Here is a 57,671-nt window from a genome sequence, read left to right as displayed (position 1 = left end):
ATCTTTGGTCTGCTGAGTCAGGGAAATGCTTAAATCCCCTTTGGCGATCTGCTTCGCCGCCTCATTCAGTTCCTTAAGCGGCCGTATCATGCGCCTGGTAATCAGCACCGTCACCAATACGGAAAGCGGGGCGATCACCAACAGCGCTGTCACAATCTGCATCAGCAGCATATTTTTATTTTTGTCAATTTCCGACAGCGGAGCCGTCACGGCCAGCCGCATTCCGTTGCGCAGCGTGCGAAATGCCAGCTTTCTCTCCACATTTTCATTGACGTAAGAAAACAGGCTGCTCCCGCTCGTACCATTTTCCAGTTCCGCTACCAACGGTATCAGACTCTTGTCCACACTCCCCATCGGAACCCCGAAAGGATAAACATTATGGTACATGACATTTCCCTTATCATCGGTTAAAAATGCATTGCCGCTCTCATAAATCCGAAGGCTGTTAATCATGTCTTTGATGACGCTGAAATCAATGTCCATCCCTACCACGCCAACGGTTTCATTGTTTTTATAAATGGGAATGACATAGGAAATCATCTGTATGTTGATGTTTTCATTCGTATAGGGGCTCAGCCAGATGGCCCTGCCGTTTTTAACCGGGATATAGTACCAGCCTACGTGCTCGACGTCGGTAGGGCTGTATCTGGAGAAATCGGTGGGAACCAGCTTCTGGAAGGTTCCGTTTAAATTGGTTTTACTCCAGAACACCCCTGAGGTCGGCGGAGTAAAATCAGGATTATAGCGGACGTATACCGCCACCGCGCCTTCTGTGTTGTTTGCCGCATTGACGGCGACAGACTCTATCTGCTCCGTAAATGCCTTTCGTGTGCCGTCACTTTTTAAAAGTTCCACACTCTCTAAGTTTTCATCCGTATAGACAGCCAGGGTTTTGACCGACTGTTCAATCCGGGAGAGCATGGCGTCCACTTCGCACGCCAGCTGGCTGCACCGGTAGTTCATCATTTGGGCGGAATCCTCATCTACCACCCGTTCTGCACTGATGATGCCGGCTCCGCCTATCACGGCAGAACAGACAAATACACAGCTTAAAATTAATATGATAAATTTTGTCTGTATTGATTTCATATTCGACCTCTCCCTGATCTGGTATCCATTTATCCCCGGTCTGCCCCCAGAACCTTTTCTTTTAATTTGACAAGTTCGCCCACCGTATATTCAGCCCAGCTGTATTTAGACATGTATTCTCCCATAAAAGCATCAAGCCGAGATGTATCCCCATCCAGCACCGCATAATAGTCACAGTCCACAAGTGCCCTGTTGATAGCAATGTCCTGTCTGCTTTTAATGACAAGCTCCTCTAAATTTGCTTCCCGCAGTGTCTTAATCAGGTCCGAAACAACTTTCTGGGTATTGGCCTGTACCGACGGATCGTACGTGCGGGCTTCCCACAAAATGACTGCCAGATCCGCATACGTGACCCGCGCACCGCGGCGGTCAATCAGATAGGCCAGGCATTCCTTACACTTTGTCCTGGTAAATTTAAGCGGCACAGAATCCACAAATACCTCGAAAAATCCAAACGTCTGCACCCGGATGTGATGCCGCGGGATCACGTGACGCAGATGTTCAAGCTCTGCCTGCAGATCCTCTGACCGCACAGGTTTTAAGAGATATCCGCTGACATGAAGCTGAAACGCGTCAAGCGTGTATTCCGAATGTCCCGTCACAAAAATAATGTTTACGCATGGCGCAAGAGCAATACACCTTTTAGCCAGCTCTATTCCGCTGTACTCCCCCATTTCGATATCCAGAAAAGCGATATCAACCCGGTTTCTTTCCATATATTCAAATACGTCCTCTGCCTCGGTAAATCCGGTAATTTCAGCCTCCGGCTCCAGTCTGCGCAGAAGCGGCAGCATATACTCCACGGATAACCTCTCATCGTCCGCTACAATAATATTCACTTATTTCTCCCTTTCTGCGGCAAACGAATCGTTACGGTAGTGCCGCTGCCCTTTTTACTGTTAATCGAGAGCGTTCCGCCGCACTGCAGCATGAGCCGCTGGCGTACATTTTCAATTCCAACATGAGTCTTTCCGTCATTCCTAATCTCATTGGGGTCAAAGCCTGCGCCGTCATCCATGACCGAAATCATGACCTCCTCCCCTGTTAACTGACTTTTTATTGTAAGCGTGCCGCCGCCTTTCTTTTTCGTGATTCCCCAGCGCACTGCATTTTCTGCAATCGGCTGGACTGTCATAGCCGGCAGAAAAAAGTCTGTATATTCCAAATCCAGGACAACCGTAAGTTTTTCTTCAAACCTCATTTTTTCCAGATACAGATAATCGTTCACATGGCACATCTCTTCGTCGAATGGGATCAGCTGTTTCCGGGTGAGTGAATTTAAGTTTCTGCGCATATAAAAAGCCAGATGCTCCAGAGCTTCCGATGCTTTTTTCGGATTGCTGTCGCAAAGCTGTTTAATGCCAAGCAGAACGTTATAAAGGAAATGCGGCTGCACCTGGCTTAAGATAATCGCCGTTCTCGACTGTTCCAGTTCCATTTCCTTCCATCTCTGTTTCTGGGCCTGATTGGCCTGCAGGGTTTCATAAACAAAGATGATGGAAATCGTGGTGGCAAGATACAGCCACGCGATGCCGTAAATGAAAATCTGAACCGTCATGGCAAGGAGCGGCAGGATAATATAGGAGAGCAGAACCCACACCTCATTCTTTCCAAGTCCCTGCCTGTAAACGAAAAGCAGTCCGATATCCACTGCTATTCCCACAAGCCCCCAAAGCTGCGACAGCCAGAACCAGTCTCCGCGGCTATAGACATTACAGCCCACAAATCCATAATACATATGATTCCATTGAGACAATACCGTGGAGGCAATTCCGATCATACAGATCCCCCACACAAACCTGGCGGCACGGCGGGAAACCTGTATTCTTTTTGAGAGGTAACCGGTCAGATATTCCGTAAACAGCGCCATCAAAAGATACCCAAGTATGTAAACTAAAAAATTGGCAATACGCACTCCCCAGTAGCACAGAAGCGATCCATGACCTTTAAAAAGCCACGCCGACGCATCGCTGATCAGCAGCAGCGCATTGCATAAAAGAATTCCGATAAACACCCGTCCCGTTTTGTCCTTACCATTTCCCCCCATATAGAGACTGGGTATAAACACCAAAGAGAGAATTGCCCCCCAAATTTCAAGAGAAATATTTACATAACCAATCGTACTCGTAAACACCGCCCCTTTTTATCAAATGTGAATTTTATATTATCATACACCTATACCCTGACACGAAGCTGACAAATCAGGGGGACAGATGCATTTTTTAATTTTCCGTCACGTCGTATTTCTAAACGCAGCATCCGCTTACCGGTCCATGTGTACGCCGCAGGAACCTTTTAACTCCCTGCACGGGAATCTTTTTCTTCAGCAAAAATGCCGCAGAACAGCCAAAACTGGCTGTCCTGCGGCACTTTTAACCGCCGGCTGACTGAACCGGCGAACCTTATGCTGCTATTTATAAGTCGAACATATAACGGCTTCCAATATAATACTGGCGCCCGATGCATAATGATTTTCCTTCCTGATCAATGAAATAACTGTTTAAAAACATCAGAGGTTCCCCCAGAGGGATTCCAAGCTTCTGCGCCTGCTCCACAGATGCCCGCGTGATCTCCAGTGTCCTTCTCGTTGTTTCCACCGGCTTCCTTCCTGAAATCCTCTCAATCACCTCAAACAGTGACACATCGTTTAAATTCTCCTCCATCAGACCTTTAAACTTCTGATACGGAAAAAACTGGTTTTCCAGAAAAATAGGGAGTCCGTCCGCCGTTCAGTAACAGTTCCTGGATTCTCCTACCTGACCGACTCCTAAAACCGGTAGATTCCGGTTTTATCCCCCAGAACATCAAGAGCAATCCTGCATGCTCCGTACGCTGCATCCCTGCCGGCCACAGTCACCGTCACGTTGGGATATTTCGCCAGAAACTGTTCCTTAAAGAGTTCAAAATGATACAGATTTTTCACAATAGCGCTGCCCCAGGCGCCGACTGTAAATTCCGGCTCCTGCCAGATTTCCAGCTTCTGCACCACCGAATCCGCCAGTTCAAAGGTCAGCTCTGCCTCCAGGCGGGTGATTTCCACAGCATTCTCATCGCCCTCCCGCAGCGCCTTCATGACGACCGGCCCCAGCTTCAGGAAGCCGGCGTTCTCCCGTTCGATTCTCTGGCAGATACGGATCAGATCCTTTGCTCCCCCGATTCCCAATTCCTGGTTCAGCAGATCGTAAAGCAGGGTTCTCTCTTTTCTTCCGTCCAGAACATGGCTCATATACTCCAGGGCCTTTAAGTTCAGCCACGCGCCGGAGCCCTCGTCCCCGAAGATGCAGGGAGGCCAGCCCCCGCTGCGCCCGGTCCTGCCGCTGCTGTTCCGTCCGAACGCGATGGAGCCGGTTCCTGAGATCACAACGACGCCGGTCCCTCCGGTCACGGCATAGAGAGCCACCTCGGCATCATTCACACACAGGGCGGGGCAGGAAAATCCCGGAAGCAGCCGGTAGATCTCCTCCACCTCCTGGCGGTCCTCTTCGCTGTCGATGCCGGTAGTGCCGCAGACGATCGCCCGGCAGTCCGCTTTGGTCAGTCCCGCCTGCCCGATGCACATCTCTAAATTGTCCTGTATGGTGCGTACCGCCTCATTTCTGGAAAAACGGTACAGCCCGGCCGGATGCCCTTCATACTCCGCCAGCTCCCTTCCATCCATTCCCACCGCTTTTACGAGAAATTTTGTTCCCCCAGAGTCAATTCCTAATACGTAATCCATATTGTCACCCTATTTACCATTCCTGAATTTTGTTGGACAGAGCGCTGTATACTCGTCGTACAGGGGCGAACCGTCCGCGATGCCTAAGTATCCCTGGACCACAGCGGCAAGGTACTGGGGAATCACTACAATCTCAAAGACTTCCGTGTACATGGCTCCCGTCTTTCTGATCCTTAACGTATTCCCGTCCGTCTCCCCTTCCTCATCGGTAATCAGGAAGGTGTATTGGGAGTACTTACTCTGGCACTCCGCCAGCTGCCTGAACCGTTCCCGCTCCTCCGGCTTTCCTGAAAGGAAGAGAAATGCCCCCGTACAGGCGTCCACCGCAAGGATGGGACCGTGTAAATATTCTTCAAACTCGTAGCTGAAAGCCGGATATTTGATGGTTTCCAGAACCTTTAAGCTGCCTTCCTTTAATGCCGCGGCTCCCGTCCCATGGCCGATAAAGATATACTTTTCAATCGACTGAAGCTTCTCCTTATGATCAGCCGTCCATCCGGCAATGGCTTCCATATTGTACCGCATATGGGCGATCCCTGTTTCGAGAACCGTGCGTACGTAAGCGTACTTCTCCTCTCCGATGGCTCTGACGGCCCTCGCGGCCTCCATGGCCATTAAGTAAAGGATCATAACCGATGCCGTATAGCCCACGGTCTTCGGTCCCACCGGCTCTTCCCCGCATCCGATGACCATATGGCAGGAACTTCGGGACGCAATCTCACACGTCTCCTCCCCCGTAACCGTGATAAACGGATACGCTGCCGTCTCCTCCATTGCCTTTAAGGTGTTGGTAGAGGAACCTCCCTGAGACAGAAACACAAACATCGGCCGGTCTCCACGGATATCATGTACGTAGGATGACGGCATGGAAATCACATCGATATCCAGCATCTCTTTCATAAAGGAGACCGCCGTTTCCTCCGCATTTAAGGAAGTGCCGCTTCCCACCAGGTATAAATGGGTCGGTCTGACTTCCTGATACAGCTTTACAAAATTCTCCGTAAGCGGCAGGCTGTTCTTTAAACACGCCTCCAGAACCTCCGGCTGTGTCTTCCAGTATTCTACAATATGCGCATTGCTCTCCATAATGGGTTTCTCCTTTATTAAATAAGATTGTAACGATTCAGTCGTGCCTCCCTCATCGTCACAAGCATGCACACAAGTCAGAAAAAGCCTGACTTGGCGCTGCAGTCCTCGGGTTTTCTGTGACTTCCGCTTCGCTTCACTCACAAAAAACGCCTCGCGGGATACATTCGACCTAATAGTTATATGAAATTCAGATCTTTCGCTTTTCTTAACGCCAGTATTTTGTTGTTCACATCCAGCTTCTGGTAGATGTTTTTCACGTGGTACCGCACCGTGGCGATGGAAATATAGATCTCGCCGGCAATCTCCTCATGGGTATAGCCCTCATCCAAAAGCTTTAAAATCTCCAGCTCCCGGTCCGTCAAAGATACCTCACAGGCGTGAAAAAGCTTTAACTGGCTGCTGTACCGTCTGCACGCCTCTAAAACCTCCCGGATATAGGGACTCTCCTCCCGTTTTAGCAGCGCCTCCAGCATCAGCCTGACATGGCCCGTGTTCTCTGCAAAGGGCATGATGAGATGGTCTTTCTCTGCCAGTGCAAGCGCTTCTTTTAAGATCTCCTCGCCTCTCGGACGGCTCTCCAGATAGCTCTTGGCCACAGACTCATAAATCAGGAAGTAAATCCGGACCAGATGGTACTGGAACGGCTTTAAGAAGGTGGCAAAGGACTCACAGAGCGAATCCAGTTCAATGTATTTTTTTCCTAACAGGAGGCATTTTCCATAAACCACATAGAAAAAACCGGTCCCCTGAAAAAAAAACTTTCCCTTTCCGATCTCCCCTTTTCTGATCCATTCGGGAATGCTGTCCAGCCGTCCCAGGCATCCGTTTAGATAGGCGCCGCATAAATCAAAGGTAGTGTTTAAAACCGGATTATTGGCCGCAATCACCTCGTCCTTCAATGTGCTGTTCGACAGAATGCGGTCCCTGCTACTCCCCTGAATCAGATTCAGGCGGTCCAGCACCAGTTTGGAAGAAATCATGATGCTCAGCTGCTCCGCCGCCTTCGCCTTAAAATACGCCTTATAGGCGTGAAGCTCCGCCTGCTCCCAGGCGCCCGTCTCCAGCGCCGCCTCGGACGCTGCCAGGGAATCACATCCGATTCCGCATCCGTCGGTGGCTTCCGCAAAGCTCATCCCCTCCGCTGCAAAGGCGTCCCGCACCTCCGCCATACTTCCCGGCTCCTTCACGAATCCCATCAGCATACAGGGAAGCCCATAGGTAAATTCCGTCTCCCTGGTCACGATGCAGGAACAGCCTCCGCCGAAGAATTCCGCGCTCTTTCCTGCATATTCCGCCATAACCGCAATATCGTTAAAGGAAATCCGGCTCCGCACCATGGAAATTTCGCCCAGGATCAGTTCCCGCATCTCTCCCTCATACTCCGAACCGCGGCAGTATTCCTCCAGGCGGTCGAGGCAGAGCTTAACCCGTGGAATGTAATTGCGTTCCCCGTCCATGGCACAGGCCAGTAAGTATTTTAAATAGGCGAACGGGTACCGGTAACACAGATCCTTTCCGGCCTTTTCAAACACCTGACGGATATTCCCGCTGCCCCAGATCCCCTTGTCATTCTGGGTATCCTTATTTAAAATGGACAGAATCTCTTCCAGCTCTCCCGCCCGGTACAGGCATTCGAAGGCTTTGGAGTACTGGCCGTCTGCCAGCAGCCACCGGCCGCTCTTTCTGTAAACCTCCGTAAAATCCACCCGGTCAATCAGGGCCCGCTCATAGACGTAGTCCTTCAGTATATTTCTCAGCCGGTACGTGTGACCGGATTCGTGAAAGACAAAAAATACACTCCTGCTGATAAGCGTTTCAAAGGCGTCGTAAAGCTCCGAATCGTCCAGCACCGCGGCCGCCATGCGCTTCGTAAAGGATGACAGGACCGACAGCCGCCACAGGACCTCCTTTTCCGCCTGACTTAAGCCATGGTAGAAATTCTGTTCGATGATGTCGTCGGCAGTCGCGCTCTTACCCACGGGAAGTCCCTGCTTAATCCCCTTTGCAGTGATATAGAGCATGGATTCCCAGCCGTCGGTAATCTGAAAGACCCGCTCCCGCTCTTCCTCACTCATCCTGCATTCCATCAAATCCAGGTACCGGAATACCTCTTCCCGGTTAAATTTTAAGGATTTCTCCGTGATGGTAAAACACAGCTGTTTCTGATATAAATCCGCCGCGTCCAGTTTTGCCAGTTCCCTGGTGATGAGCACGATATGAAGGCCGGTAAGCCGTTCCCGCACGATCGCCTTCATCAGCTCAAACACACTATTTTCCTCAATCGTATGAAAATCGTCAAATACGAGAATCAGATGGTTTTTATAGTCATAGTCCATGAGAACATCTAAGAGCGCGTCGGTCTTAAAACAGTCGTAGGGAAAACCGATGGCCGAAAAACGCGCCGCCAGCTCCTCGTTCACTCCGTTTAACGCGTCACACAGCCGCGCCCACAAGTAGTCCGCTTCCCCCTCTGAGCCCGCCAGGGAGACCCAGACCCAGTCCGCCTCTGTCGTCTTTAAATATTCCCGCACCGCCACAGTCTTTCCATATCCCATGGGGGCGTGAACGATAGAAAGAGGATACCGCTCGATATTCTCCATTTTCACTAAAATTCGTTTGCGTTCAATATATTTGGAAGCCATATCATTTCACCCGTTTCAGTTTCCAGCCCATGGCATTTAAATACCAGCAGGCATGAGGAAGCCACTGCTCCGCCCATCTCCAGTTGTCATCACATTCCTCTGTGGGAGCCATCATGAATTCCAGCCCCTTATCATCCGCTTCCCGCGACGTGATTCCGTTGCAGATTCCCCCCGGACTGTTCATAAAATCATACTGGTTCCGGAAGAAATACTGGATATTATTTCTTCCGAAGCCGTCGATCATGCAGCTGTCGAAGGGATTGCATCCCATGATCCAGTCCAGCTGGTGCCCGGCAAACTTACGAAGGTCCCCGGCCATCTCCGCCGCTTCCTTCTGACAGGAAAAACGGAGTGCCGCCGCGGCCAGAGACGCGATCCTCGCATTCTCTCCCTGCCACCAGGGCGCCGCCTTCGTGTCATGGGGAAAGAAGTACCGGTTCCTTTCCTCCTCACCCGTTTTCTGCGTAAATGCTGCGTAGCCAAACGGTTTTCTGCTGATGGAAAGGACATGTACAAACGCCTGAGCCACCAGTTCCATCGCCCGTGTCCGCCGCGTTTCATCCGGTTCCAGGCTTCCGTATTTCATCATTGTAATCAGAGGGAATCCCTCGTCAGAAGGATGAAAATACAGTTCTCCCTGCCTGGACAGAAACCAGATTCCGTCTTCCATGGCAATCGCACTGCGCTCCAGTTCTCCGAAAAACCTCCTGCATGCCTCTAAGTAATCCTGTGATTTTGTGGCCTCATACAGTTCTTCTGCCGCCGCCAGGGCACAGTACCAGTCCAGAAAATTCCACGTTCCGTCGCTGGAATACTGTTCATTGTGTTCTGTCATATACTGAAAGGCCTCTTCGGCCGCCGCCAGATACCGGCCGCAGGAATACTCTCCCGATGCCCCGCGATACCGTGAAGCCTGCGCCAGAACGGCCACAGCCAGACCGGAACCGCTTCGCATACACGTCTCGTAATGCTTCTCCTCAATGGTCTCCGCCAGATAGCTCCTGTCCTCTTCATGTCCGCTGAACCGGAAATATTCATAGTCGATTGTGCGGTGCTGTTCCTCGGAAAATGCCTCTCCCCGGTCCACCGAACGGATGAATCCGCCGCCTTCACGGTGAAGTCTCATCGCATAATCAGCCCCCCAGTACGCCTCGTCGAGAAGCTCCTTTTTCAGAATCCGGCAGTCCTGCAGCTCCTCCCGTTCCATCCGTCCCACAAGATCGAAACAGACGTAGGAAGGCAGAAGGGACTGCATGGGGTTGAAAACGGCGGTGTGAGACAGCTGGGTCAGATGAATTCCAAAATCACCAGAAGCGTCATACCAGCCTCCATGTAAATCCAGCGTTCCCTCTTTTGCTCCCTTAAACTGCACATTCCGGTCGGCCTTCAGCCATTCTCCCGAAGACCGCTCCCCCTTTAAATAAGCCCTGGACGCGTTCACCATGCGCAGGTTCAGAAAATATCCGGTGATCGGAATGATCTCTGACCGGAATGCCTTCCCGTCGGCATTTCCGGCAATCCGGTACGTGCCTTCCCGCCTGACATCGGAAAAGTCCAGAACATAATAGCAGCCCTCCGACCAGTCCGGAATCCGTTCCGGGCCGCTTACGGATACGTCATACCTCTCTCCGTCATCCGCTTCCAGCCAGGCTGTTAACTCTGCCGCCTCTTTCTCCAGCTCCAGTACAGCTGTTTTGTCGTCCGTCTTGTCGAATCCAATGTGATTGGCAAATACTCTCATCCAAACTCTCCTTTATGTACTTCCGCAGATTCTACCGCAGATTTTCCCGAAGTTTCCCTAAGGATTTAACCCTTGACAGCTCCCGCTGTCAGCCCCTTGATGACCATTTCCTGGGACATCATATAGAGGATGAGGACCGGGACCACCGTAATGAAAATGGCCGCCATCATGGCACCGTAATCTGTGCCGTGCATGTTGCTGACCATGGTCAGTATCACGCAGACAGGCTTCAGCTTCTGATCGGATATGTAGACCAGAGACGTAATCAGGTCATTGTAGGACCAGATAAATACCATGATTCCCACTGTAGCGAACATGGGTTTCGACAGCGGCACCGTAATGTGCCTTAAGACCTGAAACGGCCCTGCTCCGTCGATGATGGCCGCCTCATCCAGTTCATTGGGAAGGGAGCGCATATAGGACGACAGAAGCATAATGGCGAAGCAGAGGTTGCCCGCCACCTGGGGCACGATAACTGCGAAATACGTCTCCCGGATGGGAAGGTGGCTTACCGTGACGAAGTTGGGGATCATGGTCGCAAATGCCGGTACGAGAAGACAGGCTACCATGCCGGCATCCACAACTTTACCAATGCCTGAATCGAAACGTCCCAGACCGAACGCCGCCAGGCCTCCGAGACAGACGACTCCCGCCACCACGCCTCCGGATATCAGGAAGCTGTTGAAGAAGGAGCGGAACATGTTCACATCCGGATAGGAGAAAATGGAACGGTAATTCGAGAAATCCAGATTTTTCGGAAGGGCTACTCCATTTAACAGAATCTCCTCCGAAGGCTTGAATGAATTTTCAAATACCCACAGAATGGGAATCACGGTAATCAGAAGCCAGAAAATGAGAACCGCGTATAACAGAATACTGCTGATTTTTACTTTTTTCTTTCCCATGCCGTCTCTCCTTACTCTTCACCATCGGCCTTCAGAAGTTTTCGAAGTCCGATGGTCAGCAATACGCCGATCAATATCATCACCACCGCAATGGCGCTGGCGTAGCCGCCGTTGTATTTTTCAAAAGCGGTCTGGTACATGTAGGTGCTTAGCAGCTGGCTGGAGTTCATGGGGCCGCCCTTCGTGATCACGTAGATGGTATCAAACACGCGGAAACAGCCGGAAACGACGAGCACCACGGTGGATACCAGCACATCCTTTAACATCGGGATGGTGATATAGAAAATCTTCTTGATTGGTGTAATGCCATCCAGCATGGCTGATTCATAAATGTCCTCCGGGATCTTGGCGATGCCGGTCAGGAAAATCACGAAATAAAAACCGATATACTGCCACAGAACGGGAATCAGGGCCAGATAGATCGCCGTCCGGGGCGTGATCCAGACCTGCTTGTCATATCCCAGAAGTGTGACAAAGTAGTTGAGAAGACCGTATTCGTATTTGTAGATCAGGGTAAACATCAGACCGATCGCCGTACCGGAAATGACGATAGGAAAGAAATAAACCGTCCGAAACAGTTTAAATCCATGGTGGGCGCTGTCCACCATAATCGCCAGCAGAAGTGCAAACCCCACCTGGAAAATCAGCACACCTGCGATCAGAATCGCCGTATTCTTAAATGCCACAGGCATGACCATATCCGAAAAGATCCGCTTGTAATTGTCGAGACCGATCCATTCACTGGTAAGTGCAAAATTATACCAGGAAGAAAAGCTGTATATAACCGTCTTTATGAGTGGATAGATCAAAAACGCCAGAATCAGAATCATGGCCGGGGTGATGCAGATCCAGACATATTTTTTACCTTTCAGTGCCACGTTGTTTCCTCCTTGTTATGAACACTTAGCGGGCATCCTTTGGCCGCTTACGTGCGATGGAGGCTGTGCCCGCTAAAGCACAGCCCCCGGCTTTCATCACTGTCTGAGCCTTCCGTCTTACTGACCGGATTCATTCAGTTCCTTTGCCTGTTTCAGTACCTCTGCACTCGTCATCTGGCCTTCGCAGACATACTGGATTCCGTTGTTTAAAGTCTCATATGCCTCGTGGTTGACCTGTGAATCGAGAGCCGCATCCTGATACTGCGCCTTCTCCAGCATGGTTACCGCGCTCTTTAAGAGTTCGCTGGAATTCTCCGGTGCGTCACAGACGATGGCCGGGCTTCCGCCATAAGCGATAAATCTTGCCATAGTCTCCGGAGAAGTCATGTATTTTAAGAATTTTAAGGTTTCTCCGCTTCTCTCACTGGCTGCTTTTGTCATGTGCCATCCAGAGGAAAATCCCGCGATCGCACAGTTTTCGCCGCCTGTTCCTCCCGGAAGCGTTGGCATGGAGATGATTCTCATATCCGGATTGCTCTGGAGACTCTCGGTACACCAGGAACCATTGATCATCATGGCCGCTTTTCCTTCAGAAAACAGCAGTCTCACGTCATCCTCTGAGATCGTGAAGGTGTCTTTGGGCAGTCCGCCCTTCTGATAAAGCTCTGCGATGCAGTCAATGGCGATGCCCCAGCTCTCGTCAAAATAATTTCTGTGATTTTCCTTGCCCGCAGCTCCCATAATGAAATTTTCCGTGGTGATATACGGCATACCCAGGGACATGGACAGCGTCACGATATCGTTCTGGGAGAATACTTCGTTTGCCTTCATGATATTTTCCCATGTGGTTGGCTCTTCCAGACCGTACTGCTCAAACAGCGCCTTATTGTAGAACATTCCCTCGTAATATCCGATGAACGGAAGCGCATACTGCCTGCCCTGATACTGGACATTTTCCAGCGGAGACTCCTTGAAGTTTCCCGCCCATTCCGGATCTGCCTTCAAAATATCTTCAAACGTCACGAACAGTCCCGTGTCCTCGAAGGTCTTCGTATAAGCTTCGCCCGTATAGTAGAGAACCAGGTCCGCCGGATTGCCTGCTGCCAGATCGGCCTGAACCTTCGTCTTGAATAAATCGTTGCTTCCAGAAGTCGGCTGGGACTCATCGACGATGGTAATGCCCGGATGGTCCTTCATGTAATCGGCACAAACCTCTTTCCAGACCGGTGCGTAGGCATCTGAGCCTGCAAAATATGTTACGACACGGATATCTTCTTTTACAGTTCCTTCTGCAGCATCTCCCCCGGCTGCTTCCGTCTTTGCGGAATCCTCTGTACCGCTGCCGGCTTCCGTCTTTGCCGCTTCTGTCTGTCCCGCTTCCGTCTTACTGTCCGCCCCACAGCCTCCAAGCAGCGCTCCGGTTACTGCCAGAGCCATCATCAGTGCCACAGCTTTTCCTGTTTTTTTCATGATTCCTTTTCCTCCATTTTCATGCGCAGATGCGCAGTTTTTGCTATTTATATTGAATTACTATTTATGTTGAATTGCTGTTTAGATTGATTTATTGTCTGCCTTATTTATTTGGAATTTTACCGGCTCTCCCCCACTGCGCTCTCCGCGGCGATTCTTCCGTATACCAGAGCCAGCGAATGGCTCAGGCCAGGCACGGTCAGCGGATAATCCACAGCTACCCGGTTTCCCTGCACATTTCCCGCAGCGTATAGACCGGGAATGACCGCTCCTTCTGTGTCGTAGCAGTGGGCGTCCTCATCACTCTGGATTCCTCCCATAGCTGCGATCATGACTGCCGGTGTAAATTTTGCCGCATAAAACGGCCCCTGTTTTACCGCAAACAGCCGGTCCTTTCTCTTGCCGTAGTCCGTGTCCTCCCCCTGCTCACAGAGACGGTTGTACTGTTCCACCGACGCAAGCGCCGTATCCGCAGGAAGACCCGTTTTCACAATCAGCTCCTCCAGCGTCTCCGCTTCCAGAAGTATGCCATCCTCCACCGCTTTCCTGACATACTTCGGTGCGATGTAGTTGTCGATAAAGCAAAGCTTATCATAAACCGCCCCGCTCTCCAGTTCCTCATCTTCCATGACGAAGCACACAGAGCCATGGTTCGGATACTCCTTCGGTATATAGCTTCTCCAGTTCCCGTCCACGATCTGCCACGCGGTCTTATCCGGCAGGTTCTCAATCTGGCTTCCCAGCTGTTGTCCCGGCGCGTCCTCATTGACGAACCGTTTTCCACGGGTATTGAGAAGCAGGAAATCCGCTACGCCGAACACGCTTCCCATATGATGGGCGCAAGGCGCGTGGGGACTGTCCTGAAGCTTCGCTCCTGCCCAGAGTGCCATCTTATGGCCGTCACCCGTGTTGGAGGGCTGCCGGTCCAGGTCATAGCTGGTCCACTGTTTCGGTGTTTCCAGCATTCCCGGAAGAAACCGTTTCAGCATCTCTTCGTCATTCATATAATCACCTGTAGCCAGAATAACTCCCTTAGAGGCGTAAGCCTTTATGAGACTACCCTCTCTGGTTTCGGCAATTACACCTTCCACCCGGCCCTCTGAATTCTTCAAAAGCTTTTTTACCCGCGTATTAAAGAAGGAGGTCACATTTCCCGTCTTCTCCGCCAGCTCAAAATTACCGCGGCACAGGGCGATATGTGACGGGCGTATCCAGGCAGTCACCTGATAGCATTTGAAATTTTCTTCGGTGTTGTCAAAGCCCTCCGGCAGAGGCAGACGCCTCGGCTGAATATAGCATTTTGCGCCCTTGGGCGGAACCTGATCGGTACGGTCCAGAATCGCAATATCTTCCAGTCCCTCCAGATACCAGTCAAACGCTTTACCGGCTTCCTCCGACCATCGTTTTAAAATATTCTGGCTGGCCTTGTAGGCCATATCGTGCATCAGGTTATTGACAATCTCTGTCTTATTTAAATGATCCCGTCCCCATCGCTTCGCTACCCTGCTGTCCATGACAGCGAAATCTCCGGATCTGGCCTGAACGCACCTGCATTTTTCAAAAAGCAGAACCTTCATCCCCATCTCCGCCGCCCGCCTGACGGCTGCGACTCCGGCCAAACCTCCGCCTACCACGATTATGTCGGCAGACACGGTCTCAGTTATGGACTCTTCCCTGATCTGCGGCTCTTCTCCCAGCCACGCTTCCCCTTTATACTGATTCAAGGCTGCTCACTCCGTTTCTTTTTTCTTATTATATAATGCACAATTTATATCCACAACTATCACAACTGATAGTATATTTTCACAAGAAAATAGAGGGGTATTTTACATCCCCTCTTCATAAAAGGTCTCCCTTCCGCTTAGTACCGGAAAACAGGAGGCTTGCTATTTTCAGCGGCTTAAAGGTCACATCTGTCAATGTAGTCAAGCAGCGCCTTACATCCTTCACAGATATCCCGGTAGGCAGAATCAAAATCTCCGGTATACCACGGGTCGTCGATATCCCTCGGATTTGGCCCGAAGTCCAAAAGCCTTGAGACCTTTCTCTCCGGGTCGCTTCCCAGAATTCTCATCATGTTGGTAATGTTCCACTGCTCCATCCCGATGAGATAATCGTACTTGTCATAATCGGCCTTCGTCATCTGCACTGCCCGTTTTCCCTCTGTGGAAATACCGAACTGGCGCAGTTTGTTCCTCGTTCCGTGATGAACCGGATTGCCGATTTCCTCGCGGCTGGTGGCCGCGGAGGCAATGTAAAAACGGTCGGCCTGACGGCGTTTTTCTACCATGTCCTTCATGATGAACTCGGCCATGGGGGAGCGGCAGATGTTGCCGTGGCAGACGAAAAGGATCTTTATATTATTCTGATGTTGATGAGTCATAAATCGTTTCTCCATTCGATTTTTGTCAGATAAAGTCTACTATAAATTTGTCCAATAAACAAGAGTTGGTTTCCATTTGTATCCTTTACAGGCAGTTAATCCTTTCGTATAATGTGTATAGGCAGTTCCTACTGCTGGGTTACTTCCATCTCCGAAAGGGGGTGGTATAACATGAGTACATATGAGACACTTTCTTTAATGATTGCGTTTGGAGTACTTGTTGTTATGATTATAGGTACAAAAAAATAGTCACCCGCCTACCAGAGCAATAGTGACTATTTTTATAGAAACATAATATTCTGGAAGCCACTCGCTGGAGTGAACTGCCTTTTTTGTACCTTTATTATAAACCAATTTTGATTTATCTGTCAATCACGATTTTTCAGTGCTTTTCTTGCATTTTTCATTTACATATTCATTCAATCCTATTGGAATGTCCCGGAACATATTGCCATGACAAACGAAAAGGATCTTTATATTATTCTGATGCTGATGACTCGTAAATTATTTCTCCAATTGATTTTTAAATCATTCAGATGCTTCGCCGATAATAAGGCTCCGGCAAATTGCCTTCTTTTAAGGATGAATATCTCAAAATACTCCAAGTGCTTTTTAGCAGCATTGTGTTCATTTGTATAAGTCCTATAACCGGTTCTGCATCGTTGCAGACGACACTTTTAATAACTGAATCCGGGACCATGATTTCCGGAACCAGCCTTTTCATTGCGTGGTGCCACAAATAATAGCGGTCTTGTAAAAATTTGCACGCTGCCATGTAAAGTATGTCGGAATGGCACAGAATACCAGATCCACCTCTGCACTCAGACAGTTCTTTCGCGGTTGCGGCGATCCAGACAGCGGCAAGCTCTTCTTCGTTTTGAGCCTCTGTAAGCATTTCGGCCGTTTGGATCGTTCCTTTATTTGCTGGCTTGGTAAAATAGATAAAACTGATTGGATTTTTTTCTATCAGTTCTTTCCGCTTTGCCACTTCATCATGCCGAAGCCAATCGTATCCGTAGAAATAACCTTCTTGCTTATATTCTACAAATATTGTTTCAGCAGATACAGAGCTGGAAAGCATCTGGGGAAAGTAACAGCAGCCAGTCTTCCATAACTTATAAACGTCCTTCCACTCCATCGTCTCAAACATATATACCCTCCCATTCTCAGCCAATTTATCCATTGATTCCTTTTACACCAGTCAACAGATTCAATCTGTGTAAAACTGCTGATCCCCCCAGTGTGAAAAATGATATGTATCATCCGAATCAAGATAAACATCAGAATACAAAAAGCTAATAATGTCCATATCATCGAACAGATCAAATACCCACTCTTCGAAATCGCCGTCATCTTCTTCAAGCCCACTGATCCCGCCGCTAAGTTCAACCAGAACAGAGGCTTCTTCATAGCAAAGATAGAGGAGCAGTTCTTCCATCACACTATGAGCAGTCATGGCCAAACCATTGTTTGCACGCAGCCTCATTTTGCGCAGAGTACATTTCATCTGATATAAAAACAGGTAATCATACTGCATCAGGAACTGGTCCGGAAGGCTTTCACACAGCCAGGACACATCCAATTGCCCGATGTGAGATCCGGCGGGCATACAAGCGAGCGCTGTCATGTCCTCCTCGATCTGGTCCAGCAGTATATCACTGCCTGTGGCAAAGGATATGGCGGCTCCGGCGCCATATTCGTTTTCCAGAAACCGAGACCACGCCTCATGGTTTCTATATTCTTGAACGGAGATACGACTGTCTTCCTCCCCGTCCTGATCCGGCAGCCCCTTCCAGTTCAATGCTTTACAGATCCCTTTGCATTTATCTCTGCGAATGGATTCGCCTGCCTCATACCGGCTCCACGTTTTTGTCCCCACCCCTGCCCGTGAAGCAGCCTCCTCAATCGTTAGCCCCAGTTCGTTGCGTCTAAATTTAATCTTACCTGCAAGAGCCTCGTTCCCCTGTACTATTTTCTGAGCCATAATTTACCTCCTGTTATTCTGACATGTCATTATACTGTCATTATGTCACATATTATCAGGTTAGTCAAGCTTCCTGAACCATTTTACATAGATTTTCTTGTCTGAGTCCGCCACAAAATTCAAATTTCCCTCATCCAGATGTTTGCTGCAGAGTTCTCGCAGCAGTTTTTAACTTTGATGAGAACAAAGAATAGCACTCTGCTTTATGAGGTGAAATTCCTGATTCAGTGGGAAAATAATCCGTATACACACTCTCCTATCAATCGTGATTTCCTGTAGCTTCACCCACCGCCACATTACCTGCATTCCGTGTAACTATTGTATATCATTTTTCGTCTATACTTAGGAGTGAAGACGTTTTTCACAACAACCGCATCTGGGCTAAATCCTCATCTACAACTCGTTTTGTGCTGATGATACCCCCATTCGTTTTCAGTAAACGTTTATTATCCTGATGCCTGGTCTTATATTGCACTCCGACCAGTTGTGGGAGCCTCAGTCATCCGGGATTTAACTTTCCAGCCCATCACTATGATCTATGCTTCATTTCTTCCGTGTTTCATCCTGAACTTTTGAAGGAATACGTGCCAAATAGTATCAGACGTTTGGGGAAAACAGCCCCTCTTTAACAGCAGGCTTTATGCACGCTGTTAAAAAGCTAAGCGTGCCTTTTCCTCTTTATCCACGGTACTAAACATAAAATTTTTAAAAAAGTTGTTGAAAAACATTTTTAATGCATTTACCCTATAGATATGAGGAGGTAATCCCATCATCTGAGGAGGCAGAACTAGGCTGAAACGACACCAGCTAATGGGTATCTAATAACAGGTACCTGATCATGGCTGCCCGATAATGGCGCCTAATGACAAAGGAGAATAACAATATGAATCAGGAAACGATCGCTGCATTGGAAGAGATCATTCATAGTCGTTACAGTAATACTGCCGGCATGATTGTTTTAAAGAATGGAGAAACACAGTACGAAGGCTATTTTAACGGATGCACGGCTGACAGCTGCATCAACATTTTTTCGGTAACAAAAAGTATTATTTCTATCCTGATCGGCATCGCCGTCGACAGAGGAGAGATCCAGAGCGTCAACCAGAAGGTGCTGGACTTTTTCCCGGATTTCCCGGTTGAAAATTACAACGAAGGGGAAACAACGGTACGGAATATAACGCTTCGGGATCTGATGACAATGACTGCCCCGTTCAAGCATCAGGAAGAGCCGTATCTGGAATATTTTACAAGGGATGACTGGGTAAGCACCGCGCTGGAATTACTGGGAGGAACGGAAAAAGCGGGAACATTCCGCTATACGCCCTTTATTGGTCCGGACATCCTGTCAGGCATTCTGGTAAAGGCAACCGGACAATCCGTGCTCGATTTTGCAGCGGAACACCTCTTCACCCCGCTCGGTATTACGGTGAAAGGCAGTGTGACCCTGGTAAATGAAGAAGCCCACTACGCCTTTATGAATGCCAGAGACGTAAGCGGCTGGGTGATGGACTCAAAGGGGATTCATGCGGCGGGATGGGGGCTGACGCTCACGGCCAGGGACATGGCGAAGATCGGCGAGCTTTACTTAGACGGCGGCAAATGGGACGGGAAGCAGATCGTCTCTGCCCAGTGGATTGCCGAAAGCACAAGGGAGCACAGCCGGTGGGAGGAGTTAAATCTGCCCTACGGATATCTGTGGTGGATCGCAGATGAAAATGCCTTTGCAGCCATGGGAGACAGTGGTAATACGATTTATGTCAACCGGAAGAAAAAGCTTGTCATCGCCATCGCTTCTCTTTTCAAAGAAAATACCGGGGACAGAATGGATTTCATAAAAGAATGTGTGGAACCCTTGTTTGCATAATCCGGACATGGAATTGCCGGTTAGGAGTGTGATAGTAAATGATGAACGCCATGTGGTTACTGTGTCCGATTTGCGGGAACAAGACGCGAATGAAAGTAAGAGACGACACGGAACTAAAGAATTTCCCCCTGTACTGCCCCAAATGCAGACAGGAAAGTCTGATTAATCTAAAACAGCTTCAGATAACAATCATAAAAGAGCCAGACGCAAAGACGCAGAGCCGATAATTCAGAAGTTTATAAAACTTCGGATTACCGGCTCTTTCTATTTTGCACTTCATCCGCCGGAGCAGGCCATCTGGTTATCATAAAAGCCAGCCTTTCGCCTCCTCAAAATCATCCATGCAGTTTACTGCAAACTTCAGATGGCTGCCCCGGCGTTTTACACAATGCTTCCATAAAAATATACAGCGGTTCCGTGTTTCGGCAAAGCCCCAGGGCAAGTACCGGAACACAAAACTGCTGTAGCAGTCCGTTTAATCGTGAATTCCCTTTGTCATCGGAATCAGCATCAGAAGTGCAAGTATTCCCACCAGACCAATGATGACACCCGGAATCATTTTGTCAAATACCATGCACAGACACATGCCAACGCCCAGCAGCAGCGCCCCCAGCACACCGGCCAGTACCGATCCGACGGTCTTTGCGTTCAGCCTGACAGGACTCTTTCCTTCCATTCTGCGCCATACAATCACAGTAATCAGAAGAATGATAAGGCCGGCCACACCGGCTATGATGCCTTTCCGGAACAGCCCCCACTCTTCAACCAGTGCCATACACATTCCCAGTGCAAAAAACACGATACCGACGGTGCCAAGAATCAATGCTGTAAAATTACTTTTTTTCATGATGAACCTCCATAGTTAACATTTTTATTGAATGGGTTTTCCTGTTATTTTAAATGAAATCCTGTTCCATTCCGGCAAGGCAGGGCTGTGTTTCCAACAGGCGTATAAAATGGTTGGGAAGATAAAAGCACGGCTTGCGGGACAGCCGCAGCGCGTTCGACTCTGATAAAAGTTCTGCCACAAACTGAGAACAGAAATAATGATTTTTCCAATACAATGGAATCCGAAGAACACAACAGAATACCCCCAGACGGGTATAGCGGTACTTCTCCCTGTTTTCGAGAAAATGCCGGATTCTCTCCTCGATCCGTTCATAGACGGTATCCGAAACATTCAGGCGGTAGAGGCGGCTGTACCGGACTCCCCGCCGCCTGTGTTTTTCTGTTGTTTCCACGGCAAATCCCCGGTAATTAAAGCTGTAAAACTGTGTCGGCTGGTCTCCCAGCGCAATCGAACTGTGGGTATACCCCTGTCCTCCGATGTAGTAAACCAGACTGGAAATCCAGTCGGAATATTTTGTAAGTAATATGCATATCTGCTTCATCACAAAAATTTATGCAGTGTCGTACTGCCTTTCCTGCGAACAACCGCTGCCGCTGCCACAACCGCCATAACCACGGCGCCGGCTGTTATCACCATACCAACCCCTAGTTTATTCATTTGTCCACCTCCCCTCGCTCTTCCTCATCACATCGTACCAAAAACGCATCGACAAAGGCATCTTCCACCTTTTTATACGCACCCACCACGCAATCCTCGATTTTCTTATACGCTCCTTTGACCGACTCTCCTGCTTTTCCTGTCTTCAGGCGGTATCCTGAATCGGAAACCGCATCCTCATCCAGAAATGCATTCGTAAATTTCTTCTCCATCTTCTCATAAGCACTAATTACTTTTCCCCCGGCTTTACCAGGTTTTAAACGATATTCAGCCATCTTAATCTCCTCTCACGATCCGAACGGCAATACGCCGATTCCGAAATACAGTATCTCTTAACGTAACTGCATCTTCCATGACACCCGCTGTGAGCAGTGCATTTACTATGAGATGCTGAGTTTATAAACAGAAACAATTACATCCAGAAAGAACAGCAATGATACCAACAGGCAGAGCCATTTTCTGGTCTCACACGTCAGCTTTTGAATCCATCCGGTGCAGACAGGCACGACGGCCTGTACCGCCCACAGTCCAATCAGGGAAAAGCCCACTATGCTGACGAAACAGATCCTTCCGTGCAGATTTAAAAACTGCCCGGAATAATCCCACCACCTGGCGTGGAAGAATACTTCCAGAATCCATGAGGTTCCATATTCCACCACCGTACAAACCGCCATGGCGGCAATTAAAAAATATCCCTTTCTCTCCTGTACTGCCCGGTAAAGCAAAACCAGCAGGATACCGCCTGTGCCATAGATCGGCGCCCATGGCCCATGCAGAACACCCCGGTAAAAAACTAAAAGCTCCGTCAGCGAACCACCAAATCCACTTGTGCCCCAGTATACCAGTACTTCCCACAGCCAACCGCAGACAGCCGCAATATAAAACAGCAGCATGAGAGTCAGCCTGTCACCGCTCTTACTCACAGGCCCTGTCTTTCGTCCGTGTATTATCATTCACCGCCTTTCTCAATGGGATATAGAGAGTATAGCCCCTCTGTATTTCTTTCTTGTTTGATATTTGTTTCTGTAATATTAAAAAGCGGCAGCTTCTCACGTAATCATTTCCTTTTACGCGAGAAGCTGCCGCTCATACTGTTTCAAATCAAAAGGTCACTGCCCTTTTCACAAATTTCGTAAATCTCTTCATACTTGTCTTCTATCAATGGCGATACCTTTGCCGACTTTTTCCTCAGCAGCGCCCGATATAAAAAATATGGAAGAATCCATCCCGTAAAACCGGGGACCGCCAGCAAAATACAGAGAACCACCATCGGCGGTTCTGCCGTAACAGCGAACACCGAGCCGGCCATAAACGCGGTTCCCATGATTCCGGTAACAAGGGCTCCCATGACAGCGCTCGAGCGTTTAGACTGCTCCAGCGCATCAATCTCAGCGACACAGCTGTCAAAGTTCCTCTGCAGACGGGTCAGTTCCGCCCTGTTGCAGAGTTTTCTGTCTCTCCGGAAGCGCAGAACTGCACGGCCGGCGGTCTCCGTATTCGCTTTACGGCTCATACCGTTTGGATCCTCCTCCCATCCGAAACAGGGATAACTGTCCAGATACAGCGATGCATATGAGGCCGGAACAGACTTCTCCTTGTATTCATATCCCACGTATTCCGTGCCGTCTTTCCTGATTCTTGTCATGATGTCTGTGATTCCCCCTTCTATGCCAGTACCGCTCGGGGCAGTGAGACCGTAAAGACAGTGCCCTTCCCCTCTGTGCTGTTCACGGTTATCGTCCCGCCGCTCATCTCCAGGACGCGCAGCACCAGGGCAAGGCCAAGGCCGTTTCCCTCTGTGGAATGGGATGTATCCCCCTGATAAAATTTATCAAACATATGCTTCATCATCTCCGGCGTCATACCGCAACCGGTATCCCCCACCTCGGTGACGATGCGCTCTTCGTCAGAAAACTGGCGCAGGCTCACCGTTCCCCCCGATTTTGTAAACTTAAAGGCGTTGGACAGCAGGTTGTTCCATACCAGCTCCATGAGTTCTTCATCTGCCTCAATCACGGCACGGTCTTCCATGTCAGCTTCAAAATTAATCTTTTTCTGCTCCCAGATGGCCTCGAAGCCGATGGCGCAGTCGCTGAGCTGGCGGCAGAGATCGTATGGCTCCGGTTTTGGATGTATTTTCTGGCTTTCCAGTTTGTTCAGCTTCAGAATGTTGTAGATCAGCGATGTGAGGCGCTGTGTGCTCGACAGAATCCGTTCTGTATATTCCTGCTGTTTCGGAGTCAGCTCCGTGGTGCCAAGCAGCTGCGCATAGTTCTGGATGGCTGCCAGAGGCGTCTTCAATTCATGAGAAACGTTGGCCGCAAAATCATTTTTCAGTGTCTCGATGGAACCCAGTTCCTCCACCATCTTATTAAAATCCACAAACAGCGCGTCAATATAATCCATATCATTGGATGTATGGCGTTTGGGAATGTAGACGGAAAAATCCCCCTCCGCCACCTGTCTGGCCGCGGCGCTCAGCTTCTTTATCGGGCGGTCAAAATTCAGATACTTCCGCAGGGCCAGCCCACCGGATACGAGAGCCGCAAGAACAATACAATACAGAAAATACCATTTTATATAGGGACCAGATTCTTCCAGTATGAGATGGGCGCCGCCGTAGAAGATCGTCGGCAGCACCATCAGAACCGCCAGAAGAAACACCAGCGCGACATAGGCGGGAAAAAAGAAATAACGGCGGGTGACCCGTCCATCCTCCGTACTATGGTTTCCCGTCATAACAGCACCGCCTTATATCCCAGCCCCCTGATCGTCCTGATCTCAAACTCACTGCAGGCGGAAAATTTATCCCGCAGCTTCGTGATATAGACATCCACAGCCCGCAGACTGGTATCGCTGTCCACGCCCCAGAATTCGTCCATCAGCTGGGAACGAGAAAATGTATGATTGGGGTACGACAGCAGTTTAAACATGATGTTAAACTCCCGCGTGGTCACCGGAATCTCCTGTTCTCCCTGCATAATCTCCATGGCATCGGCATCCAGAACCATACTTCCCACCACCAGTCTGCGGCTGGCCTCAATATTGGCCCTGCGCAGCAGCGCCCGCACCCGCATCAGCAGTTCGCTTAAGTCCAGAGGTTTGACCATATAATCGTCGATCCCCAGATCGAACCCCCTCTGTTTAAAGGATAAATCATCTCTGGCGCTGACAAACAGGATCGGGATTCTCTTATTCAGCCCGCGTATCGTTTCGGCAAATGCAAAGCCGTCCGTTCCAGGCATCATGATATCAGAAATAATCAGATCGTATAAGCTGCTGTACATCTCGCCATAGGCGTATTCCGCAGAAAGCACTCCTCTCGCCTCATAACCGCAGTTATTTAGGTAACTGCAGATACTCTGTGTCAGTTTCTCGTCATCATCTGCCACCAGTATGTGAATCATAAAGATCGTCTCCCTTCTCATGATGAATCTTTTCCTTATAAGAGTCCTCTCTATGGAAGTCCTCAGCCTCAATTCGATTAATACGCCGGATCATATAAACACCAAGCAGGGCCGCACAGATTCCGGTTACCGTTCCCAGAAAACCATTGACCGACGGATCCTGCGCTTCATCTGCAAATGCAAGAATGGCCGACTGGGTCAGCACCAGCGAGATCAGCGAAGTCCCCAGACTGATCATCTTCAGCGCGTGGAGCAGGGGAGAATGGTACTTCCGGTACTTTATTACGCCCCATACATTGACGCCGATTTCCGTAAATGTGATCGCTGCAATGGTGATTGCCGTGATTTTACCATAATTGACGGTTTTCGGATGGCGGATTGTCCACAAGGAATATACAACATACAACAGGCTGGCAGCAACCATAACGGATCCGGCAAGACGGTAATAGCAATACTGCTTCTTCCGTTCCTTAGAATGCACGGTTCCCGCCAGGGCACAGTATCTTGCCGCCGTCATCCCCAGGGTATAACAGCCGTTTATGCAGGTAAACACCGAAAGCGACAGTGCGCCGAAGATGATTTTCCCCAGCCCCAGAAGCATACAAAGAGCGCCCGCCGCCCCCGTCATGTGCAGGGATCTGCTTTCGGACGCGCTGTAATTTTCCCTGATTCTCTGGCTTCCGTCCCCGATCCACTGGTACAGAATGTGCATCTTCTTCCTCCTTTTTCCGCCTTTTTTCTTACTGTATCATAGTTTTGTTTCAGAATTGTTTGAGTTTAAGGTATTGCTGCGATTATCCTTAAAGTTTTATTGTCACATTCAGCGCATGTTCTGTATCCGCCGCTGTTTTTATCGCTGTCTCGATCTGATCCAGAGGAAATTCATGGGTGATCATCGATTCCAGATCCCATCTTCCGCTCTCCATGATGTTCATCACGTCCCGCACATCCTCCGGCATATATCCCCCGGAACCGATGATCGATTTCTGCGCAAAGGTCAAATGCAGCAGATCGAGGCTTCGCAGCGCATTATTCACAGCGACGGAAACGAAGCGGCTACCGATTTTTCCCAGGGACATGAACAATTCCAGAATACACCCGGCTCCCGCTGCGTCGAGAAAGCAGTCAATATCGGCCGTATTGCCGGTCAGGGACGGCGCTGTGCCAAAGTATTCCACCGCCGCAGCGGCGAAATCATCCCGGTCGTTGTTGCAGACTGCAAATCCCAGTCTCTCAGCTGCCGCGAGCCTGAAATCCGATCGATCACAGACCATGACCCGTTCCATTCCAAAGTATTTTAAGGAGACAGCGGCCGCCAGCCCAATCGTACCGGCCCCAAATACCACCGCGCTCTCTCCAGCCTGCGGCTGTCCCCTTCTCGCCGCGCGGCATCCCACGGTAAACGGTTCAATCAGGCAGGCCATCCGGTCCGGTATCACCTGAGGAACCGAGTAGAGCGAATGATTCCGTTTCGCCTGGGGCACAAGAATGTATTCAGAGAATCCGCCAATTGTCCCGGCCCGTTTCGTATCATTTTTAGCGAAGCGCGGATACGGATAGACCCGCTCCCCCACAGTGAAATCCGTCACATTTTTACCAATTGCCGCCACCCGCGACACGGTCTCATGACCGAACTCTCCGCCGGTCGTTATGCGGTGTCCGGTATTCGGTCCATGCAGATACACAGCCACATCCGTCCCACAAATGCTGGAGTATATATTTTTAATCAACACATCGTCATCCCCGCACTCCGGCATGGGAATCTCTCTGATTTCGATGTCCTCTTTTCCCATATAAATTGCTGCTTTCATTGCTTCGTTCCTTTCCAGTGATTTATTCCTGTTATTTCATTCATTTTCTTGCTTTCTTTATCATACTGTGTTACAGTTTTCTGTACAATCATCAATATACCGATTTGTGTTGGAATAATGGAAAAGAGCTGACGCCATGAATACGAAAAATAATCAACGCTACCGGGAAACGGAGATTCGCATGGATGCCGCCATGCTGGATTTGATGAAGCACACAGAATTTGAGAAAATAACAGTCAAAAAGATATGTGAAACTGCCGGAGTCAACCGGTCCACGTTTTATGCGCATTTTACGGATATTTACGACATGCTGGATCGAATGGAAGATTTTTTGCATCAGGAGCTTCTGGAAAGCTATCCGTTCCACAGCAATCCGGAAGATCTGCCGTTCTCGGACCCGCTGATTCTCCTTTTCCTGCAGCATATCCGAAAGCATCAGTATTTCTACCGGATTGCTCTGCAGACCAGGCGGGCATTTCCGCTCAAGCAGGGATTTGAGCCCATGTGGAATCTGATTATAAAACCGCGCTGCCAGGCAGCCGGGATTACATCGGAAGACGAAATGATGTATTACTTCGTCTATTTTCAGGCAGGCTTCACCATGGTGCTGAAACGCTGGGTGGATACCGGGTGCAAAGAGAGTGAAGCCAGAATTGCCCAGACGCTTAAGAACTGTATCCCTGCTGTCTGGCAGAGGCTGAAACCATAGCAGGGCCAGGGCCGTTATCATCCGGAATATTCCGGATCATGCGGTTGTCGCAGGCGTTCCGGCAAAGGCAATCAGATAGACCTGGCTTCTCTGGGCTTACCGTATCCCGTAAGCCTTTTGACTGCCTCTTCCCGGTCACTGGTAAAGAACACATCCGTTCCATGATTACTCTCGTAGATGAAATCCTTCAGGGGCTTGCTTGTATATCTGGAAAAATCACCGTAGACCGCGAACTTTATCCCATAATTTATAAACTTCTGCAGGATTTCGCCTGCCAGACCTGTGCTGAGAATGAAAAATTCTTCTGCGACCGCCTTCTTATTCAGCGCAATCCTATCACAATCAGTCTCATATTTCATACTCATCATGAAGTCCAGCGCCGACTGTACGTCCTTGAGAATGCATTCCTCGCTGTAAATAACCGCGGCTTTTGCCTGATTCATGATTATAATTTCTGTCTGCATACCATATTTCTCCCTTTCTTTTGATTTTTTGTGGTGATTCATTACTTATTTGTTCATTAAACTCAGAGATCTATTACCAGGTAATTAATTATTCTGGCAGCGACTGCCTGATAACTACTTGATAAATAACGACTGACTCCCTGGCAAACTACTGATGGGATCTGGTATTTTCCTCATTACCGTATTTTACCGCATTTTCACGCATTTGTTCAGTCGTCATTTCAATGCCTTCAGTCCTTCGCGGAACCGGAGAGTCCATTGAAGTTCGGCCTCATAGGACTGGCAGAGATTATCATAGATCTGGTCCCATACATAGTGCTCCTGCTCAGACCGGTTTGGAAAATATTTCTGACGCCGTTTTTCCTCCTGCCGCATTGAAATCTGTTCTCTGACCTGTTCCTCATACCGGGCAAGGAGCTGGTCAATCTTTTCTTTTTCCATCAGTCCGGCCCAGGAAATCTGAATCAGAAACGCTTTCTTAAACTCCGGAATTTCCGGTTCTGTCTCCAGAATCCACGCTTCCAGGGCCGCCTTCCCACGATCCGTGATTGAATAAACCTTCTTGTTGGGCGCGCTTTCCTGGTACTGCACCTCGTTTGTAACTAATCCCATATCAAGGAGCTGTACCAAAGCTTTGTAGATCTGATTGTTATTCCCCGACCAGTACATGACCGGCGAATCCTGCATCATGCGCTTCATGTCGTAGCCAGTCATTGGCTTCCAGCTCAGCATTCCTAAAATTGTGTAATCAATTGTTACCATGATAATAATCCTCCTTTTTGATGGTGAAACGGTTTTTCGGTGTTTTAACTGCTTATAGTTGGGGCAGGGATGGGTATGTTGGTTTCAGGTTTTAATTGGGTCCAGGTATTATTGCCTTTAGGTTTTTTCGCCTTTAGGTTTATCGCTTTTAGGTATGCTTGATTAAGTTCACACATCAATGCTCCCATCTGTTATCCTTTTTATATTTTATAAGTTATGTTTAACCTATGTTATTTATAACATATCATTATTTACTATGTCAATCCTTTTATTTTTATCTCCCCTCATCCACACACGTCAAAAAAACAGCCAAACGCCCTCCGTTCCAACAACAGAAAACCATCCAGCTGCTTTACTTTCTCTGCAATAGTCTCTAACCCTACCGCCTCTTTATTTCCTCAAAAGTCTCCTTATCATACCGCTTTATCTCTCTGTGAAACAGGGAGTACGTCAGACGTACCTCAAGATACTCTCCCTTTTCCACCCGCTTCACCTTGGGTATTCCATTTACGATGTCGCACACCTTCACTTCCTGCCTGCCGCTTCCGATTAAAGTTACCGCACCTCTCCTCTTTTTCATCCTGGCCATCCTGACCTCCTGCCCCCGGTCACCGCGTCCGGCACGCCGTTCCTGACTCGTAAGCCTGGAGCGCAGCTAACAAAAAGCAATTTACAGGCACGCTCTACGCCTCCACAATATTCTGCAGCCATATCCCCTTTTTCACCAGCACATACCCGATCACGCATTTAATAATTTCGATCATCTGGCATGTGAAATAAAGCGGAACGATCGGTACCGCCGTATAGCGGCTCAGCACATAGGCGCACGGAATGCTGACCACCCACATGAACACGCTGTCAAAGATAAAGGTCACAATCGTCTTCCCGCCGGAACGCAGGGTAAAATACGACGCGTGCAGAAATGCCCCCATTGGCATATACAGCGCAATCACCCGGATAAATGCAGTCGCCAGCGCTTTCACTTCATCCGTCGTATTGTAAATCATAGGGAACAACGGCGCCAGAAGCGCCAGCACAGCGCCAATTCCAAGGCAGAGGCAAACGGAAAATGCAATCAGCTTCGTATCCGTATCCCGCGCTTCCTCCATCTTTCCTGCCCCCAGCAGCTGGCCGATGATGATGGCCACCGAGTTGCCCAAAGCAAGATACACCACATTGAATACATTTCCGATGGTGGAGGAAATATTGATTCCCGCCACTGCCGCCAGACCGCGCACGGAATAGCACTGCATTAACGTCGCCATGCCGCCGGCCCACAGAACTTCGTTGACCATCAGAGGCATCCCTTTAATAATGATCCGCCTCACCAGACTTCCTGGAATGTACAGGCTGCGGTACGCCCCTATGATAAATGGATTTTTCTTTTTATGGCAGTGTGTCCACCGAATGACAATCCCTGCCTCGATAAATCTGGATATCACGGTAGCTACGGCCGCGCCTACTACGCCCAGCACCGGCGCGCCGAACTTTCCAAAAATAAGGATGTAGTTTAATACGAGATTCACAAGAACGGCCACGATTCCCGCTTTCATGGGAATAACCGTCTCTCCGCACTCCCTTAAGGTGCTGGTGTAAACCTGCTCGACGCCAAACGGAATCATCCCCAGAATCATAACCAGCATGTACTTATGGCCCTGATCCAGCGCCAGAGCCAGCCCCGCCGCATTCTCTTCACCGTGAAGATACATGGATATAAAATCTTCTCCCCATACCAAAAACAGAAAGCCCGCCACGACGATAATCAGGACGCTGAAGATAAGCTTAAAACGGAACGTATGGCGCACGCCCTCATGATTTCCACTGCCATAAAACTGCGCGCTGAAAATACCCGCGCCGGAAATCGCCCCGAAAATGCTGATATTAAACACAAACATCAGCTGATTCACAATGGCCACGCCGGACATCTGCTCCGTTCCCACCATTCCGACCATAATATTATCCAAAAGCCCCACAAAGTTCGTGATGCCGTTCTGAATCATGATCGGCACTGCGATTGCGAGTATCATCCGATAAAAAGCTCTGTTTCCAATATATTTTTTCATCCGTATATGCTGCGGAATCCACGTCCGCAGTCCCCCCCTTATGACAGTCTCTTAATTGTCTCCAAAGTATATCATACTTTTTCCTCTCTTACAATGCGGGAGTTCTCGAAATCCTCGGTCTTTTCCTCCCACTCCCGGAGACACGCCTCCAGCTCCAGACGTTTTTCCCGGAATTCCCCGTTGTGTGCCAGATTCACCTCTTCCAGCGGATCTTCTTCATGGCCCAGTACACAGTGGTGCGGATTGCACCTTGCCAGCAACGAACCTCGAAACGGGCTGCAACGCGGCATGCCGGAGTACGCCATTTCAAAATCACAGCCGATACGGGCCAGCCAGTCCATGTTGGGTGGTGACACATTAGGATCACCGTGAATCCCAATCTTTCCCCTCCATCAAAAATGTCATACAGTTTTAACGCTCTCCCGCACATTCTGTGCACGAGCCGCTGAGGCAATTAGAAAAACGCACAGATTTCGTTTCCAGCCATTGCTGAAATCTGTACGCCTTCACCGCAAAATCTTTATATTCTTCTATTTACAGCCTGCTCACTGCCTAATATAATGGAAGCAGGCAGTACCTACTGTTGGATGACTTCCATCTCCGAAAGGGGGTGGTATAACATGAGTACATATGAGACACTTTCTTTGATGATTGTGTTTGGAGTACTTATCGTTATGATTACAGGTACAAAAAAATAGTCGCCCAACCTACCAAGTTTAACGACTACTTTTTATAACAGTTATTCTTTGGAAGCCACTCACTGGAGTGTACTGCCCTTTTTGTACCTTTATTATAAATCAATTCCAGTTCTTCTGTCAATCATGATTTTTTCAATCATCAGCATTTTTATACTGAGTAAGTATGTTTCCGTGGTATAAGTTTTAATAGCTAAAGCCAACTATAAGTTCACGCCGTAAACAAAGATTTCTTTTCTATTTACAGCCTGTTCACTGCCTTGTATAATGGAAGCAGGCAGTACCTACTGCTGGGTGACTTCCATCTCCGAAAGGGGGTGGTATAACATGAGTACATATGAGACACTTTCTTTGATGATTGCGTTTGGAGTACTTATCGTTATGATTACAGGTACAAAAAAATAGTCACCCCGCCCACCAAGCATAGTGACTATTTTTCATTAAGTTATTAACTTGGAAGCCACTCACTGGAGTGTACTGCCTTTTTGTACCTTTATTATAAATCAATTCCAGTTCTTCTGTCAATCATGATTTTTTCAATCTATTATATATCATAATCTTTATTCCCTTATCCGGCTATCCGCCGCAGTTTTCCCTCAGCATCCATATCTGCCTCAAAACAAATTAAGCTCCAACTGCTCATTCACCTCAACCTGCGACAGCACTATCGTCTCCTCCTCCGATCCCCGGATATGATCGGACTTCAGATACTGCATCCCGTTCCTCAAATTGGCCGCAATCAAATTCAGCACATAAATATTGTTAAAACGGCTGTAAATCGACTCACCGCCCAGGCCGGACAGGCAGATCAACTGGGTATCGGTCTTTTCGGCCATATCCATCAATGGTTTTAATAAATGGGAGGCGTTCGTCTGCGCAAATGGATTGTCCATAAGCAGAACCTTGCCCTCCGCCCGGTCTGCGAAAATATCCGTCTCATCTTTTCTCATATAGTAAAGCAGGCTGTTGAGAATAATAAACGCCGATAAAAATCCCTCGCCGCCGGAGTTTTTCGCCACTTCTGACCAGGTAATCGGATACTCCCTCTTCTCTTCAATCTTATACAGACGAATTTCCACATTGCCGATTCCAACCACAGTATCGTACAGCGTCTTCGTCGTCACTCTCGTTCCCAGATACTCTGAGGCGTTCTGGTTCTCCTGAAGAAGCTCGATCCCCCTTGCCGTGATCTCATCCATAAAGTCCATCAGGCGGACGTGATAGAGATTCTCATTCTCCTCCCAGCTGGGGATCTGGATCTTCAGCATTTTAATCTGGCGGTCACGGACGGTGATCGTAGAATTCCGGTCTATTTTTCCAAGGTTTGCGTGAACCTCACGGACGTAATCCTCCAGGATCTCCACGATCTTATCTTTCTCCTTTTCAATCATGGAGATGTCCACCTCAAGCTTTTCCATCAGGCTTTCATAGGAAGAAAGTACTGTGGTAAGCTGCATAATCACCTGCTCTGCGCTGCCGGTAAGAAGGAGAAGCGTCTCCAGCGGCTTTTTGAAGAATTCTTCTGCAAATTCCTCCCGCCGCACTACACGGTTTAACGTCTGTTCCAGATCTGCCTTTCTCCCGCTCCTCTTCTCGAGGGCCTGCCGGTAATCGCGGATCATGCTTCCTTTAAAGTCTCCTAACTGCTTCGGCGTCATATTCTCCAACGGAATCTGCGAATCCCAGGCCAGCCCCTCTGCCGGCGAAAATTCCCGGTATTCCGAGAGAGCCGTCAGATTCCCCTCATAAGACCGCAGCTTCTCTTCCACTGCACGGAGCCTGTCCCTCGCATCCTTTACCCTGTCCATAGCCCGGCTCCGGCGGACGTCAAAATCCACCTGTGTAATCGCATCTTTCGGCAGCGGCTCCTCCTCGCCAAACTTTTTAACCATATCTTTTTGACAGCGTTCTTTGTTCTGTACTGCAAGTGCCACAAGCTTGTCTTCCTCGTTCCATTTCCTCTCGCTGATCTTTTTTTCCGTCTGCTTCGTCTCCAGCATATCATCCACACGGTCTTTTTCCTCCGCACTGTACCAGATATCCTGATACTCTGCATCGCTTAACCGGTACTTCTCTGCCAGCCGTTTTAATTCTTTTTCATTCTTCTCATAGGCGGATAAAGTCTTTCGGCAGTTTTCCTCCAGCTCCCTTTCTTCACCGGAAAGATTTCCAGTTATGGCCGCATACCTGGCTTCCAGGCCCACCGCCTCTTCCTGAGACGGAATAGCCAGACGGCATTCTCCTGCATCTATTGCACTTACACCTGTGCCCGAAACCGCTGCTTCTTCCACAACTTCTTTCGCAGCTTCTCCCGCAGGCTCTCCTCCAAACCCAACGTAAATCTGCCGTTTCCCCTCCGTCTCCTTCATCCGCTCTCTTAAAAGCCCATTTTCACCTTCCAGTGATTTTTCCTTCGCCTCCATTTTATCGCAAAGCTGCCTGCTTCTCTCCTGGTCCTGCCTCGTCGCCTCCATCTTATCCCGGCACTTTAACAGCTCGGCCCGGCTCTCTAAGTACACTTTATAAAAACCGGTAAGCGCTGCCAAGTCTTCCTCCTGGCGCTTAAGCCCCTCTATTTTCCGCTCCGCCTCCGCGCTCTCCCGCTCCAGAACACGTTTTCGTTCCTTATGGGACGACTGCTTTGCCGACAGCTTAAGGATCCCGGCGTTCAGCTCCGAAATCTTCTCTTCCAGCCGGCCGATCTCCTGTTCTACCGCATCGTACCGCTCCTTCGTAATTGTCTGACTCCGGATCTTCTCCTGTTTTTCAAAATACTCCCGGTAATCCTTGTCCTTCTGGTCCGCCGCCTGCCTCTTTCTTCCAATCTGCACCTCTTTTTCCCGCATCATCAAAGCCAGCTTTTCCTCGTCCAGAAGATTATCATTAAACAACACGTAAAAACTGATTTTGCCCAGCGAAACGATTCCGCCGTCGCACTCCGCCGCTCCGTCTTCCAAATCCTCCCGCTTAATAATCGGAATGGGAAATGACGTAAACAATTCATTTCCACTCTTAATCAGCTTCTCCAGCTCTCCGCGGCTTAAGATCAGGGAATATGGAAGAAACGGCTGCCTTCTGATCAGTTTCTGGTTTTTCTCCACGGAATTGCCATTTTTCTTCAGCCACTCCATTCCATAGACCCGGCGCAGTCCGGTCTGTTCCAGCATCTCCTCGAATTCAGCGGGCAGCTCCAGCACGCTTCCTTCCGCCAGCTTCCGGTATTCCTTTTCCAGCTCGTCCAGCTCTTTCTCAAACCCGCGCCGCGCCATGGCGATGTCGCTCAGCTTCCGTTCAATGGCAGTCAGGATCCTGTCCCGTTCATACAGATATTCCTCCGGAAGCTCCAGATAGCGGAGAATCACACGCCGGTCCTTCCGTTCTTCCTCCAGACGGCCCAGTTCCTTCGTTTGCTCCTTTTTCGCCGTTTCCGTGAGGATTAAATCCTTTTTCGCATCCTCTAAATTCCGATCCACAATCCGCAGCTCTTCCTCCAGACGGCCGGCCTCACGCTTTCCCTCCGTCATAAGGCGGCTGACTTGCTCCCGCTCTCTGATAAGCCCGTCCGCCGCCATTTCCAGCGCGGCAGGTTCATACTCGCCCAGTATATTCCGTCTCAACGACTGGCGGTGTCTCCGATTATACCGTTCCTCCTCGCCGTCGTAACCGGATATCCTGGTCTGAAGGCCGCCTGCCAGACGCTCCGCCTCCTGCAGCGCTTTCTGATATCCGGCCTCGCGCCCCTTAAGCTCTGCAATCCGCTCTCTTGTAACGCGCAGAGACTCCGTAAGTCTTTCCGCTTCCTCAGACTCCTTTCGGTAAATCTCCCCGTAATAAGCCTTAAGTCTCGTCCCCAGCATTACGCGCTCCGGCTCTAAATCCTCTTTCTTCTGCCGAAGCGCAGCCAGACGCTCATCCGCAAATCGATAATCTCTGAAGCTTTCCCGGGTAATCTCCCGCCATCTGGCGCATTCCAGAAGCCGCAGCTTTTGTGTCAGGCCCTCGCACTCGTGCTCCAGGCTGTCCAGTTCAAAGCCCGCCATATCGCGGCGGCGGGCGTGAAGCGTCTGCTCCTCCTCATATCCGTGGATCTCGCAGGAAATCTCTTCATATCCGATTCTCTTAATCTCAGCTTCCAGCGCCTCTGTCTCGTCCTGTACGGTGGCTTTTTCGTTCTCCGCTTCCGCCTCCAGACGGTCCAGTTCACCGATAAATGCAGCAATCTTCCCCTCGTGAGCGGCAGCGGCGGCAGCCTCTTCCCTGTAGCATTCCGCATCCTTTAAGACCTCACCGGCCTCCTCCCGGAATAAGCGGATGGTATCCCTGCGCTCAATCTTAGAGCGGTTTTCCTTATATTGGCTCACGTATTTGGTGACTATATTCTCAAATTCCTTCATGCGGTTTTTGTCTTTATTCAGCTTATTTTCCACCGCATCGAGAAACCATTTTTCCACCAGCCCCTTCTCATCGCGGCAGTCGGAAAACAGCTCTGAGAGGCCCGATTCCTTTAAGTTCACCTTTTTAATAATCGTTTCCCATTCCTTATAGTAGATCCGAAATTCCATGAGACGGTCAAAATACTGTCTCGACTGAGGCGCCTGGTTCATATCATAGGAAGAGAATTTGACAGACCGGTCCCGCCTCCACTGCTCAAACATCTGGCGGCACACGCCAAAGCCCTTTAACGCCATCTCTTTTTTCGTCTTTTCGATCACCGGTAAATGGTCGATATCCAGCTCGCACCGCGTCTTATACTCACTGATGAAATTAACCATCTCCAGCTCTTCGCCGTTTCCCTCCGACAAATCCTGGTTTTTCCTCACCATCATTCCGGTCATCACATATCCCGCTCCGCCGTCCAACACCCATTCCACCAGAATAAACGTGGGTTTATTCGTCGTAAAATAGCTGGCAAACGGCCGGTCCCTGGAATCCCGGTACCGCTTGTGGACAAAGGGCGCCGTCATCATCTGAACCAGAACCGACTTTCCGCCTCCGTTGCGCAGGGACAAAAGGGTGCTTTTTCCTCCCAGGCGGAACGTCTCGTCATTGATCCGTATGGCGTTGTTATTATAATTTAAATTAATAATCCTGACCGCATTGATCTTACTCATGTTCCACCCCCAGCACCTTTAAAACTCTCTGAAACTGATTCTGGTTAAGCAGATTCCAGTCCATAAAACTGTCCAGCTTTTTCGTGGTCTTAATCATCTCGTCTTCCTCCACAAAATCAATCAGCCCCTGTTTCTCCAGAAAATTCAGGATATGATAGAGGAATCCCTCTTTCGTCGTCTTTGCCTTTGAGCCCCTGTCATCGGAACGGAGCGCCTCATACGCCTCCAGCATGTTGGAAAAAGCCAGGCCCTCCCGCTCTTCCTCATCTTTTGCCCGTTCGCATCCCTCTTTCAGCCTTTCGGAAATACAGTTTTGAAGTTCTCCCACCTTCATATACTCCCTCGCCTTACTGCTGCTTCCCTGTCCATCGTAGAATTCCACCAAAAGGGTGAGAATGACAAACTGCGACAGGTAGTAATCCTTATCTGTCGCTGTGGATTTGCAGAGCGCCTGCTTTAACTGATTTTTCGAAAATCCCAGGAAATTATTATCCTCTTTTGGAATTAGATAGATCACCCCGCCGTACCGCTCTACGAAGCTCTCCGCCGCATCCCCCTGGCTCTTTACCAGGTTTTGGATCTGCTCCTGCTCCGTATACGCCTGATAGAGATACGGTTCATCCTCTTCCCTCAGCTCCCGCTTCATCAAAAGATGGTAAAAGATCTCCTGGCTCGTTCTGATATCGGAAAATTCATATGCCATTTCACTGTTCTCCCTCCTGTCACACGCGATGTCCTAAAAGACGCAGAAGGACATTGGAGCATCGGATATTACAGAGTCTTCCCTCAGCATTTTTCACACCTTCAAATACGATTGTCTCTCCATCCTCGATCCGGTACGCCTCCAGCGCCGTCACGTCCGCCAGGCTGTCGTCCTGCTCCAAAAGATCGAGAAACATCTCGCTCAGCCGGAATTCCGCACTTTTATCGCCCAGGCTCTCGCTTCGCTCCTTTTTAAGCATCTGCACGTCGAGTCTGCCGCTCTTAAGCAGTTCCACCATAATCTCCTTAAAAATATCCGTATCCGGAACCAGTTCTTTTAACTGATCTCCCAGCGTCTCTCTGATTGCTTTTAGAGAGATTTCTCCCTCTCTCTTTAAAAAGCCGAGGAGTACCTTTAGACTGGCCTCATACATTTTCAGCCGTTCGCGCCTGTACTCTTCCTCGCTGCCAAGTACTTCCTCTTCAAAGGAATAGATACTTTCCGCCTCTTCCTTCTTCTCCCTGACCGGCTTCTGGAATTCCAGGGCCTTGTTGATATTGTAGATCTTATCCTGTTCCCGGTTAAACAGCGGCCTCAGGAAATATTCCAGCCGGTCTAAGGCAGTCACATCATCCAGTATCTTATCGTAAAGGTCATTTCTTAAATGAAAACGCCGAATCAGCGCCATCTGGGAAATCTGCTCCAGTTCCCTGGTGTAGAGCGCCTTTAAATCAAAATGGCTGCTCAAAATCTTCTGATACTCGTCAATCGACCGGTCTAAATAGCCCTCTATAATCCTGAGATTTTCCAGCGACTGTTCATCCTGTTTTCCCAGACGCTTTACGTTAATATGTTCTTCCTCCAGCTCTCTCTCCCGCTTTCTCACAACCTCCCGGTAGTTCTGGAACTTCTGCTTTGTGTCGGCGATTGTCTCCAAATTTCCTTCCAGAATTTCACGGTAATCCGCCACCGTGTACTCTAAGGCATTCCTCCGGATGCGGTTCATGGTCTCCTCGATCTTCTGGAGCTGGATTCGCAGCAGGTTAAAGATATTCTTAATCTCATCCACCGCTTTGTCATAGCTGGCTTTCTCCAAATGCATCTGGAAAATGATCTCGTGGATCGTCAGCTTCATATTATTCTCCACCTCTAAGGTGGAAAGAATCAGATTGTATCCGTCGTCCGTCAAATAGTAGGATGTCCTCTTCACATCCGAGTCCACGTAGACGATCCGGTTGGCCACAAAGCTGATATGCATGATTTTATAAGCGTTCATCTCAAAATCATACCCGTCAAAATACATGGCGCGGCCCTCATTGCAGAGCACGACGTTAATCAGAAATTCTCCCAGCTCCTTGCACTCCTCATAGGACAGTGGTTTCTGAAGATATTTCTGATTAACGGAATCAAGATAAGCACCGATATCATCCATAGTGCACGGCTCGTCCTTTAGGGACTGTTCCATAATATAGAGCAGAACTGCAAAGATCATATTAATCTGCTCATCCATTTTTAAGAATCCATACTGTTTCCAGGTGGTCTTCTGAAAGCTGTTTTGAAAAAGAAGGGCGTACATGCCAACGCTTTTCATACGCTTCCAGAACTGTTTTAAAAAATCATGTTCCATCGTAATCACCAGGCCTCATTGGCAGATCGCTGATCGTTAAGCATTCCTGTGGGATATACTTGCCCGCCAGAAGAACCACCTTCATTTTTTCCTGCTCCGCTGCTTCAAAATAGCCAAAAAACAGTTCTCCGCCCCGGCGGCTCTGCTTCTCCTTCATCCCGGGCAGCGAACAGAGGCCGGAATCAAGGCTGTCCTGAGAGGTCAGAGTGTTCAGCACCTTTTCAGTCATGGCTATATAAGCGGCTTTAAAGGGCTCTATCGCCCATTCCCCGCCAAACCGGCCGCATAAATCTTCATAAATGGAAATCCCCTCATAATCAAGATCGCCGAAATAGTAGATTTTATTCCCAGAATTGGTAATATATGGCTCCATACACAGAGAAAAATCCCGGAATGAACGGAGAATCTGTTTCCCGGCGCCGTAGATAAGAGTTCCCGTCTCCAGCCCGAAAATCGGACCGCCGCCGCTGATCAAATGGCGCCTCATGGTATAAAAAGTATCCTTATTCTCTATAATCAGCAGATTCTGCGGCACCTTTTTCGTGTGGGAATAGTAAGCCAACGGTTCCGACGTATCATAGATATTCAGCATTTCCATGGATATCCCCATGTGCCTGCACACCGTCTTTCCTTGCTCTTCCTTAAGAAATTTTTCCCTGCCCCAGATCTCAAAGCTCCGCTCGTTCATGGACTCTTCCGTCCGAAGCTTTTCCCGGCAGTTCTTCAAATACCAGTCCATCATCAGCACCCAGGAACGCTCTGCCTCATAGACCTCCGGATGAGAAACGTAATAATCGATTCCAATCGCAGGCGATAAGCCGTATTCCAGTTCTTCCTTAAGAAGCCGAAGCCGCTCCAGCCGTTCCTTTTGCTCCTCTTCCGGCTCTGTAATCCAGTATTCCAGATAAAGCGCCGGCTTCTTCCCGTTCTTTCCGGAAGCAGCCACAGGCTTTATGCGTCCCTCCCGGATCAGCGACATGATGTGGTCGTACTGGATTTGGTAGGATGTCTTCTCTGAATTTCCAGTCAGCTGATCCAGCGTTATCCGCTTCATCTGTATACCTCCTATTGTCTCTTTGGTTAATCCATTGATTCGATTTTATTCTTACATTCTAATATGTTTTTTCTGTTAACTCAACCTTTTCTTTTTTATTTGTTCTTACAGGACGGCAAAATTTTCACGTAGCGGCATAAGGGCGGTGATAGCAGATAACAACATTAGGAAAGCCTCAGTAAAACTGTACTTTGCTTAACACAGCTTTGTACAATTTTACTAAGGCTTTCTCTCTTAATTTATTTACTGTCTTTCATCGGAGCACATTAGCAGTTCACAATTTTAAACGGAGTTAAACAGGGATTATGTCCGTACCGCTAATCACAGGGAAATATCTCCTGCAGCGCATGAATAATAAATTGATTTCTTTTTTCCATCTGTTCCTTCATACTACGTTTTGTCCAGTCATAAAATCCCACATGGTTTTCTCCTTTGTTACCGTTTTTCCCCTCCTCGACCATCTTCTGTAATACATAGTTTTTTGTATTGTTTTTCAGTCCCGGCAAAACAGTATTTTGCACTGATAACGCTAAATCAAGACCAATTGCATCAATATGCTCCAATGGTCCCCAGGCTGGAAATCGAATGCCCATCCCCATCTTTACTGCAGTATCCACATCTTCCGGACTTGCAAGTCCCATGTCAACTATATTTACTGCCTCCCTGATTATCACTTGTAAAATGCGGTTTGCCAACTGTCCCGGTAAATCTTTTCGAACAAGTACAGGCGCCTTCCCCCATGCTTTCAGAGTATCTTTTACTCCTTCTGCCATGACTTCGTCTGTTTTATCCCACATAACAACTTCTACAAGCGGAACCAGATGTGCCGGCAGCCAAAAATGCGCTGTCATCGTCCGCTCAGGATAATATTCCGCTTTTGCAGCAATATCCGTAATCCTCATGCCTGATGTGTTTGAAAGAATTGGTACATTTGCGGGAAGCACAGAGTCAATTTTCTGAAATAATTCCTGCTTCGCCTCCAGATTCTCATAAATAGCCTCAATTACAAGATCTGCTCCCTGAAGTGATTCTTCTAAATCGCTGGATGTTTTCAGTAGTTCACTAGCTGTTTTTCCTGCCTCTTCCCCCGATAGTTGATTGCTTACCCTCTCATTAATACATAAAAACGCTTTCACCTTACCTGCCTGTGCTCTTTCGGCAGTTGTATCAACCAGGACCGTAAGATTCCCTGCAAGCGCGCTCATTGCACCAATTCCACTTCCCATCATGCCCGCGCCTATCACTACCACTTTACTCATACTCTTCACACTTTCCTGTAATTTTTATTCTAACTTAGATTATAGACTCCTGTTTCAGGACTTTTCTCAGCAAAACAGTAATAGCCATGCTGATAATGAAGATGGCCACGGCGATGGCATTTCCTCTGCCATATTTATTGTTTTCAAAGGCCGTTAAATACATATACATCGGCAAAATCTCCGTACTGTGATAAGGTCCTCCTGCAGTCATGACAAATATCTGATCAAAGGCTCTGAACGCACCAATCACCTGTAGAATCACAATCATTTTAACAACATCCCATGAAAGAGGCAAAATCATATACCGTATCAACCGCAGCCCTGTACAGCCATCAAGACTTGCATATTCCAGTACCTCCTCCGGAATATTATTAAATGCAGAGTTAAACATCATAATCTGAACCCCCACACCGCTCCAGAGTGCAACAAGTATAGCTGCGGCGAATGCTGTATCCGAAATTCCAAGTGGACTTACATCCGCACCATATCCCAGCCATTTCATAAACCCCTTGGTTATACCAAAAGAAGGTGAAAATAAATACCGCCAGATATAGCTAACGGCAACGCCGGATAAAACGGTAGGAATAAAATAAACCGTTCTGAAAAAATTTTTTCCACGCATACCAATATAGATCAAATAGCCGAAAGTAAATCCTATTAACATACTGCCAATTACCGTAGCTACCATATATATCAGGGTAAGACGAAGTGAATTCCAGAAACTGGTATCCTGAAACATCCAAATATAATTTTTCATTCCCGTAAATTCTTTTGCTGTAATACTTGTCCATGAATACGTTGACAAACGAACAGCCTCTACAATCTGCCATATCAAAAACAGGATATAGATTACGGCTCCCGGAGCAATAAACGACAAAATAATCCACGGTTTATTCTTTTTACTAATCCGCATATTCCGTACCTTAACCTTTCACAGCGCCCATTGTCATGCCTTTTACCATTTTATCTGACGCGAAAGCGTATGCAAGCAGACTGGGCAAACAGGCAATAAACAATCCGGCAAACAACTGAGTCTGTTCATTCTGTACATCAGAAACGAATCCACGAAGCCCAACAGTCAGGGTTTTTAACTCGGGACGTTTTATTAGCAGGGTGGAAACAAGTAATTCATTCCATGCTGACATCATTGCCAGAATTCCAATTGTTATCATTCCGTCTCTGATAAGTGGTACAATAATCCGCAGAAAGCACCCCCATACAGAACAACCATCAATCGTCGCACATTCCTCCATTTCTTTTGGAATACCTGCCAGAAACCCCTCCAGTATAAAAACGGAAAATGGAATCCTAAATGCCGCATAGACCAATGCAAGCACCAAAAGATTATTCTGCATCCCCCAGCTTAATGTATTTAAATACAATGGTATCACAAGACTATGTACTGGGATCATCATCCCTGCGATAAAAAAATAATATAATGCATTTCTTCCCTTAAAGTTTATTCTTGACACTACATAAGCAATCATTGAGGAGCAAACCAACGTCACTATTACACTGATAACAGTCACTATCGTACTGTTGATAATATTACGGACCAAACCGGAATTCACCCATGCATTATAATAGTTCATGAAATCCAGTTGATGTGGAAGCCCCCACGGGTTGACCGACAGATCCTGCGTTGTCTTCAAAGATGACATTAACAACCACCAGATAGGCCAAATGGTAAAAATAGCTAATACTATCATTGCCGCATAAGCAACATATACGACATGTTTATTACCTATCTTAATTTGAATTTGCATTTTCTCTCTGCTATCCTGCTGAAACCAACCCATGAGATACTCCCCTTTCTAAATGCATCAATCGCTGGTTGCTACTTCCTGCATACGTTTAATACCCTGTTCTGCCGTCATCTCTCCGGCAATCATCATCGGTACTACTTCCTTCTTAAGCGTCATGTCAATTTCAGGTTTCGATGTCAGACCATCCATTGGACCAATAGAAACTGCTGCCGCAAGATACATCTGATAAAGTTTATTTGTCACTGTCGGAACCTTGGATTGATCATAATCTACCTTTCCTGCAGGAAATGAATAACCATTTTCGATCAGTTGACTCATATATTTCTGACTCGTTAAATATTTACAATACTCCAGGCTCGCTTCAATCTGATACTCTTCCTGTTTTGTGCTGATCACATAGCCCGCCGGTGTGCCGCCGACAATCGCGTCACCGTCCCCATTTTCAGTTATATTGGGAAACGAAAATACATCCAAATTTGCATTAACCCAGTCGGTGCCTCCTGCATTGATATACTGGGCAATACGCCAGATACCTTCATAGCTCATAGCGATTTCTCCACCGATCATCATGGCTGGCTCATCAATAGACATTGATATACCGTTAATACCATTATGGAAAAATTTATGATCAATCAACTGCTGCAATGCCTCCAACGTCTGAGGAAACCCATACTCTTCATTTCCCCACTGATCAAAATCCTTTGTAGCCAAAGCTCGTGTCTTGTCAACGCCTGCTGTTGATACCATCATCTGCGTAGTCAGCCATGCGTAACGAAAGTCTGCTCCTCCAACGGCAAACGGGGCAATCCCCGATGCATTTATCTTATCACTCAGTGCAAGAAGATCATCAAAGGTTTTCGGTATTTCCCAACCATGCTCTGAAAACATCGTCTTATTATAATATACCGCACCAATGGTACCCTCATGTGGAAGGAACGGCAGATGTCCCTCTTGATCAGCTACGGCAGTACGCTGTGCTTCCGTCAAAAAATCAGTAAAATAGGAGTAGCGGTCAATTTTATACACATCAGCCCAGTCTATAATCAGCCCATCTTGAATAAATGAGTTTGCATAAGAAGGAACACACCACGAAATGCTGGGAGGCTCTGAACCTGCAAACTCAACAGCTGCATTCTGCCGCCATATGGCGGTATCTCCTGAACCATCCAGAATGACAGAGACGTTCGGATAATCAGCCTTAAAAGCTTCGTTTGCCTCTTCAACAAGCCACCAATAGGCACTTGAAGAGCCGCCTGGTATTGTAATACGAATTTCAAAGTCTTTGCCATCATTCAGTTGATAAACATCCAAACCAGTATACTCAGATACTCCTATCGGCTTCGCTCCTGCACCATAGATTCCACTTTCAGCTTCAACCGTAGTTTCAGTTTCAGACGTTGTACCTGATGTGGTATCGTCTATTGCCTCCTTTCCTATATCCGCTTGACCGCATCCTGTTAGAATAGAAGCAGTCATTACCAATGCCAGTAATCCGCTTAATTTTTGTTTTTTCATATTTTATTTAACCCCCAACAGTCTGTTTTTATCAACCAGCACTTCAATTCCATTTTCATCTATAACGCGTTCTAAATCTACGCCGTCAATCTCTACTATCACCAGTTCCATACGGCATAAAACCTTACAGTCATTTTCCAAGTGACCCGTGTAGGTTTTCGACTCTCCCTGATACGTGGACATTACCATATGAATATGTGGCTGACCGTTAGCAATAATACCGCTCATAGCTGCCACTCCAATTGCCTGCGACTCCCATGTCTGCATTGCATTTTGTACTGGAAAGCTTGTTGTTACTACAGAATGCATGGTACAGGTTTCCAAGGTCCCCAGCCCTGCTGTGACAAAGCCATTCGTAATATGCTCCTTTTCTATCAGGTCACATATACTTTCCAGCAAGAATTCACCTCGTGTAAGCTGTAAAACATGAATTTTCTTCCCCATTGTTCCATAAAAAGCAGGCATTTCCCCTCCCCTTTCTGATTTATTTTTGAGAATCTGTCTCCATATATTTAAATTCTACACCTTCATTAGAATCACTGAAGCCAGTTCTGGTATCATTATTAATTCGAAAATCACTGTTCAATTTTTTTAATTTGAATGCCCAGTCAAGTTCATCCGGGAAATCAGGAATAACAATGTTCCCAAAATGAGTTGCTTCAAGCTGTATTTTTTCTTCCAACCACTCTCCTGTACCTGGATTAAACCATGAAAGTTCATAAATATCATAAGGACGAACTCCCCGGATCTTAATACGCGGGCAGTCTTTTTCAGCAAAGCCCATAATCAGATCCCGCTTCCTTGTAGCCGAACAGAAAGCCCATCCCCTCCAGCCGGCCAGCTTGCCGCTCTTATTTGGAGAAATCAGCTCAGCATCTGGTATAAGTTCCTGATATCTCTTACCTTCAGAAAGAAGGAAGTCCCTGAAATAGCGAACCTGATCACTCACAGGGAATGTCATAGTATCCCATATTTTATAGGGTTCCTCCTCCGGCTCAACATTACCACTCCACCCAGCCTCAAAACCAGCAAGAATTCCTCCGTAAGCTCCACTCAGCACACTTCCAAAATGAGAAGAACGGGCATTTAAATGATCTTCACGACTTTCGACATTACCAACCAATACCTCCGAAAGTCTGTCATTTTCATCTGCCTGAATAATAATGTGCCCGGAGTAATAAGGTTCACCATTAATAGCCGGTACAGGATTCTCGTCATTATAAATGTCAGTCAGCCACCAGTAATACTGATGATCTCTCCAGTTTCCTATTTGATCAAAGGTTTTCCAATGCTGTTCTTCCGGTCCGCCATATGCTGCTTTTGTCGATCCTGGAGCATTTGTCCCCATCAGGGTTCCAAATGGCGGCTGACCGTAAATATCCACAAACAGATTCAGTGGTTCATTAAATTCACGGGCATCAATCGACTGTAGCTTTCCATCATAATGAATAGGGCTAAAAAGACAGTTGTTTGCCTGATAACGGGCAAATATATACTGAATATAGCGGGTATAAACCATCGGCCATTCATAATAATACTTAAATGTCATGGAACAGTCACGGCGAAGGGTCTCAATAAAAACAGTAAAACCATTCTCATTAAGCCAATTCATCTTCTTATCAAGCACCTTCCAATATTCTGGATTAATACGGTCATAATCTGGAACAACATCTTCATATCCAGGAACTCTTCCTGGAAATTCAAATGGACGTCCGCCTTCATTATGCATATCTCTGGCGGTATAAGTACCTTTATTATGAAACCATTCATCAACACTGGCCGCGGCCCATGCGCCTCTTATGTAAGTACCATGTTCATCATCCATTTTTATATTGGCAGGTTTTCCATCCTTTGCCCATGTAGGAAATGCAGCAATCATGCCGACTGTATTATATCCCTGGCGGCGACGATGACGGGCCATATCCTTCATACTCATACCAGGTCCGACAGGATGCTCATCATCTTCTTCTGTCCAGGGGTAACGATAGGAAGCCAGCGCCCACCATGTATCTCCAACCATGACATATGGAGTTCCATCCGCATATTCCATAGCATGCCCATTTGCCGTAGCCTTAACAATTCCTCGCCGACATGGATTCTGTTCTTTCTCCTCCTCCGTCCATTCAATGGCCAGATATCCGCCTGACTTTCCTGTCAGGCCGTCATCCTCAACACTGGCACCAGAAACGTATGTCCATATTCCGGGCGCAGTGGCTGTCACTCGGATTCTGAAGACATCCCCCCCATCCCAGAAACCATAAACACGCTTCTCAAATCCAGGTCCCTTTAAGTCAGCCCATACAGTTACATCTGTATATGGGTTGTGATACTTTTCCTTAGCAGTCAGAACAATTTCATGAACTTCCCACATGTGGATCACTGATTGTTTCATCCTTTTCCTCCTTTAATGATTAAGACATCACCAATACGTACATAATAGCTTTTCTAAAATGTAAATATTTTTATTTACTTTTTAAGTATATAGTATATTTTTATCTTTGTAAATACATTTTTAATGTGCATTATAACCATTTTTAGGGTGATATATTGTCTATATTCCCTTTATTTTTACATTTATTTACATTTTTGTACACTTTTCACATCATTTATGAAAAAATATCTAATTTTTATATTTAATAATATTGTCCTCATATTTTTCTTCATAAATACAGGTAGATTGACAAATGTAAATTTTTCTGTTACTCTAATACTATCTCAAACATGAAAGGATTTACCTTATGGCTGATACCACAATCGTGGATGTAGCCCACCATGCCGGTGTATCCATCGCTACGGTGTCCAGGGTTCTCAATGGTCTCCCCGGTGTACGTCCCAAAACAATAGAAAAAGTTAGAAAAGCAGTTTTAGAATGTCATTATGTACCAAAGCAGATTTCCCGTTCTCTAAACTATGAATCAAATAAAGTGATTGGCATTCTGGTATCGGATATTACCAACAGCCACTTTTCAAGTTTATCCAAAGTAGTTTCGAATATTATGCATGAGTATGGTTATCGAGTAGTGATATGTAGCACCAATGATGACCCTGAGCAAGAGCTTGATTTACTACAGCAAATGGTCGACTGGCATATCTGTGGATTAATACTTAACACGACAAGCCGTATTAATAATTTTGTTACTCAACTTAGTCAAAATATCCCTATTGTTCTTATAGAGCGCAATATTAACAGTGATGACTTCAGAGGTGACTGTATATCATCTAACAATCAAAGTGGCGTAGCTATGTTAACACAGCACATGCTTCAGCATGGTCATAGAAAAATTGGAATTATCAATGCAGAATCCCCGGTAAGTTCTGCAATGGAACGTTTTTCCGGATTTGTCCAGACCATGAAAAGTGTTGATATCACTGTAGACGCCAACTATCCTTATTTGTATACAAGTGAACACTTCAATATAGATGGTGGTTTTCTGGGAGGAAGATATCTTATGAATCTGTTGGATCCCCCAACAGGAATTATTGCCACCAATAACTCATTGGCGCTGGGCTTGTATAAATATCTACGCATTAATCGGATCGAAGTACCCGAAAAAGTATCAGTCCTGTCTTATGGTAATATTGTAAACAGCGAATTACTCTATATAACACCTGGATTTGTTACATTAGATCCTTTCTATATCGGTGACAAGGCTGCCAGATGCCTGCTTTCCCGTATAGCAGAGCCGGATCTCAGAAACAGAAGCGTTATTTTTGAACCAGCTCTTTCTCCTTGCAACAGTGTGGCTACTATATTGTAAATATTGTAAATAATATAAACAAGAATCTTGAAAGAGGAATTATCCGCCTGCGGCGGGTCGTGTAAACGACATTTCCTTGCCACCGTAGTGTGCCCTCCGTGGAACGGTTTTTATTTAACAGGAGCACTTTTGTGTTAAACAAAAAGCTCCCAGCTCTGCAAATAAATAATTGCAGGGCTGGAAGCTTTTTATTATACATTTAATTTTAAAGAGCAGTGTAAAGAATTATGTGTCTTAGGTAGAAATGTCTATTCTCTGCTCAAAGACAGTTTTAAAGATATCCTGCAGGAACTTTTAGAAGCTGAGATGGATGCTGCTCTCGGTAATACCAGAAATCAAAAAAAGCGATCTGGATATCCCCAATAAGCGGAATGGTCATTCGAAAAAGACTCTTAAAAGCCAGTTTGGTGAATTCCAGGTTGACATCCCAAGGGATAAAAACGGTGAGTTTGAACCCAGGCTCATTCCCAAGTACCAGCGGGATGTTTCCGGTATTGAAGAACAGGTCATTTCCCTCTATGGAAGAGGGATGTCCACCAGGGATATTCATGATCAACTCAAAGATCTCGACGGAATCGAAATGTCCGCAGAAATGGTCAGCCATATCACATACCGGATCCTTCCCAGAGATTAAAGAATGGCAGGCCCGGTCATTAAATTCCATCTACCCGTTTGTTTTATGGACTGCAGCCATTATAAAATCCGAGAAGAATGCAGAATACTAAGCCGTGTGTGTGGTTCATATGCTCCGGAGTTCCTTTAAATATATCAATTACAATAATTTAAAGAAGTTTGCTTCCGATTTCAAGGCAGTTTATAAGGCGCCGACCGAATCAGCAGCGTTATCAGAGCTGGAAGGGATCAAAGAAAAGTGGGGAAAATACTGTATCTGGCCAGTGAGAATGTAGCGAAGAAATGGACTCAGAGATATCGAAACTGGGACCAGGTATTCAGCCAGCTGATTATCCTTTATGATGAGCGCCTGACGAAATATCTTTAAAGGAAAGGGGGAGCAACGCTCTGCCAGTAGAAGTCCTGCTCCCGCAATATTCCGTCGGCATTCATAGTATTACCAGAAACCCGCCAATTTATTCCAGAGGCCGGGTGTGGGCAGAGCCCACAAAAAGGTAATGCGAAGAATGCCTGCTTAAGATGCAAAAAATAGAAAAAGATGGTATAGACCAGTGTGAATTGGAAATACTATAAATAGAACGAAGGAATTGACATCAAGCAACAACCGAAATCGACAAAATCCTTGTACATATCCAATTCATATCAGAAAGATTAAGCTTATCTGGACACAGAAATTTTTACGCCCTCTTTTAAAACCAATCGTTAGTTTATCCGTCAAATTCCGCAGCACCAATCTTAAAATACAGCGAAATCCTCGAGCACAATCTACTCATTTTTTTCTCGATAGCAAACATAGAGTAAAACTCACTATACGTCAATGGACTGACTCTGATTTCATCGCCCCGGTCCCTAAACGCATTCCTGTGATGGCCTTTATCACCCCATTCTCTTTCTTAATAATCAGTTTATTTAAGTAACGTTCTCTGTTAATAACCATAGCTACCTCACAAAATATTTCTGCGGACATCCGCATTTTTATTTCGTCTTACTTTTCCATCCCCATAATCTTCTCAACCCGTACCAAATGCTTCCCTCCCAGGAATTCCGCCCCCAGATACGCGTTCACCAGCTCCCACGCCAGTTCGATTCCCACCGTTCTGGCTCCCAGCGTGATGATGTTGGCATTGTTATGCTCCTTTGCCATTCTGGCTGAAAACGTGTCCGTCACCAGCGCAGCACGGATTCCCTCCACCTTGTTGGCCGCAATACTCATACCGATCCCCGTTCCGCATACCAGAATCGCGCAGTCGTACTCTCCGGCGACAACTCCCTCTGCCACTTCTGCGGCCACGTCAGGATAGTCCACCTCGCTGACACTGTAAATTCCTTTATCTGTAACTGCATGTCCGCCGCCGGTCAGTCTTTTTTTCAGTTCTTCCTTCATCTCATAACCGCCGTGGTCGCATCCGATTCCTATTCTCATTCCTTTATCCAGCCTTTCTTTCTCATATCATTCTTTTCTCGGCGGGGCAATCGTATCTCCCTGCCGTATGGAGCATGGGCAAACCATAGTCTCCAGAAGCTCCTGCCTCCGGCTTCCGTCATCCTCGATCAGTTCAATCAGCCGGACAGTCCCCTTGTAGCCATACTCATACCGGTGGGTATCCACGGTCGTAATCTGCGGCGCAAAATATTTCAGGCATTCCACGCCATCCACGCCGAATATGGACAAGTCCTCCGGTACCTTAAGCCCCAGCTCCCTGGCCGCCGCATTGCAGCCGATGGCCAGTGTATCATTCACACACATCACCGCGGTAATCTGCGGCTGTTCCTTTAACAGCATCCTGGTGCTGCGGATACCATCTTCTATGAAGAATCCGCCATTCACAATATATTCCGGATGGTACAAACCGTACTGCTTAAGCGTCTTCCGGTAAAAGCCTTCCCTGCGCTCCGCTACCCAGTATTCCGGATAGCCGGAGATGCAGCCGATATGCTTATGTCCCAATGCCGCCAGCTTGCTCAGCAGGCCGTCCACCTGCTCGCCCTCAGAGGTATAGATCAGCGGGAACTCTCCCCATTCCATAAACCGGTTACAGGAAATCATCTTGATGCCCGAGTCCGCGATCATTAAAAGCCTCTTCTTTGCTTCCTCTGAAATCTGCGTGCTGCCGGTGATAAAAAAGCCGTCCACCTTCTGGCTGGCCGCCTTATCGATCTGCTCCACAAAATCCTGGTCCTGACCGGATAAGTCATAGATAATGACGCTGTAATTCCGGTCTTTGGCGGCAGCCTCCACCCCTTTGATAATTTCCGGGAAAAACGGGTTTGCAATATCGCCTACAAAAAGGGCGATGGTATAGCTGCGCTTCGTCTTCAGCGACTTGGCCGCAAAGCTCGGGATGTAATCCACTTCCCTGGCGGCGGCCATCACCTTTTCCTTTGTCTTTTTGGTAATGCAGTCCTTTCCATTTAAGACCATGGACACGGTCGCTGTAGACACGCCCGCCAGTCTTGCAATATCTTTAATTGTCGCCACACCATTTCCCCCCTTCGTCAATCTGCTTCTATGCTTCCAGCCTCTCTCCGGCTGCCTTAAGCGCCAGTTCCCGGTACTCCCTGCAGTCCTGCTCAAGTCCGTTTCTTCCTTCAAACACGCCGAATGCTCCCGATACCAGGATATCCGCTCCGTGCTCCAGCAGCGTAACGGTATTCTCCCGGTCCACGCCGCCGTCGGCTTCGATCAAATAAGAGAGTCCCAGTTCCTTCCGCATGCCATCCAGTTTTCCCACCTTGTCCACGGTTCCTTCCAGGAACTTCTGGCCGGAAAATCCAGGCTCCACCCCCATCACCAGTATAAAATCCAGGTAAGGAAGCGTCTCTGCAAGCAGATCGGGAGACTGTGCCGGATTCAGCACCACGCCGCCCTTCATGCCATTTTCCCTGATCTGGTTTAACATACGGATCGGAAAATGGGTCGCATCCAGATGAAAGCTCACATAATCCGCCCCGGCTGCCGCCAGCGGCTGGATATAGTCCTCAGGATTCATCACCATTAAATGGACATCCAGGAGAAACGAATAGTTTTTCCGGATCAGGCCCACCATCCCGATATCGAAGCAGAGATTCGGCACATAATGGCCATCCATGATGTCTATATGCAGAATCTTAATTCCTGTTTTCTCAAGTATATCTAAATCTTCCTTAAAATTCAAGGGATTCCCGCAGGCCAGCGTAGGATTAACAATCAGATCCCTTTGTCTCATCACGTATACCTCCTTCTCATAAGCACATAAGCGGGCGCTGCCGGCCCGCTTACGTATCTGTTCAGCCGTGCATCTTCTTGTTTTCGAACAACACGAAAACAAGAAGCCCGGGCGTTTTGCCCTATGTCAGTTTGCACAGCTGATTCATTATCTCAAATTCACGAACCGGGAATACGGTTTGCCGTTGGCTGCCGGTCCTTCCGCCTTTCCGATGAAGCCGGCCAGAACGATCAGGCTCGCCACATACGGGATCATTTCGATAAACTCGTGAGGCACCGGGAAATTCGGTATCATCTGCACGTAGATCTGGATTGCCTCAAATAAACCAAAGAACATGGCGGAGAAAAATGCTCCCACCGGGTTCCATTTACCCATAATGACTGCCCCCAGCGCCAGATAACCCCTGCCGGAAACCATTCCGTCCTGATAAAGGTTCATCTGCCCGAGAGACAGGTAAGCGCCGCCCAGTCCGCCTAAAAAGCCAGACGCCAGCACGGAGAAATACCGGATCTTCGCAACACTGATTCCCGCCGTCTCCGCCGCCTTCGGCTGTTCCCCGACCATGGTGATGCGCAGTCCCAGCGGCGTATGCTTAAGGAGATACCAGACCACGAACAGCATGATAAATGCAATATAAACGAACGGTGAAAGCTTTGCCAGAAACTCTCCCACAACCGGTATGTGCGCCAGGATCGGTGTAGTCGGCAGGGCATTTACCTGAGCCGAGTTGCCCGCACTCTTGAAGATGGCGTTTAATCCTACTGCGGAAAAGCCGTTGGCCAGCATCACGAGGGCCATCGCACTGATATTCTGTGCGCCGCCTGCCGTCACTGCGATAAAGGAGTGAATGGCTGAAATGGCAATCCCCATAACGATCGCACAGAGAACACCGATCCAGGGATTTCCGGTGAAATAGCTGCCCACCACCGCTGCAAAGGCTCCCGCGGTCAGAATGCCTTCCAGACCGATATTCGTAACACCGGAACGCTCTGACATCGTACCGCCGAGAGCGGTAAGGGCAAGAGGAGTCCCCATCCGAAGGGTTGACAACAGTAAAATCGAGATCATTCCTGTCATGCCGGTTTCCTCCTTTCGAGACGTACATGGTTGATATAGTAACGGATCATGTAATCACAGCCCAGGAAAATAATAACCAGGCCCTGAATAATATCCACGATATCCTGAGAAATCCCCAGCTGAATCTGCATGGCCAGCGCACCGTTTCTCATGGCTCCCAGAAGAAAAGCTGAGAAGAAAATTGCGATCGGATTCCCGTTTGCCATCATGGCGACAGGGATTCCGTTGAAGCCGTATCCCGGAGAGAAGCCCTCCATCACGCGGTATAAGCTTCCGGACACCTCGATTCCGCCGGCCAGTCCGGCTAACGCGCCGCTTATAACCAGCGCCATAAACATGTTCTTCTTAATATTGATCCCGCCTACGCGACTGGCGTCAGGATTAGAGCCGACCGCCCTCATCTCATATCCGGTGGTAGTCTTATTCAGCAGAAACCAGCATGCGGCGATCATCACCAGTGCAATAATAAATCCCAGGTTTAAAGACAGCGGCCGCGGCAGAATCTGCGGCAGCTTTGCCGTCCCGGCAATTGCCGACGTCGCGTTAAAGGTAGCCCCCGGCTCCTTAAACGGTCCGCAGACGAAATACTGGACCAGGGAAGTGGCAATATAGTTTAACATAATCGTAGCGATAACTACGTGAACATTTCTCGTATACTTTAAAAACGCTGCAATAAACGCCCAGAACATGCCTGCAAGCACAGCGGCCGCCAGACAGAGCAGAATGTGAAGAGGCGCCGGCAGATGAAAGGTGAAGCCGACGTAACCGGCGGCAAAGGCCCCCACCAGAAGCTGACCCTCGGCTCCGATATTGAACACACGGCTCTTCTGAGCCACCGCCACGGCGAGACCGGTCAGGATTAACGGCACAGTCTTGGTTAAGGACACAGTCAGCGCCACCGGTGTTCCCACAGCGCCCTTGATCAGCACGGAATACGCTTTAAACGGGTTTTCGCCCATGGCTGCTATGATAATTCCTCCTACCAGGAAAGCAAATACGATCGAAATAATGGATATAGCGACCTGCATCAGCACACCGTTTAAGCCATCTCTCTTTTTTTCGTTCTTCTTCTCCTTCGTCATGCTTCCTCCTCCTTTCCGGTCACATGCCCCAGCATCATGAGCCCCAGTTCTTCTCTCGTCGTCTTATGGGCATCTACGATCCCCACAATTTTTCCTTTATGAATAACTGCAATCCGGTCGCTTAAGGACAGGATCTCATCCAGCTCCAGCGATAACAGCAGCACCGCCTTTCCCTGGTTTCTCTGCTCCACCAGCGCCTTATGGATATATTCGATAGCGCCTACATCCAGGCCTCTGGTCGGTTGAACCGCCAGAATCGCCTTCGGCCCCCGGAAGATGGCCCTGGCAATTACGATCTTCTGCTGATTACCGCCGGACAGCGTGGAAGCTGCCGAGTCTACACCGGAGCAACGGATATCGTACTGTTCCCGTAAATGCTCCGCAGTCTCCCCGATCTCTTTCTTCTTCATGATCAGCCCGTGTTTCGCAAACAGCGGTTTCCTGTGCTGACCCAGAATCACATTTTCCGCAATGGAGAAATCCAGTACCAGTCCGTCTTTGTGACGGTCCTCCGGTATGTATCCGATTCCCATGTCCTGAACCATCCCTGTAGGATGATGCTTAATCGATTCTCCGTCGAGAAGAATATCACCCTCATCCATGGTCCGCAGACCGCAGATCATCTCCACCAGTTCCTCCTGTCCGTTGCCGTCGACTCCGGCAATTCCCAGGATCTCTCCGGCCTTCACGGAAAGACTTAAGTCATCCACCTTCTTAATATTCTTGGTGTTCTTATAAGACACGTGATCAATCTTTAAGATCTCCTTCGGCGATTTTATCTCCTCCCTTGCGCCTCCCCCCAGAGAGATATCGCGCCCAACCATCATCCGGGTCAATTCCTCCGGCGTGGTCTCGCTGGTCTTCACCGTTCCGATCACCTTGCCGAGACGGATTACCGTTACGTGATCGGAAATCTTCATGACCTCGTTTAACTTATGGCTGATAAAAAGTATCGTCTTTCCCTGCTGTTTGAGCTTTAACAGGATATCGCAGAACTCGTCGATCTCCTGCGGTGTCAGCACCGCCGTCGGCTCGTCAAAGATGAGAATTTCCGCACGGCGGTACAGCACCTTTAAGATCTCCACTCTCTGCTGCATGGTCACGGACAGGTCTCCGACCTTCACCGAAGGATCGATCTTCAGTCCATATTGATCGGACAGCTCGGCAATCTGCTTTTCCGCCGTCTTCCGGTCCAGCTTAAGGGCCGTTCCAGTCTCCTGACCCGCGATGATATTTTCCGCCACCGTAAGCTTTGGAACCAGCATGAAATGCTGATGCACCATGCCAATGCCCCTGGCGATGGAATCGCGGGAGCTGGTGAATTTAACCTGCTCCCCGTTAATCCATAATTCTCCCGAAGTCGGTGTATAGAGACCGTAGATCATATTCATCAGAGTCGTCTTACCCGCCCCGTTTTCTCCTGCCAGCGCGTGGATCTCCCCTTTTTCCACCTGAAAAGAGATCTTGTCGTTGGCCGTAAACTGATTAAACCGTTTCGTCAGTTCCTTTAATTCAATTGCATATTCCATATCGGTACCCCTCTCCTCGCTATGAGCAATCAGCTCGATACGGGTTCTATTTCACATATGCGTTATATTCATCCTGAGAAGCCGGAACTTTAATCGTTCCATCTACAATCTGTTTTCTGATTTCCTCTATCTTATCCTTAATATCCTGAGGTACTGCGTCCTTCATGGCATCCTCTGTGGAGTACATTAAATCCACGCCGCCATCCTTTAAGCCGTATTCGCTCTGTTCGCCCTTCAGTGTTCCGTTTACCATCTTTTCCACCATGGAGTAAGCGACGTTGTCCACACGTTTTACCTGGGAAGCCACGATCTTGTCCGGCATCTGGTTAAACTGTCCGTTGGCTGCTCCGAAGCTCCACTTGTCAGCTCCGGCTTCCTTGGAAGCCTGGAATACGCCTAAGTTGCACGCACCTGCGGATGGTGCCACGTAATCGCAGCCATCGCTGAACATCATGGTTGCAATCTCTTTTCCCTTACCCACGTCGCTGAAGCTTCCGGTATAGGAGGAGGTTACCTTGACTTCCGGATTGGAATACCATGCTCCGGCCATGTATCCGTACTGGAAACGGTCCTGAATCACGCCGCTGACGCCGCCGATAAAGCCGATCTGGTTGGCCTTTGTCAAGTATCCGCCAAGTGCTCCCAGCAAAAATGCCGCCTCATGCTCACGGTAGCTGGATGAAACCACATTTGGCACGCCTTCTACCTGGACATCCAGAAGACCGAAAAAGGTATCCGGATATTCCGCCGCCACTTCCGTTACGGCATCCTTGATCGTAGAGCTGGGGGTAATGATCAGATCACAGCCCTGCTGCGCTAAGCTTCTTAAGCTGTTTGCAAAGTCGGCTACTTCCTTTACCTCCAGTGTGGTCAGCTCGATTCCGAAGTCAGCCTTCGCCTTCTCCAGTCCTTCCAGCGCAACGTCGTTGAAGCTTTGGGAACCGAAACCGGCGCCGTCTGCCATCAGCGCGACCTTGTACGTCTTTCCCCCTGTTCCTTCTGCCTTTTCACCGCCGCCTGCGTCTTTCGCTGCTCCGCCTCCGCATGCCGTCAAAGAAAATGCCATAACTCCCGCCAGTACCGCTGCCATAATTTTTTTCATTTTTATCTTCTCCTTTATCTATTCCATTTGCCCGCCGCCTTAGGACTGTCACGCCCCTGCGGTGGGAAGATCCGCATTTTTATGCTCCATAAGAATTCAGTGCCTCAAAGAAAATCTTTATCACACCGTCTCTGTCAACAGAATCAATATAGTCGATGTTCTTCTCATCCTCGCTCTTCCTTAAGATGTCCTCACAGTCAATCATGGTAAAGCCTTCCGTGAGCGGTCCTTTCGTCTCCACGTCCCCGTAGTATTTCGCAGAGTGAAACAGCTCCGGGTTCGTCACATACGCCGCCGTACATAAGTCATGAATGCACAATCCTTTAAAGCGCTTATGGCCGTTCACATTCTTTTTCTCCTGGTTCCAGTAGAAGCTCAACATGGTGTAGACCATATCCGCCACCGGATTGTCGATGGTTCCGACAATTTCCAGCTCCTCTTCCGTCAGGTAAGCTTCCCTGGTCGTATCCAGCGGACACATATAGAATGGAACGCCGCCCTTCATGACGATCCTTGCCGCCTCGGGATCCACCCACACGTTAAACGTCGCCACCGGCGTCGGATTTCCGCTGTAAATGGAACCGCCCATAAATACGATCTTCTCAATCTTTTCCTTACAGTCCGGATGCTCCAGAAACAGCTTCGCAATATTGGTAAGCGGCGCCAGCGCCAGAATCGTGATCTTCTCCTCCGATTCCATCAGCTTTTCATATAAAAACTCCACTCCCCCGGTCTCCACCGGACCGTAATCCACGGGATGTTCAAAGGTAAATGCTCCCAGCCCGCTGTCCCCGTGAATCTCACTGGCATCGCGGTACGGACGCTCCAGAGGCGCTGCTTCTCCGGCCGCCACCGGAATCTCACCTCTGCCCATAAATGCAAGTCCGTTGACGGTATTATACGTCGTGTACGGAAGGGATACATTTCCCGCCACGGTGGTAACTCCCCGGATATCCAGCTGTTTCGACGCAAGTGTCAGTACAAATGATATCATATCATCAATTCCAGTATCGCAGTCTATAATTACCGGTATTTTATCCATGAATTTCTTCCCCCTGTTCTCCAAAG

Annotated in this window: 55 protein-coding genes and 2 pseudogenes (2 of these 57 running past the window's edge); 8 read left to right on the top strand and 49 right to left on the bottom strand. The window is 48.2% G+C overall.

From position 1 onward, the window contains the following. The 13 genes and pseudogenes from NE473_RS10020 to NE473_RS09960 all read right to left on the bottom strand — a co-directional run. Window positions 1-1,089, bottom strand: partial view of a sensor domain-containing diguanylate cyclase gene (locus NE473_RS10020; protein ID WP_055650529.1) — the 5' portion only. It extends 603 nt beyond the left edge of the window; 1,089 of the gene's 1,692 nt are visible here — the first part of the coding sequence; its start codon is at window positions 1,087-1,089; its stop codon lies beyond the left edge, outside the window. Window positions 1,090-1,118: 29 nt separating this feature from the next. Next, complete coding sequence (locus tag NE473_RS10015; protein WP_022029995.1) at window positions 1,119-1,928, bottom strand: response regulator; 810 nt, start codon at window positions 1,926-1,928, stop codon at window positions 1,119-1,121. After that, complete coding sequence (locus NE473_RS10010) at window positions 1,925-3,157, bottom strand: sensor histidine kinase (protein WP_242866156.1); 1,233 nt, start codon at window positions 3,155-3,157, stop codon at window positions 1,925-1,927. The genes NE473_RS10015 and NE473_RS10010 overlap by 4 nt, the downstream gene beginning before the upstream one ends. Before the next feature lie 346 nt (window positions 3,158-3,503). Beyond that, window positions 3,504-3,806 (bottom strand): annotated as a pseudogene (locus NE473_RS10005) (UTRA domain-containing protein); the annotation flags it as partial. Window positions 3,807-3,856: 50 nt separating this feature from the next. Then, window positions 3,857-4,807: a BadF/BadG/BcrA/BcrD ATPase family protein gene (locus NE473_RS10000; protein WP_055650526.1), complete on the bottom strand. Its 951-nt coding sequence runs from the start codon at window positions 4,805-4,807 to the stop codon at window positions 3,857-3,859. 9 nt (window positions 4,808-4,816) lie between these two features. Continuing rightward, window positions 4,817-5,893 carry an SIS domain-containing protein gene (locus tag NE473_RS09995; RefSeq protein WP_055650525.1) on the bottom strand — a complete coding sequence of 359 codons (1,077 nt, stop codon included), beginning with the start codon at window positions 5,891-5,893 and terminating at the stop codon, window positions 4,817-4,819. A gap of 179 nt (window positions 5,894-6,072) precedes the next feature. Next, window positions 6,073-8,538: a helix-turn-helix transcriptional regulator gene (locus tag NE473_RS09990; RefSeq protein WP_055650524.1), complete on the bottom strand. Its 2,466-nt coding sequence runs from the start codon at window positions 8,536-8,538 to the stop codon at window positions 6,073-6,075. Between the two features lies 1 nt (window position 8,539). Continuing rightward, window positions 8,540-10,279: a glycoside hydrolase family 9 protein gene (locus NE473_RS09985; RefSeq protein WP_055650523.1), complete on the bottom strand. Its 1,740-nt coding sequence runs from the start codon at window positions 10,277-10,279 to the stop codon at window positions 8,540-8,542. 65 nt (window positions 10,280-10,344) lie between these two features. Continuing rightward, complete coding sequence (locus NE473_RS09980; protein WP_055650522.1) at window positions 10,345-11,184, bottom strand: carbohydrate ABC transporter permease; 840 nt, start codon at window positions 11,182-11,184, stop codon at window positions 10,345-10,347. An 11-nt stretch (window positions 11,185-11,195) separates the two neighbouring features. After that, a complete protein-coding gene (locus NE473_RS09975; protein ID WP_006772252.1) occupies window positions 11,196-12,062 on the bottom strand; it encodes a carbohydrate ABC transporter permease in 867 nt (288 codons plus the stop codon). A gap of 117 nt (window positions 12,063-12,179) precedes the next feature. Further along, the gene (locus tag NE473_RS09970) at window positions 12,180-13,532 is read right to left on the bottom strand and encodes an ABC transporter substrate-binding protein (protein ID WP_055650521.1); all 1,353 of its coding nucleotides are present in this window, start codon (window positions 13,530-13,532) and stop codon (window positions 12,180-12,182) included. A 119-nt stretch (window positions 13,533-13,651) separates the two neighbouring features. Beyond that, window positions 13,652-15,256 (bottom strand): FAD-dependent oxidoreductase, encoded by a 1,605-nt coding sequence (locus NE473_RS09965; RefSeq protein WP_055650520.1) that lies wholly within the window; start codon window positions 15,254-15,256, stop codon window positions 13,652-13,654. A 176-nt stretch (window positions 15,257-15,432) separates the two neighbouring features. Next, on the bottom strand, window positions 15,433-15,915 hold the full coding sequence (locus tag NE473_RS09960; RefSeq protein WP_055650519.1) for a low molecular weight protein-tyrosine-phosphatase: 483 nt from the start codon (window positions 15,913-15,915) through the stop codon (window positions 15,433-15,435). A 111-nt stretch (window positions 15,916-16,026) separates the two neighbouring features. Here NE473_RS09960 and NE473_RS32835 point away from each other — a divergent pair, with 111 nt between their 5' ends. Beyond that, the gene (locus tag NE473_RS32835; RefSeq protein WP_006772248.1) at window positions 16,027-16,164 is read left to right on the top strand and encodes a putative holin-like toxin; all 138 of its coding nucleotides are present in this window, start codon (window positions 16,027-16,029) and stop codon (window positions 16,162-16,164) included. Window positions 16,165-16,447: 283 nt separating this feature from the next. Here the strand turns inward: NE473_RS32835 and NE473_RS09955 are convergent, their stop codons facing one another. Together NE473_RS09955 and NE473_RS09950 are read right to left on the bottom strand one after the other, a co-directional pair. Continuing rightward, a complete protein-coding gene (locus NE473_RS09955) occupies window positions 16,448-17,065 on the bottom strand; it encodes a hypothetical protein (protein ID WP_055650518.1) in 618 nt (205 codons plus the stop codon). Window positions 17,066-17,125: 60 nt separating this feature from the next. Then, the gene (locus NE473_RS09950; RefSeq protein ID WP_055650517.1) at window positions 17,126-17,899 is read right to left on the bottom strand and encodes a helix-turn-helix domain-containing protein; all 774 of its coding nucleotides are present in this window, start codon (window positions 17,897-17,899) and stop codon (window positions 17,126-17,128) included. Between the two features lie 883 nt (window positions 17,900-18,782). On the opposite strand from NE473_RS09950, the gene NE473_RS09945 reads away from it, so the two are divergent. Together NE473_RS09945 and NE473_RS09940 are read left to right on the top strand one after the other, a co-directional pair. Beyond that, window positions 18,783-19,763 carry a serine hydrolase domain-containing protein gene (locus NE473_RS09945; RefSeq protein ID WP_055650516.1) on the top strand — a complete coding sequence of 327 codons (981 nt, stop codon included), beginning with the start codon at window positions 18,783-18,785 and terminating at the stop codon, window positions 19,761-19,763. A 38-nt stretch (window positions 19,764-19,801) separates the two neighbouring features. Beyond that, window positions 19,802-19,990: a cysteine-rich KTR domain-containing protein gene (locus NE473_RS09940; RefSeq protein ID WP_055650515.1), complete on the top strand. Its 189-nt coding sequence runs from the start codon at window positions 19,802-19,804 to the stop codon at window positions 19,988-19,990. A 248-nt stretch (window positions 19,991-20,238) separates the two neighbouring features. On the opposite strand, the gene NE473_RS09935 is transcribed toward NE473_RS09940, so the two are convergent. From NE473_RS09935 to NE473_RS09895, 9 genes are all read right to left on the bottom strand, one after another. Further along, window positions 20,239-20,610 (bottom strand): hypothetical protein, encoded by a 372-nt coding sequence (locus tag NE473_RS09935; protein WP_055650514.1) that lies wholly within the window; start codon window positions 20,608-20,610, stop codon window positions 20,239-20,241. Between the two features lie 49 nt (window positions 20,611-20,659). After that, the gene (locus NE473_RS09930) at window positions 20,660-21,154 is read right to left on the bottom strand and encodes a hypothetical protein (RefSeq protein WP_039891087.1); all 495 of its coding nucleotides are present in this window, start codon (window positions 21,152-21,154) and stop codon (window positions 20,660-20,662) included. A gap of 112 nt (window positions 21,155-21,266) precedes the next feature. Next, window positions 21,267-21,545 carry a hypothetical protein gene (locus tag NE473_RS09925; RefSeq protein WP_055650513.1) on the bottom strand — a complete coding sequence of 93 codons (279 nt, stop codon included), beginning with the start codon at window positions 21,543-21,545 and terminating at the stop codon, window positions 21,267-21,269. Between the two features lie 105 nt (window positions 21,546-21,650). Next, window positions 21,651-22,223 (bottom strand): putative ABC transporter permease, encoded by a 573-nt coding sequence (locus tag NE473_RS09920; protein WP_055650512.1) that lies wholly within the window; start codon window positions 22,221-22,223, stop codon window positions 21,651-21,653. Window positions 22,224-22,366: 143 nt separating this feature from the next. Next, on the bottom strand, window positions 22,367-22,915 hold the full coding sequence (locus tag NE473_RS09915; RefSeq protein WP_055650511.1) for a hypothetical protein: 549 nt from the start codon (window positions 22,913-22,915) through the stop codon (window positions 22,367-22,369). 20 nt (window positions 22,916-22,935) lie between these two features. Then, window positions 22,936-24,009 (bottom strand): sensor histidine kinase, encoded by a 1,074-nt coding sequence (locus NE473_RS09910; protein ID WP_055650510.1) that lies wholly within the window; start codon window positions 24,007-24,009, stop codon window positions 22,936-22,938. Then, a complete protein-coding gene (locus NE473_RS09905) occupies window positions 24,006-24,677 on the bottom strand; it encodes a response regulator transcription factor (RefSeq protein ID WP_055650509.1) in 672 nt (223 codons plus the stop codon). Before NE473_RS09905 ends, NE473_RS09910 begins: the two co-directional genes overlap by 4 nt. After that, on the bottom strand, window positions 24,652-25,389 hold the full coding sequence (locus tag NE473_RS09900) for a hypothetical protein (RefSeq protein ID WP_055650508.1): 738 nt from the start codon (window positions 25,387-25,389) through the stop codon (window positions 24,652-24,654). Before NE473_RS09900 ends, NE473_RS09905 begins: the two co-directional genes overlap by 26 nt. An 88-nt stretch (window positions 25,390-25,477) precedes the next feature. Then, a complete protein-coding gene (locus NE473_RS09895) occupies window positions 25,478-26,488 on the bottom strand; it encodes a zinc-dependent alcohol dehydrogenase (protein WP_055650507.1) in 1,011 nt (336 codons plus the stop codon). A 136-nt stretch (window positions 26,489-26,624) separates the two neighbouring features. Here NE473_RS09895 and NE473_RS09890 point away from each other — a divergent pair, with 136 nt between their 5' ends. Further along, window positions 26,625-27,197, top strand: a complete 573-nt coding sequence (locus tag NE473_RS09890) for a TetR/AcrR family transcriptional regulator (RefSeq protein ID WP_055650506.1) — start codon at window positions 26,625-26,627, stop codon at window positions 27,195-27,197. A gap of 71 nt (window positions 27,198-27,268) precedes the next feature. On the opposite strand, the gene NE473_RS09885 is transcribed toward NE473_RS09890, so the two are convergent. From NE473_RS09885 to NE473_RS09865, 5 genes are all read right to left on the bottom strand, one after another. Beyond that, a complete protein-coding gene (locus tag NE473_RS09885) occupies window positions 27,269-27,661 on the bottom strand; it encodes a DUF4180 domain-containing protein (protein WP_039891084.1) in 393 nt (130 codons plus the stop codon). A 216-nt stretch (window positions 27,662-27,877) separates the two neighbouring features. Beyond that, window positions 27,878-28,423: a PadR family transcriptional regulator gene (locus NE473_RS09880; RefSeq protein ID WP_006772226.1), complete on the bottom strand. Its 546-nt coding sequence runs from the start codon at window positions 28,421-28,423 to the stop codon at window positions 27,878-27,880. A gap of 379 nt (window positions 28,424-28,802) precedes the next feature. Next, window positions 28,803-29,003, bottom strand: a complete 201-nt coding sequence (locus NE473_RS09875; protein WP_118041921.1) for a UDP-N-acetylmuramoyl-tripeptide--D-alanyl-D-alanine ligase — start codon at window positions 29,001-29,003, stop codon at window positions 28,803-28,805. Window positions 29,004-29,106: 103 nt separating this feature from the next. Continuing rightward, the gene (locus NE473_RS09870; protein ID WP_006772224.1) at window positions 29,107-30,486 is read right to left on the bottom strand and encodes an MATE family efflux transporter; all 1,380 of its coding nucleotides are present in this window, start codon (window positions 30,484-30,486) and stop codon (window positions 29,107-29,109) included. Between the two features lie 71 nt (window positions 30,487-30,557). After that, window positions 30,558-30,842: a hypothetical protein gene (locus tag NE473_RS09865; protein WP_155521594.1), complete on the bottom strand. Its 285-nt coding sequence runs from the start codon at window positions 30,840-30,842 to the stop codon at window positions 30,558-30,560. Window positions 30,843-31,046: 204 nt separating this feature from the next. Here NE473_RS09865 and NE473_RS32830 point away from each other — a divergent pair, with 204 nt between their 5' ends. Next, window positions 31,047-31,184: a putative holin-like toxin gene (locus NE473_RS32830; protein WP_349675628.1), complete on the top strand. Its 138-nt coding sequence runs from the start codon at window positions 31,047-31,049 to the stop codon at window positions 31,182-31,184. Window positions 31,185-31,448: 264 nt separating this feature from the next. Continuing rightward, window positions 31,449-31,586: a putative holin-like toxin gene (locus tag NE473_RS32825; protein ID WP_006772222.1), complete on the top strand. Its 138-nt coding sequence runs from the start codon at window positions 31,449-31,451 to the stop codon at window positions 31,584-31,586. 209 nt (window positions 31,587-31,795) lie between these two features. Here NE473_RS32825 and NE473_RS09860 read toward each other — a convergent pair whose 3' ends face one another. From NE473_RS09860 to NE473_RS09815, 10 genes are all read right to left on the bottom strand, one after another. Continuing rightward, window positions 31,796-36,292: a coiled-coil domain-containing protein gene (locus NE473_RS09860; RefSeq protein WP_055650504.1), complete on the bottom strand. Its 4,497-nt coding sequence runs from the start codon at window positions 36,290-36,292 to the stop codon at window positions 31,796-31,798. Beyond that, on the bottom strand, window positions 36,285-36,995 hold the full coding sequence (locus NE473_RS09855) for a DUF6063 family protein (RefSeq protein ID WP_006776631.1): 711 nt from the start codon (window positions 36,993-36,995) through the stop codon (window positions 36,285-36,287). Before NE473_RS09855 ends, NE473_RS09860 begins: the two co-directional genes overlap by 8 nt. A gap of 19 nt (window positions 36,996-37,014) precedes the next feature. Continuing rightward, window positions 37,015-38,622 (bottom strand): hypothetical protein, encoded by a 1,608-nt coding sequence (locus tag NE473_RS09850; protein WP_055650503.1) that lies wholly within the window; start codon window positions 38,620-38,622, stop codon window positions 37,015-37,017. Next, entirely contained in the window at window positions 38,612-39,676 is a 1,065-nt protein-coding gene (locus NE473_RS09845; protein ID WP_055650502.1) for a Wadjet anti-phage system protein JetD domain-containing protein, read from the bottom strand. The genes NE473_RS09850 and NE473_RS09845 overlap by 11 nt, the downstream gene beginning before the upstream one ends. Before the next feature lie 317 nt (window positions 39,677-39,993). Beyond that, complete coding sequence (locus NE473_RS09840; RefSeq protein WP_055650501.1) at window positions 39,994-40,935, bottom strand: 3-hydroxyacyl-CoA dehydrogenase family protein; 942 nt, start codon at window positions 40,933-40,935, stop codon at window positions 39,994-39,996. Between the two features lie 34 nt (window positions 40,936-40,969). Then, the gene (locus NE473_RS09835) at window positions 40,970-41,692 is read right to left on the bottom strand and encodes a carbohydrate ABC transporter permease (RefSeq protein ID WP_196411659.1); all 723 of its coding nucleotides are present in this window, start codon (window positions 41,690-41,692) and stop codon (window positions 40,970-40,972) included. Between the two features lie 166 nt (window positions 41,693-41,858). Continuing rightward, window positions 41,859-42,734, bottom strand: a complete 876-nt coding sequence (locus tag NE473_RS09830) for a carbohydrate ABC transporter permease (RefSeq protein ID WP_070102801.1) — start codon at window positions 42,732-42,734, stop codon at window positions 41,859-41,861. A 24-nt stretch (window positions 42,735-42,758) separates the two neighbouring features. Next, window positions 42,759-44,216 carry an ABC transporter substrate-binding protein gene (locus NE473_RS09825; protein ID WP_055650499.1) on the bottom strand — a complete coding sequence of 486 codons (1,458 nt, stop codon included), beginning with the start codon at window positions 44,214-44,216 and terminating at the stop codon, window positions 42,759-42,761. A 3-nt stretch (window positions 44,217-44,219) separates the two neighbouring features. Then, complete coding sequence (locus NE473_RS09820; protein WP_055650498.1) at window positions 44,220-44,681, bottom strand: PCC domain-containing protein; 462 nt, start codon at window positions 44,679-44,681, stop codon at window positions 44,220-44,222. 19 nt (window positions 44,682-44,700) lie between these two features. Continuing rightward, a complete protein-coding gene (locus NE473_RS09815) occupies window positions 44,701-46,608 on the bottom strand; it encodes a DUF5060 domain-containing protein (RefSeq protein WP_070102800.1) in 1,908 nt (635 codons plus the stop codon). A 346-nt stretch (window positions 46,609-46,954) separates the two neighbouring features. Here NE473_RS09815 and NE473_RS09810 point away from each other — a divergent pair, with 346 nt between their 5' ends. Together NE473_RS09810 and NE473_RS09805 are read left to right on the top strand one after the other, a co-directional pair. Continuing rightward, window positions 46,955-47,974, top strand: coding sequence for a LacI family DNA-binding transcriptional regulator (locus NE473_RS09810; RefSeq protein ID WP_055650497.1), 1,020 nt, complete (start codon window positions 46,955-46,957; stop codon window positions 47,972-47,974). Between the two features lie 177 nt (window positions 47,975-48,151). Beyond that, a pseudogene (locus tag NE473_RS09805) lies at window positions 48,152-48,974 on the top strand (transposase). 447 nt (window positions 48,975-49,421) lie between these two features. On the opposite strand, the gene NE473_RS09800 reads toward NE473_RS09805, so the two are convergent. From NE473_RS09800 to NE473_RS09755, 10 genes are all read right to left on the bottom strand, one after another. Then, complete coding sequence (locus NE473_RS09800) at window positions 49,422-49,544, bottom strand: hypothetical protein (RefSeq protein WP_256265219.1); 123 nt, start codon at window positions 49,542-49,544, stop codon at window positions 49,422-49,424. A gap of 48 nt (window positions 49,545-49,592) precedes the next feature. After that, complete coding sequence (rpiB, locus tag NE473_RS09795; protein WP_055650495.1) at window positions 49,593-50,030, bottom strand: ribose 5-phosphate isomerase B; 438 nt, start codon at window positions 50,028-50,030, stop codon at window positions 49,593-49,595. 27 nt (window positions 50,031-50,057) lie between these two features. Beyond that, entirely contained in the window at window positions 50,058-51,086 is a 1,029-nt protein-coding gene (locus NE473_RS09790) for a LacI family DNA-binding transcriptional regulator (RefSeq protein WP_039891854.1), read from the bottom strand. 28 nt (window positions 51,087-51,114) lie between these two features. Beyond that, entirely contained in the window at window positions 51,115-51,813 is a 699-nt protein-coding gene (locus NE473_RS09785; protein ID WP_055650494.1) for a ribulose-phosphate 3-epimerase, read from the bottom strand. Window positions 51,814-51,960: 147 nt separating this feature from the next. After that, the gene (locus NE473_RS09780) at window positions 51,961-52,890 is read right to left on the bottom strand and encodes an ABC transporter permease (RefSeq protein WP_006774242.1); all 930 of its coding nucleotides are present in this window, start codon (window positions 52,888-52,890) and stop codon (window positions 51,961-51,963) included. After that, the gene (locus tag NE473_RS09775) at window positions 52,887-53,972 is read right to left on the bottom strand and encodes an ABC transporter permease (protein WP_055650493.1); all 1,086 of its coding nucleotides are present in this window, start codon (window positions 53,970-53,972) and stop codon (window positions 52,887-52,889) included. The genes NE473_RS09780 and NE473_RS09775 overlap by 4 nt, the downstream gene beginning before the upstream one ends. Next, window positions 53,969-55,501, bottom strand: coding sequence for an ABC transporter ATP-binding protein (locus NE473_RS09770; protein ID WP_055650492.1), 1,533 nt, complete (start codon window positions 55,499-55,501; stop codon window positions 53,969-53,971). Before NE473_RS09770 ends, NE473_RS09775 begins: the two co-directional genes overlap by 4 nt. A gap of 46 nt (window positions 55,502-55,547) precedes the next feature. Next, a complete protein-coding gene (locus NE473_RS09765; RefSeq protein ID WP_055650491.1) occupies window positions 55,548-56,603 on the bottom strand; it encodes a BMP family lipoprotein in 1,056 nt (351 codons plus the stop codon). A gap of 79 nt (window positions 56,604-56,682) precedes the next feature. Next, window positions 56,683-57,645 (bottom strand): nucleoside hydrolase, encoded by a 963-nt coding sequence (locus tag NE473_RS09760; RefSeq protein ID WP_055650490.1) that lies wholly within the window; start codon window positions 57,643-57,645, stop codon window positions 56,683-56,685. After that, window positions 57,638-57,671 carry the 3' end of a nucleoside hydrolase gene (locus NE473_RS09755; protein WP_022030453.1) on the bottom strand. The gene runs 950 nt beyond the window's last position, so 34 of the gene's 984 nt are visible here — the last part of the coding sequence; the start codon falls outside the window, past its right edge — the gene reads right to left on this strand; its stop codon occupies window positions 57,638-57,640. The genes NE473_RS09760 and NE473_RS09755 overlap by 8 nt, the downstream gene beginning before the upstream one ends.

The organism is Hungatella sp. SL.1.14, from assembly GCF_024460495.1.
GTDB classification, from domain to species: Bacteria; Bacillota; Clostridia; order Lachnospirales; family Lachnospiraceae; genus Hungatella; species Hungatella hathewayi.
The sequence above is the reverse complement of the archived record's forward strand: the minus strand, read 5'-3'. Positions and strand labels throughout refer to the sequence as shown.

What these genes read in the sequence shown, in the direction of transcription:
- NE473_RS09900 (WP_055650508.1), bottom strand. Translation starts at nt 25,389, where the DNA reads ATGCACATTCTGTACCAGTGGATCGGGGACGGAAGCCAGAGAATCAGG.
- NE473_RS09940 (WP_055650515.1), top strand. Translation starts at nt 19,802, where the DNA reads ATGATGAACGCCATGTGGTTACTGTGTCCGATTTGCGGGAACAAGACG.
- NE473_RS32835 (WP_006772248.1), top strand. Translation starts at nt 16,027, where the DNA reads ATGTGTATAGGCAGTTCCTACTGCTGGGTTACTTCCATCTCCGAAAGG.
- NE473_RS09945 (WP_055650516.1), top strand. Translation starts at nt 18,783, where the DNA reads ATGAATCAGGAAACGATCGCTGCATTGGAAGAGATCATTCATAGTCGT.
- NE473_RS32825 (WP_006772222.1), top strand. Translation starts at nt 31,449, where the DNA reads ATGGAAGCAGGCAGTACCTACTGCTGGGTGACTTCCATCTCCGAAAGG.
- NE473_RS09835 (WP_196411659.1), bottom strand. Translation starts at nt 41,692, where the DNA reads ATGAAAAATTATATTTGGATGTTTCAGGATACCAGTTTCTGGAATTCA.
- NE473_RS09840 (WP_055650501.1), bottom strand. Translation starts at nt 40,935, where the DNA reads ATGAGTAAAGTGGTAGTGATAGGCGCGGGCATGATGGGAAGTGGAATT.
- NE473_RS09765 (WP_055650491.1), bottom strand. Translation starts at nt 56,603, where the DNA reads ATGAAAAAAATTATGGCAGCGGTACTGGCGGGAGTTATGGCATTTTCT.
- NE473_RS09985 (WP_055650523.1), bottom strand. Translation starts at nt 10,279, where the DNA reads ATGAGAGTATTTGCCAATCACATTGGATTCGACAAGACGGACGACAAA.
- NE473_RS09830 (WP_070102801.1), bottom strand. Translation starts at nt 42,734, where the DNA reads ATGGGTTGGTTTCAGCAGGATAGCAGAGAGAAAATGCAAATTCAAATT.
- NE473_RS09855 (WP_006776631.1), bottom strand. Translation starts at nt 36,995, where the DNA reads ATGGCATATGAATTTTCCGATATCAGAACGAGCCAGGAGATCTTTTAC.
- NE473_RS09875 (WP_118041921.1), bottom strand. Translation starts at nt 29,003, where the DNA reads ATGAAAAAGAGGAGAGGTGCGGTAACTTTAATCGGAAGCGGCAGGCAG.
- NE473_RS09895 (WP_055650507.1), bottom strand. Translation starts at nt 26,488, where the DNA reads ATGAAAGCAGCAATTTATATGGGAAAAGAGGACATCGAAATCAGAGAG.
- NE473_RS09810 (WP_055650497.1), top strand. Translation starts at nt 46,955, where the DNA reads ATGGCTGATACCACAATCGTGGATGTAGCCCACCATGCCGGTGTATCC.
- NE473_RS09990 (WP_055650524.1), bottom strand. Translation starts at nt 8,538, where the DNA reads ATGGCTTCCAAATATATTGAACGCAAACGAATTTTAGTGAAAATGGAG.
- NE473_RS09885 (WP_039891084.1), bottom strand. Translation starts at nt 27,661, where the DNA reads ATGCAGACAGAAATTATAATCATGAATCAGGCAAAAGCCGCGGTTATT.
- NE473_RS09760 (WP_055650490.1), bottom strand. Translation starts at nt 57,645, where the DNA reads ATGGATAAAATACCGGTAATTATAGACTGCGATACTGGAATTGATGAT.
- NE473_RS09890 (WP_055650506.1), top strand. Translation starts at nt 26,625, where the DNA reads ATGAATACGAAAAATAATCAACGCTACCGGGAAACGGAGATTCGCATG.
- NE473_RS10000 (WP_055650526.1), bottom strand. Translation starts at nt 4,807, where the DNA reads ATGGATTACGTATTAGGAATTGACTCTGGGGGAACAAAATTTCTCGTA.
- NE473_RS09980 (WP_055650522.1), bottom strand. Translation starts at nt 11,184, where the DNA reads ATGGGAAAGAAAAAAGTAAAAATCAGCAGTATTCTGTTATACGCGGTT.
- NE473_RS09775 (WP_055650493.1), bottom strand. Translation starts at nt 53,972, where the DNA reads ATGACGAAGGAGAAGAAGAACGAAAAAAAGAGAGATGGCTTAAACGGT.
- NE473_RS09935 (WP_055650514.1), bottom strand. Translation starts at nt 20,610, where the DNA reads ATGAAAAAAAGTAATTTTACAGCATTGATTCTTGGCACCGTCGGTATC.
- NE473_RS09910 (WP_055650510.1), bottom strand. Translation starts at nt 24,009, where the DNA reads ATGACGGGAAACCATAGTACGGAGGATGGACGGGTCACCCGCCGTTAT.
- NE473_RS09860 (WP_055650504.1), bottom strand. Translation starts at nt 36,292, where the DNA reads ATGAGTAAGATCAATGCGGTCAGGATTATTAATTTAAATTATAATAAC.
- NE473_RS09770 (WP_055650492.1), bottom strand. Translation starts at nt 55,501, where the DNA reads ATGGAATATGCAATTGAATTAAAGGAACTGACGAAACGGTTTAATCAG.
- NE473_RS09950 (WP_055650517.1), bottom strand. Translation starts at nt 17,899, where the DNA reads ATGGCTCAGAAAATAGTACAGGGGAACGAGGCTCTTGCAGGTAAGATT.
- rpiB (WP_055650495.1), bottom strand. Translation starts at nt 50,030, where the DNA reads ATGAGAATAGGAATCGGATGCGACCACGGCGGTTATGAGATGAAGGAA.
- NE473_RS09970 (WP_055650521.1), bottom strand. Translation starts at nt 13,532, where the DNA reads ATGAAAAAAACAGGAAAAGCTGTGGCACTGATGATGGCTCTGGCAGTA.
- NE473_RS09870 (WP_006772224.1), bottom strand. Translation starts at nt 30,486, where the DNA reads ATGAAAAAATATATTGGAAACAGAGCTTTTTATCGGATGATACTCGCA.
- NE473_RS09955 (WP_055650518.1), bottom strand. Translation starts at nt 17,065, where the DNA reads ATGTTTGAGACGATGGAGTGGAAGGACGTTTATAAGTTATGGAAGACT.
- NE473_RS09930 (WP_039891087.1), bottom strand. Translation starts at nt 21,154, where the DNA reads ATGAAGCAGATATGCATATTACTTACAAAATATTCCGACTGGATTTCC.
- NE473_RS32830 (WP_349675628.1), top strand. Translation starts at nt 31,047, where the DNA reads ATGGAAGCAGGCAGTACCTACTGTTGGATGACTTCCATCTCCGAAAGG.
- NE473_RS09825 (WP_055650499.1), bottom strand. Translation starts at nt 44,216, where the DNA reads ATGAAAAAACAAAAATTAAGCGGATTACTGGCATTGGTAATGACTGCT.
- NE473_RS09850 (WP_055650503.1), bottom strand. Translation starts at nt 38,622, where the DNA reads ATGGAACATGATTTTTTAAAACAGTTCTGGAAGCGTATGAAAAGCGTT.
- NE473_RS09925 (WP_055650513.1), bottom strand. Translation starts at nt 21,545, where the DNA reads ATGGCTGAATATCGTTTAAAACCTGGTAAAGCCGGGGGAAAAGTAATT.
- NE473_RS09915 (WP_055650511.1), bottom strand. Translation starts at nt 22,915, where the DNA reads ATGACAAGAATCAGGAAAGACGGCACGGAATACGTGGGATATGAATAC.
- NE473_RS09995 (WP_055650525.1), bottom strand. Translation starts at nt 5,893, where the DNA reads ATGGAGAGCAATGCGCATATTGTAGAATACTGGAAGACACAGCCGGAG.
- NE473_RS09880 (WP_006772226.1), bottom strand. Translation starts at nt 28,423, where the DNA reads ATGGTAACAATTGATTACACAATTTTAGGAATGCTGAGCTGGAAGCCA.
- NE473_RS09785 (WP_055650494.1), bottom strand. Translation starts at nt 51,813, where the DNA reads ATGAGACAAAGGGATCTGATTGTTAATCCTACGCTGGCCTGCGGGAAT.
- NE473_RS09905 (WP_055650509.1), bottom strand. Translation starts at nt 24,677, where the DNA reads ATGATTCACATACTGGTGGCAGATGATGACGAGAAACTGACACAGAGT.
- NE473_RS09845 (WP_055650502.1), bottom strand. Translation starts at nt 39,676, where the DNA reads ATGAAGCGGATAACGCTGGATCAGCTGACTGGAAATTCAGAGAAGACA.
- NE473_RS09820 (WP_055650498.1), bottom strand. Translation starts at nt 44,681, where the DNA reads ATGCCTGCTTTTTATGGAACAATGGGGAAGAAAATTCATGTTTTACAG.
- NE473_RS09815 (WP_070102800.1), bottom strand. Translation starts at nt 46,608, where the DNA reads ATGAAACAATCAGTGATCCACATGTGGGAAGTTCATGAAATTGTTCTG.
- NE473_RS09960 (WP_055650519.1), bottom strand. Translation starts at nt 15,915, where the DNA reads ATGACTCATCAACATCAGAATAATATAAAGATCCTTTTCGTCTGCCAC.
- NE473_RS09920 (WP_055650512.1), bottom strand. Translation starts at nt 22,223, where the DNA reads ATGATAATACACGGACGAAAGACAGGGCCTGTGAGTAAGAGCGGTGAC.
- NE473_RS09780 (WP_006774242.1), bottom strand. Translation starts at nt 52,890, where the DNA reads ATGACAGGAATGATCTCGATTTTACTGTTGTCAACCCTTCGGATGGGG.
- NE473_RS09800 (WP_256265219.1), bottom strand. Translation starts at nt 49,544, where the DNA reads ATGGTTATTAACAGAGAACGTTACTTAAATAAACTGATTATTAAGAAA.